The organism is Pseudomonas sp. RIT-PI-r, from assembly GCF_001297015.1.
In the GTDB taxonomy this organism is placed as follows: Bacteria; Pseudomonadota; Gammaproteobacteria; order Pseudomonadales; family Pseudomonadaceae; genus Aquipseudomonas.
On the sequence record NZ_LIGE01000015.1, the window covers coordinates 1 to 57,671 of the forward strand.

At 59.4% G+C, this 57,671-nt stretch carries 48 protein-coding genes and 1 pseudogene (1 of these 49 running past the window's edge); 29 read left to right on the forward strand and 20 right to left on the reverse strand.

Annotated features, from left to right (window positions below; genetic code table 11):
• Together AK821_RS04075 and AK821_RS04080 are read left to right on the forward strand one after the other, a co-directional pair.
• The coding region (locus AK821_RS04075; RefSeq protein ID WP_177330937.1) for an Ig-like domain-containing protein at positions 1-1,055 on the forward strand (1,055 nt) is incomplete at its 5' end.
• Between the two features lie 96 nt (positions 1,056-1,151).
• Positions 1,152-1,544: pseudogene (locus AK821_RS04080) on the forward strand (transposase); the annotation flags it as partial.
• Between the two features lie 260 nt (positions 1,545-1,804).
• Here the strand turns inward: AK821_RS04080 and AK821_RS04085 are convergent.
• Complete coding sequence (locus tag AK821_RS04085; protein WP_064388302.1) at positions 1,805-10,426, reverse strand: retention module-containing protein; 8,622 nt, start codon at positions 10,424-10,426, stop codon at positions 1,805-1,807.
• A 533-nt stretch (positions 10,427-10,959) separates the two neighbouring features.
• Here AK821_RS04085 and AK821_RS04090 point away from each other — a divergent pair.
• The 3 genes from AK821_RS04090 (at position 10,960) to AK821_RS04100 (ending at position 16,007) form a co-directional block, all read left to right on the forward strand.
• Positions 10,960-12,318, forward strand: a complete 1,359-nt coding sequence (locus tag AK821_RS04090) for a TolC family outer membrane protein (protein ID WP_064388304.1) — start codon at positions 10,960-10,962, stop codon at positions 12,316-12,318.
• A gap of 157 nt (positions 12,319-12,475) precedes the next feature.
• Entirely contained in the window at positions 12,476-14,635 is a 2,160-nt protein-coding gene (locus AK821_RS04095) for a type I secretion system permease/ATPase (protein ID WP_064388305.1), read from the forward strand.
• Between the two features lie 10 nt (positions 14,636-14,645).
• A complete protein-coding gene (locus AK821_RS04100; RefSeq protein ID WP_064388307.1) occupies positions 14,646-16,007 on the forward strand; it encodes an HlyD family type I secretion periplasmic adaptor subunit in 1,362 nt (453 codons plus the stop codon).
• Between the two features lie 144 nt (positions 16,008-16,151).
• On the opposite strand, the gene AK821_RS04105 is transcribed toward AK821_RS04100, so the two are convergent.
• Both AK821_RS04105 and AK821_RS04110 read right to left on the reverse strand, forming a co-directional pair.
• Positions 16,152-16,748, reverse strand: a complete 597-nt coding sequence (locus AK821_RS04105) for a tRNA-uridine aminocarboxypropyltransferase (RefSeq protein WP_064388309.1) — start codon at positions 16,746-16,748, stop codon at positions 16,152-16,154.
• Between the two features lie 5 nt (positions 16,749-16,753).
• Positions 16,754-17,647, reverse strand: a complete 894-nt coding sequence (locus AK821_RS04110) for a LysR family transcriptional regulator (RefSeq protein ID WP_064388311.1) — start codon at positions 17,645-17,647, stop codon at positions 16,754-16,756.
• A gap of 395 nt (positions 17,648-18,042) precedes the next feature.
• Here AK821_RS04110 and speB point away from each other — a divergent pair, with 395 nt between their 5' ends.
• From speB to AK821_RS04140, 6 genes are all read left to right on the forward strand, one after another.
• Positions 18,043-18,993 carry an agmatinase gene (gene speB, locus AK821_RS04115; protein WP_064388313.1) on the forward strand — a complete coding sequence of 317 codons (951 nt, stop codon included), beginning with the start codon at positions 18,043-18,045 and terminating at the stop codon, positions 18,991-18,993.
• Positions 18,994-19,003: 10 nt separating this feature from the next.
• Positions 19,004-19,426 (forward strand): YybH family protein, encoded by a 423-nt coding sequence (locus AK821_RS04120; protein ID WP_064388315.1) that lies wholly within the window; start codon positions 19,004-19,006, stop codon positions 19,424-19,426.
• 57 nt (positions 19,427-19,483) lie between these two features.
• Positions 19,484-20,986: a purine-cytosine permease family protein gene (locus AK821_RS04125; protein ID WP_064388316.1), complete on the forward strand. Its 1,503-nt coding sequence runs from the start codon at positions 19,484-19,486 to the stop codon at positions 20,984-20,986.
• A 176-nt stretch (positions 20,987-21,162) separates the two neighbouring features.
• Positions 21,163-22,542 carry a sodium:solute symporter gene (locus tag AK821_RS04130; RefSeq protein WP_064388318.1) on the forward strand — a complete coding sequence of 460 codons (1,380 nt, stop codon included), beginning with the start codon at positions 21,163-21,165 and terminating at the stop codon, positions 22,540-22,542.
• Between the two features lie 348 nt (positions 22,543-22,890).
• On the forward strand, positions 22,891-23,616 hold the full coding sequence (locus tag AK821_RS04135; protein WP_064388320.1) for an MBL fold metallo-hydrolase: 726 nt from the start codon (positions 22,891-22,893) through the stop codon (positions 23,614-23,616).
• Between the two features lie 43 nt (positions 23,617-23,659).
• Positions 23,660-23,908 (forward strand): phosphopantetheine-containing protein, encoded by a 249-nt coding sequence (locus tag AK821_RS04140; RefSeq protein ID WP_064388321.1) that lies wholly within the window; start codon positions 23,660-23,662, stop codon positions 23,906-23,908.
• A 105-nt stretch (positions 23,909-24,013) separates the two neighbouring features.
• Here AK821_RS04140 and AK821_RS31135 read toward each other — a convergent pair whose 3' ends face one another.
• On the reverse strand, positions 24,014-24,142 hold the full coding sequence (locus AK821_RS31135; protein ID WP_007914492.1) for a PA1414 family protein: 129 nt from the start codon (positions 24,140-24,142) through the stop codon (positions 24,014-24,016).
• 142 nt (positions 24,143-24,284) lie between these two features.
• Entirely contained in the window at positions 24,285-25,178 is an 894-nt protein-coding gene (gene ptrR / locus AK821_RS04145) for a putrescine utilization regulator PtrR (RefSeq protein ID WP_064388323.1), read from the reverse strand.
• Positions 25,179-25,282: 104 nt separating this feature from the next.
• Between ptrR and AK821_RS04150 the strand changes: the two genes are divergently transcribed.
• A complete protein-coding gene (locus tag AK821_RS04150; RefSeq protein WP_064388325.1) occupies positions 25,283-26,464 on the forward strand; it encodes an MFS transporter in 1,182 nt (393 codons plus the stop codon).
• On the opposite strand, the gene AK821_RS04155 is transcribed toward AK821_RS04150, so the two are convergent.
• The 4 genes from AK821_RS04155 to AK821_RS04170 all read right to left on the reverse strand — a co-directional run bounded on the left by AK821_RS04155 (position 26,409) and on the right by AK821_RS04170 (position 28,962).
• Complete coding sequence (locus AK821_RS04155) at positions 26,409-27,341, reverse strand: DMT family transporter (RefSeq protein ID WP_064388326.1); 933 nt, start codon at positions 27,339-27,341, stop codon at positions 26,409-26,411. The genes AK821_RS04150 and AK821_RS04155 overlap by 56 nt on opposite strands.
• Before the next feature lie 66 nt (positions 27,342-27,407).
• The gene (locus AK821_RS04160) at positions 27,408-27,602 is read right to left on the reverse strand and encodes a hypothetical protein (RefSeq protein WP_064388328.1); all 195 of its coding nucleotides are present in this window, start codon (positions 27,600-27,602) and stop codon (positions 27,408-27,410) included.
• Positions 27,603-27,608: 6 nt separating this feature from the next.
• The gene (locus tag AK821_RS04165) at positions 27,609-28,010 is read right to left on the reverse strand and encodes a DUF2177 family protein (protein WP_064388330.1); all 402 of its coding nucleotides are present in this window, start codon (positions 28,008-28,010) and stop codon (positions 27,609-27,611) included.
• Positions 28,011-28,125: 115 nt separating this feature from the next.
• On the reverse strand, positions 28,126-28,962 hold the full coding sequence (locus AK821_RS04170; protein ID WP_064388332.1) for a CvfB family protein: 837 nt from the start codon (positions 28,960-28,962) through the stop codon (positions 28,126-28,128).
• A 340-nt stretch (positions 28,963-29,302) separates the two neighbouring features.
• On the opposite strand from AK821_RS04170, the gene AK821_RS04175 reads away from it, so the two are divergent.
• The 3 genes from AK821_RS04175 (at position 29,303) to AK821_RS04185 (ending at position 31,372) form a co-directional block, all read left to right on the forward strand.
• On the forward strand, positions 29,303-29,491 hold the full coding sequence (locus AK821_RS04175) for a hypothetical protein (protein WP_016985943.1): 189 nt from the start codon (positions 29,303-29,305) through the stop codon (positions 29,489-29,491).
• A gap of 218 nt (positions 29,492-29,709) precedes the next feature.
• Positions 29,710-30,426, forward strand: coding sequence for a TorF family putative porin (locus AK821_RS04180; RefSeq protein ID WP_064388333.1), 717 nt, complete (start codon positions 29,710-29,712; stop codon positions 30,424-30,426).
• Between the two features lie 76 nt (positions 30,427-30,502).
• A complete protein-coding gene (locus AK821_RS04185) occupies positions 30,503-31,372 on the forward strand; it encodes a DUF6279 family lipoprotein (RefSeq protein WP_064388335.1) in 870 nt (289 codons plus the stop codon).
• A gap of 83 nt (positions 31,373-31,455) precedes the next feature.
• Here AK821_RS04185 and AK821_RS04190 read toward each other — a convergent pair whose 3' ends face one another.
• Entirely contained in the window at positions 31,456-31,848 is a 393-nt protein-coding gene (locus AK821_RS04190; protein WP_064388337.1) for a hypothetical protein, read from the reverse strand.
• 175 nt (positions 31,849-32,023) lie between these two features.
• Here AK821_RS04190 and AK821_RS04195 point away from each other — a divergent pair, with 175 nt between their 5' ends.
• The 4 genes from AK821_RS04195 to AK821_RS04210 all read left to right on the forward strand — a co-directional run bounded on the left by AK821_RS04195 (position 32,024) and on the right by AK821_RS04210 (position 34,543).
• Entirely contained in the window at positions 32,024-32,758 is a 735-nt protein-coding gene (locus AK821_RS04195) for a DUF899 domain-containing protein (protein ID WP_064388339.1), read from the forward strand.
• A gap of 63 nt (positions 32,759-32,821) precedes the next feature.
• Positions 32,822-33,097 carry a hypothetical protein gene (locus AK821_RS04200; protein WP_064388340.1) on the forward strand — a complete coding sequence of 92 codons (276 nt, stop codon included), beginning with the start codon at positions 32,822-32,824 and terminating at the stop codon, positions 33,095-33,097.
• Positions 33,098-33,346: 249 nt separating this feature from the next.
• The gene (locus AK821_RS04205) at positions 33,347-33,931 is read left to right on the forward strand and encodes a papain-like cysteine protease family protein (protein WP_064388343.1); all 585 of its coding nucleotides are present in this window, start codon (positions 33,347-33,349) and stop codon (positions 33,929-33,931) included.
• Between the two features lie 12 nt (positions 33,932-33,943).
• Positions 33,944-34,543, forward strand: a complete 600-nt coding sequence (locus AK821_RS04210) for a hypothetical protein (RefSeq protein WP_064388345.1) — start codon at positions 33,944-33,946, stop codon at positions 34,541-34,543.
• 55 nt (positions 34,544-34,598) lie between these two features.
• Here the strand turns inward: AK821_RS04210 and AK821_RS04215 are convergent, their stop codons facing one another.
• Positions 34,599-35,939: a DEAD/DEAH box helicase gene (locus AK821_RS04215; RefSeq protein ID WP_007914470.1), complete on the reverse strand. Its 1,341-nt coding sequence runs from the start codon at positions 35,937-35,939 to the stop codon at positions 34,599-34,601.
• Positions 35,940-36,130: 191 nt separating this feature from the next.
• Here AK821_RS04215 and AK821_RS04220 point away from each other — a divergent pair, with 191 nt between their 5' ends.
• On the forward strand, positions 36,131-37,429 hold the full coding sequence (locus tag AK821_RS04220; protein WP_064388347.1) for a mechanosensitive ion channel family protein: 1,299 nt from the start codon (positions 36,131-36,133) through the stop codon (positions 37,427-37,429).
• Between the two features lie 90 nt (positions 37,430-37,519).
• Here the strand turns inward: AK821_RS04220 and AK821_RS04225 are convergent, their stop codons facing one another.
• From AK821_RS04225 to AK821_RS04235, 3 genes are all read right to left on the reverse strand, one after another.
• Positions 37,520-38,377, reverse strand: coding sequence for a carboxylate/amino acid/amine transporter (locus AK821_RS04225; protein ID WP_064388349.1), 858 nt, complete (start codon positions 38,375-38,377; stop codon positions 37,520-37,522).
• 324 nt (positions 38,378-38,701) lie between these two features.
• On the reverse strand, positions 38,702-39,301 hold the full coding sequence (locus tag AK821_RS04230; RefSeq protein ID WP_064388351.1) for an FMN-dependent NADH-azoreductase: 600 nt from the start codon (positions 39,299-39,301) through the stop codon (positions 38,702-38,704).
• 214 nt (positions 39,302-39,515) lie between these two features.
• On the reverse strand, positions 39,516-39,830 hold the full coding sequence (locus tag AK821_RS04235; protein WP_064388352.1) for a hypothetical protein: 315 nt from the start codon (positions 39,828-39,830) through the stop codon (positions 39,516-39,518).
• A 49-nt stretch (positions 39,831-39,879) separates the two neighbouring features.
• Here AK821_RS04235 and AK821_RS04240 point away from each other — a divergent pair, with 49 nt between their 5' ends.
• The 7 genes from AK821_RS04240 (at position 39,880) to AK821_RS29935 (ending at position 45,883) form a co-directional block, all read left to right on the forward strand.
• Positions 39,880-40,803, forward strand: a complete 924-nt coding sequence (locus tag AK821_RS04240; protein ID WP_008086429.1) for a LysR family transcriptional regulator — start codon at positions 39,880-39,882, stop codon at positions 40,801-40,803.
• Positions 40,804-40,817: 14 nt separating this feature from the next.
• Positions 40,818-41,621: an alpha/beta fold hydrolase gene (locus AK821_RS04245; protein WP_064388355.1), complete on the forward strand. Its 804-nt coding sequence runs from the start codon at positions 40,818-40,820 to the stop codon at positions 41,619-41,621.
• 3 nt (positions 41,622-41,624) lie between these two features.
• Complete coding sequence (locus AK821_RS04250; protein WP_064388358.1) at positions 41,625-42,188, forward strand: peptidylprolyl isomerase; 564 nt, start codon at positions 41,625-41,627, stop codon at positions 42,186-42,188.
• An 87-nt stretch (positions 42,189-42,275) separates the two neighbouring features.
• The gene (locus AK821_RS04255) at positions 42,276-44,108 is read left to right on the forward strand and encodes an ABC transporter ATP-binding protein (RefSeq protein ID WP_064388360.1); all 1,833 of its coding nucleotides are present in this window, start codon (positions 42,276-42,278) and stop codon (positions 44,106-44,108) included.
• 278 nt (positions 44,109-44,386) lie between these two features.
• Entirely contained in the window at positions 44,387-45,082 is a 696-nt protein-coding gene (gene aqpZ, locus AK821_RS04260) for an aquaporin Z (RefSeq protein ID WP_064388362.1), read from the forward strand.
• Positions 45,083-45,270: 188 nt separating this feature from the next.
• Positions 45,271-45,540 (forward strand): hypothetical protein, encoded by a 270-nt coding sequence (locus AK821_RS04265; protein WP_064388364.1) that lies wholly within the window; start codon positions 45,271-45,273, stop codon positions 45,538-45,540.
• Positions 45,541-45,544: 4 nt separating this feature from the next.
• Positions 45,545-45,883, forward strand: coding sequence for a hypothetical protein (locus AK821_RS29935; protein WP_146117560.1), 339 nt, complete (start codon positions 45,545-45,547; stop codon positions 45,881-45,883).
• 94 nt (positions 45,884-45,977) lie between these two features.
• Here AK821_RS29935 and AK821_RS04270 read toward each other — a convergent pair whose 3' ends face one another.
• Positions 45,978-47,102 carry a GNAT family N-acetyltransferase gene (locus AK821_RS04270; protein ID WP_064388365.1) on the reverse strand — a complete coding sequence of 375 codons (1,125 nt, stop codon included), beginning with the start codon at positions 47,100-47,102 and terminating at the stop codon, positions 45,978-45,980.
• 283 nt (positions 47,103-47,385) lie between these two features.
• Here AK821_RS04270 and AK821_RS04275 point away from each other — a divergent pair, with 283 nt between their 5' ends.
• A complete protein-coding gene (locus AK821_RS04275) occupies positions 47,386-48,708 on the forward strand; it encodes a putative porin (protein ID WP_064388367.1) in 1,323 nt (440 codons plus the stop codon).
• 162 nt (positions 48,709-48,870) lie between these two features.
• On the opposite strand, the gene AK821_RS04280 is transcribed toward AK821_RS04275, so the two are convergent.
• The 5 genes from AK821_RS04280 to aceK form a co-directional block, all read right to left on the reverse strand.
• Positions 48,871-49,110 (reverse strand): anti-sigma factor family protein, encoded by a 240-nt coding sequence (locus tag AK821_RS04280; RefSeq protein WP_064388368.1) that lies wholly within the window; start codon positions 49,108-49,110, stop codon positions 48,871-48,873.
• Complete coding sequence (locus AK821_RS04285) at positions 49,104-49,718, reverse strand: RNA polymerase sigma factor (RefSeq protein WP_064388370.1); 615 nt, start codon at positions 49,716-49,718, stop codon at positions 49,104-49,106. Before AK821_RS04285 ends, AK821_RS04280 begins: the two co-directional genes overlap by 7 nt.
• Before the next feature lie 96 nt (positions 49,719-49,814).
• Positions 49,815-50,936 carry a beta-ketoacyl-ACP synthase III gene (locus tag AK821_RS04290; protein WP_064388372.1) on the reverse strand — a complete coding sequence of 374 codons (1,122 nt, stop codon included), beginning with the start codon at positions 50,934-50,936 and terminating at the stop codon, positions 49,815-49,817.
• Between the two features lie 319 nt (positions 50,937-51,255).
• A complete protein-coding gene (hrpA, locus tag AK821_RS04295; protein WP_064388373.1) occupies positions 51,256-55,167 on the reverse strand; it encodes an ATP-dependent RNA helicase HrpA in 3,912 nt (1,303 codons plus the stop codon).
• Positions 55,168-55,335: 168 nt separating this feature from the next.
• On the reverse strand, positions 55,336-57,057 hold the full coding sequence (aceK, locus tag AK821_RS04300; RefSeq protein ID WP_064388375.1) for a bifunctional isocitrate dehydrogenase kinase/phosphatase: 1,722 nt from the start codon (positions 57,055-57,057) through the stop codon (positions 55,336-55,338).
• A 220-nt stretch (positions 57,058-57,277) separates the two neighbouring features.
• Between aceK and AK821_RS04305 the strand changes: the two genes are divergently transcribed.
• Positions 57,278-57,671: the beginning of a DMT family transporter gene (locus tag AK821_RS04305; RefSeq protein ID WP_064388376.1), read on the forward strand. The gene runs 515 nt beyond the window's last position; the window shows 394 of its 909 coding nt (coding positions 1-394); its start codon is at positions 57,278-57,280; its stop codon lies beyond the right edge, outside the window.

Consider the following 57,671-nt stretch of genomic DNA (forward strand, 5'->3'; position numbering starts at 1 on the left):
TTCCTCAGGGCGGTACGACCGTCGACACCACAGTCAAACTTTCAGGGGCCGGGGCTAAAGGTCAGAAAGTCCAGATCAAGGATGGCGCCACCATCAAAGGTGAGGCGACGGTTAATCTGACGACAGGCTTGTGGGAACTGACTGTGACCGGTTTGACCGTGGCCGCCCATAGTTTCACCGCCACCGCGCTGTATGGCAGTGGACAGGTATCGGCTGCGCGGACATTGACGGTAATCGCCAGTACCGCACCGACCATCACTCAGGCCCTGGACTCCAAAGGCGTGGTAATTCCTCAGGGCGGTACGACCGTCGACACCACAGTCAAACTTTCAGGAGCCGGGGCTAAAGGTCAGAAAGTCCAGATCAAGGATGGCGCCACCGTCAAAGGTGAGGCGACGGTTAATCTGACGACAGGCCTGTGGGAGCTGATCATTACGGGCTTGAGCGTGGCTGCTCACAGCTTCACCGCCACCGCGCTGTATGGCAGTGGACAGGTATCGGCTGCGCGGACGCTGACTGTAATAGTCAAGGAACTGGCTATAGATACAACCCCTCTTCGCCTGTCAGCTTTTAAAATAAACTGGTGGAACACAAGCCCAGTACCTGGAAATTTCGCTACCAGATTACCCTCCGGTGGCACACCTCCCTATAGATATTGGTCTCGCAACATAAATGTTGCAACTGTAGACAGTCGCGGCGAAGTAACTGGAGTCAAAAACGGGTCAGCATTTATCGATGTACATGATAGCGCAGGCAAATTCGTGACTTATCAAGTTGTCGTTTCTAACGTATGGGATTTGGTAGCTAGCTTTCATGTGCCAACAGATTTAGCAACGAACATTGGGAATAGACGAGGCCACAGGCCATTCACCCAATCAGATCTAGACCATCTGAAACGCTTCAATAGTCCTATTCGATTGAGCGCTGGTGAACTGTGGTGCTGCGTTCCGCCATCAGGAGGATACTCAAGCGTATTCAATACAGTTTCGCAGAGTTTTTCTCAGGCGCATGAAACGGCGAAATACGGTTCAATTACGTTATATGCAGTGGTCTAATTTCCCCGGACACCCCGATAGGTGGAAAATACATCTATCGGGGAGTTATTCATGACCAAAAAACGCAGGGCATTCGACGACAGCTTCAAGCTGCAAGTCGTGAAGATGATCAACGATCAATTAAAAGAGGCTGGGCTGCTCGCAGATCTGAAGCGCTGCACAAACGTTGAAGGTATTGGTTTTTTGACCGGAGCCCGTTTGATCGCAACATTTCAGCGGGGCGACTTCAAAAACGCGGATGCATTTATTGCGTTTTTGGGGATGGATTTGCGCGTGTCGCAGTCAGGACAAAAGGACGGTCGCCGGCGACTGCTCCATAACGCAGCCATGTCGGCCAGCCGTACACCGGCTTGGAAAAGCTTCTACGAGGAGCAAAGAAACCGTGGGTTCAGTACGACACAGGCGCTGGTGATATTGGCTCGCAAGCTTGCGCGAGTAGTATTCGCCCTGCTGAAGGGGCAAAGCGAATACCAGCCGAAGGGAGGTTGAGGGCTTCCCCTCAACCATAGAATCTCCCACAGGGATTGAGTGAACCTGTGAGGGATTGGGTGGCTGTCAGGTGTTTATCGCGAGCAGGCTCACTCCTACAGGGGATTTTTGTCGGGCACAAAAATGGTGACCATCGCAAATCCACTGTGGGAGTGAGCCTGCTCGCGATGGCTTATTCACAGGCAATAGATATCTCCAGACAAAAAAAACCCGCCGCCCCGATCAACCGGGGCGGCGGGTTTTGTCGTTTCAGCCCTCGATCAAACCGTATCCACCTTCAACGAATGATCATTCAGCATCCCGCTGATGATCGTCGCCGTGTCGTGCCCGCTGGCGATCATTCCGCCCGCCCCCGGGGTCACGCCGTAATGGCTGGCGAGGTTGACGCCGGCGAGGTCGATGGTCTGGTTCGGCGTGGCGCCGGCCATGGCGCTGACGTCGATGCTGGTCATCACCGACGCGCCGCTGCCGGAGACGGTGAAGTGCAGGTAGTCGTCGAGCGACGCGGTGGTGCCGTTTTCGCCCTGCAGCAGTTGCGACAGGTCGAGCTTGTCGGTGCCGGGGGTGAAGTCGGTGATCAGGTCGTGGCCGCTGTTGCCCTTGAGCCACTGGAAGGTATCGGCCCCTGCGCCGCCGGTCATGGTGTTGTTGCCCATGCCGCCGATCAGCAGGTCGTCGCCACCGCCACCGTTGAGGATGTCGTTGCCGAGGCCACCGTTGATCACGTTGTTATTGTTGTCGCCGGTGAGGGTGTCGTTGAAGTTCGAGCCGATCAGGTTCTCGATCCCGGTCAGGGTGTCGGGGCCGGCGCCGAGGGTGTTTTGCGCACCGAGCAGGCCGAGGTTGACCGTCACACCGGCGGTAGCGTGGGCATAGCTTGCGGTGTCGATGCCAGTGCCGCCATCGAGCAGGTCATTGCCCGGGCCGCTGTAGAGCAAGTCGTTACCGGCGCCGCCGTGCAGCTCGTTGTTGCCGGAGCCTGCAGTGAGCACATCGTTGCCGTCGCCGGCGTTGATGATGTTGTCGCCGCTGCCGGCCACCAGCACGTCATCCCCCGCAGTGCCAGTGAGGGTGTGGCCGTCCTGATAGCTGATGCTGACGTTGGCGGTGTCGCTGCCGCCATGGTTGTCGTTGGCGGTGTAGCTGCCGTGGAAGTCCGGAGTGATGTCGTGGGCCCCGGCATAGTTGAGGGTCATGGTCAGCTGATAGTTTTCCGCCGCGTTGGGGTTACCGCCACCGCTGGGATTGGCGATGTTGGTGATGTGGATCTGATAGACGCCATCGGCCGACGCGGTGAGGGTTTGCCCATCTGCCAGGGTTGTGTAGGCGCCACCGTTGATCGAGTACTCCATGGTGACGTGACCGGCCGCCAGGTTGTGATCGAGGTTGAGGGTTTCGCCCTGGCGCAGGTTGACGGTGATGCGGTCTTCATCGTTGGCATTGCTGTTGGTCACCGCGCCGAGATAGCCACTGACCACCAGCAAGGCAGTCATGGTCGCAGCGTTGGCGCTGAACGAACTGCGCACGTTGGCCAGGTTCTGGTTGGCGGCGGTGTTGACGTTGGTGCCGGTGAAATTGATCGCGCCGGTGCCGGTGAAGTCCGCGGCTTTCGAGATCCAGCCGGTGTTGAAACTGGTCGGTGTGGCGTTGAGGGTATCGCCGTTGGGGTCGGTGTCGTTGGCCAGCAGCAGCTCGCCCGGCACGACGATGTTGCCCGAGAGCACGTTGGTGATGACGTGGTCATCCACCGCCACCGGCGGCGCATTAGGAATCACTTTTACGGTCAGCGTCGAGCTGGCGAGGTCGCCGTCGTTGTCGCTGACGGTGAAGCCGATGTTCTCGGTGATCAGCACCGCCGTGGTTTTCTGCGAGGTGTAGGTGTAGTCGCCGCTGTCGAGGTTGATCAGCAGTGTGCCGCCGTTATTGGTGGCGATGCTCAACGTGTTGTTGGCGGTGTTGAAAGTACCGTGATTGGTGCCGCCGCTTGGCGTCAACGAGCCTTGGCCGCTGAGGGCTTTCGGATCGTAGGTGTAGGTGGTGCCGTCGATCACGATGGATTTGATGAAACCACCATCAGCGCCGAAGGTGCCGCCCTCGCCCAGCAACGAACCGGTGACCGGCGCACCCTGTACGGTGCCGGACAGCACCGAGTTGAGCTGGTTGAGGTCGGTGACCACCACCGCGTTGGTGTTGGTGTGGCTGATGCCATCGTACGCCAGCGGGTCGAGGTTGGCATTGCTCACGCCGCTGCCCAGGCCAATCGCGTAGTTCTTGATGTTGTTGGCATCGAGGAAGTTTTTCAGCGCGGCTTCGTCAGCAGCGTTGATGTCGCCTTCGTTGGGTTTGCCGTCCGAGAAGAAGTAGCCGACGTTCTGCGCCCCGGTGAGTTTGCCCGAGGTGTTGAACGCGGTTTGCATCACCGCCACGGCGGCGTCGTAGTTGGTGCCGCCACCCGCCGTCAGACCGGCGAGAATCGTCTTCGCGGTCGCCACATCAACCCACACCGAGGTTCGGTCAGTGGCGTTGCTGCTGAAGGTGACGAGCTGGACTTTGACATCACCGAGGTCGTCGTACTTGTCGAGCAAGGCGCTGATCGCCTGCTTGGCCAGGGCCAACCGCGACAGGCCTGGCACGCCGGAGGCATCGGCCATACTGCCGGAGATGTCGAGAACGATGAGCAGGTTGGAATCGATCTCCACCGCCGCCACCGAGCGATCCGAGGCCACGGCTTTTGGTACGTCATCGACGATGTTCACCACGAGGGTGCTGGTGGTGCTGTTGCCCAGAGCGTCAGTGGCTTTGTAGGTGAAACTTTCGCTGAGGGTGTTGGCCCCGTCGTTGGCGCTCGGCGAGGTTTTCGGCGCCGAAGTCAACGTGTAAGTGTAGGTGCCGTCGGCATTGAGCTGGATCTGCCCGTAGCTGCCGGTGGCGCTGCCGACCAGGGTGTAGGTAATCGCGCCACTGCCGCCAGTGACCGCACCGACCAGCGTGCCGGTGGCGGTTTCGCCAGTGTTGCTCGGGTCGCTGCCGGTGACCGTACCGGGGGCCAGATCCGCGCCGTCCTTGCTCAGGTCGAGGGCTTTTTCATAGACCGTCACGTCCTGATCGACCGAGGCCAGCAGTTTGCTGTCGGCGACATTGATGGTGATGGTCGTGGTGCTTTCATCGCCGTCGCTGTCGCGGATGGTGTAAGTGAAGGTGTCGGTGGCGCCGGGTGGGCTCACCGAGTTCGGGTTGCTGTGATAGACGGCATTGCCCGCCGCGTCGAGGGTCAGGTAACCGAAGTTGCCATTGATGTTGCTGTTGAGGCCGCCGATGGCCGAAGTGCCGGTGTTGCTGCCGGCGCGCACGCCAACCACCGTGGCCGCGCCATCGGCACCACTGATGTCATTACCGAGCACGCTGACGTTGACCGTACCGCCCTCCGCCACCGAGCCGGTGTCGGGTTTGGCGGTCGGCAGGTCGTCGATGATATTGACGTTGATCTGGCCGTTGGCAGTGCTGCCATCGGTGTCCGTCGCCACCACGTTGAAGTTCTCGGTGAGGCTGTTGGCACCGTTGGCGTTCGGGTGGGTTTCGTTGTCGACCAGGGTGTAGCTGTAACTCACAACACCGGTCGCGGGGTTGTAACCAGTGACGGTGAAGGTGCTGCCCAGCGGCGAGACGACGGATTGCGGGAAACCTGCGGCAACACCGTTGGTGACCACGGCAATGCCCCCAACGGTGAGGGTTTGCAGGCCATCGAGCGCGGTCACGGTGAAGGTGCCGCTCCGGGTCAGCGCCGGGGTGTCGGGGCTGGTGCCGTCGCCGAGGTTTTTCTCGTAGACGGTGAGTTCGCCGCCGTTGACGTCGAGGCCGTTGAGCAGCACCGGATCGTCGTTGTTGTGGATGTTCAGCACCAGATTGGCGGTGCTGGTATCGCCGTCGGCGTCGGTCAGGGTATAGGTGAACGTCTCGGTGCCGTTACCGCCGCCGTGCAGGTTTTTGAAGTCGGCATCGTTGGGGTTCAGCGTGTAGGTGTATGTGCCGTTGGCGTTGAGCACCAGCGTGCCGTAAGTACCGGTGAAGGTGCCGGCGGTGATCGGCCCGGCATTCGGTCCGGTTGCGACCACATCGGCGCCTTGCACGTCGTTGGTCAGCACGTTGCCGGTCAGGGTCAGTTGCGTTTCCGCAGCGCTGTTGGCGTTGCTGTCGTTCACGGCTTTCGGCACATCATCGACGATGTTGACGACGATGGTGCTGGTGACGATGTTGCCCAGTGAATCAGTGGCCTGATAGGTGAAGGTTTCAGTCAGGCTGTTGGCGCCATCGTCGGCATGCGGCGTGGTGCTCGCCGGCGAGGTCAGGGTGTAGGTGTACGTGCCGTTGGGGTTGAGGACGATCTGCCCGTAGTTGCCGCTGGCGCTGCCGACCAGTGCATAGCTGATCGCGCCGACCGCACCAGTGACCGAGCCGACTAGCGTGCCGGACGCAGTTTCGCCGGTGCTGGTCGGGTCGCTGCCAGTGACCGTACCGGGCGCCAGATCCGCGCCGTCCTTGGTCAGATCCAGCGCTTTCTCGAAGACGGTGACGTCGGTGTCGCTGGTCGCACACAGTTTGCTGTTGGCGACATCGATGGTGATGGTGGTAGTGCTTTCATCACCGTCGGCATCGCGCACGGTGTAGGTGAACACATCCACTGCGCCCGGGCCGTTCACGACGTTGGGATTGCTGTGGTAGACGGCGTTGCCGTTGGCGTCCAGGGTCAGGTAGCCGTAGGTGCCGTTGATGTTGCTGTTGAGGCCGCCGATAGCCGAGGTCGAGGTATCGGAGCCGGCGCGCACACCGACTACCGCACCGGTCACGGCCGGGCCATCGGCGCCGCCGATGTCATTGTTCAGCACATTACCGCTGACCGTGCCGCCCTCCGCCACCGACGCCGCGTCAGGGTGGGCGCTGGGCAGATCATCGACGATATTGACGTTGATCTGGCCGTTGGCAGTGCTGCCATCGGTGTCCGTGGCAACGACGTTGAAGTTCTCGGTGATGCTGTTGGCGCCGTTGGCGTTCGGATGGGTTTCGTTGTCGACCAGCGTGTAGCTGTAACTGACCACGCCGGTAGCGGGGTTGTAACCGGTGATGGTCAACGTGCTGCCGAGCGGCGTGACGACCGATTGCGGGAAGCCTGCCGCCACGCCACCGCTGACCACGTTGATGCCGCCCACGGTCAGGGTCTGCAGACCGTCGAGGGCGGTGACGGTGAAGGTGCCGCTCTGGGTCAGCGCCGGGGTGTCTGGAGCGGTGCCGTCGCTGAGGTTTTTCTCGTAGACAGTGAGTTCGCCACCGTTGACGTCGAGGCCGTTGATGATCACCGGATCGTCGTTGTTGTGGATCTGCAGCACCAGATTCGCCGTGCTGGTATCGCCGTCCGAGTCGGTGATGGTGTAGGCGAAGGTTTCCGTGCCGTTGCCGCCGCCGTGGAGGTTTTTGAAGTCGGTGTCGTTGGTGTTCAGCGTGTAGGTGTAGGTGCCATTGGCGTTGAGCACCAGGGTGCCGTAAGTGCCGGTGAATGTGCCGGCCGTGACTGGCCCGGTCGGTACGCGGTCAGCACCTTGCACATCGTTAGTCAGCACGTTGCCGGTCAGGGTCAGTTGGCTTTCTGACGCTGTTCCGTTGCTGTCATCGTTGGCCTTCGGCAGGTCGTCGACGATGTTCACATCGAGCGTGGCGTTGGCTGTGGTGCCGTTGTCATCGACCACGGTAACGGCGAACTGCTCCGGCAGATTGTTCGCGCCGTTGGCCGTCGGGTGCGCTTCGTTGTCGACCAGCGTGTAGCTGTAACTGACCACGCCAGTGGTGGCGTTGAAACCGGTGATAGTCAGCGTACTGCCCAGCGGCGTGGTGACCGATTGCGGAAAGCCTGCGGCTACGCCGTTGGTGACGACAGCAATGCCGCCGACGGTGAGCGTGGTGACGCCGTCCAGTGCGGTGATGGTAAACGTGCCGTTTTGGGTCAACGCCGTGGAGTCGGGTGCGCTGCCGTCCGTGAGGTTTTTCTCGTAGACGGTGAGTTCGCCGCCATTGACGTCGAGGCCGTTGAGCAGCACCGGATCGTCGTTGTTGTGGATGTTCAGCACCAGATTGGCGGTGCTGGTATCACCATCCGAGTCGGTGATGGTGTAGGCGAAGGTTTCCGTGCCGTTGCCGCCGCCGTGGAGGTTTTTGAAGTCGGCGTCGTTGGTGTTCAGCGTGTAGGTGTACGTGCCATTGGCGTTGAGCACCAGGGTGCCGTAAGTGCCGGTGAATGTGCCGGCCGTGACTGGCCCGGTCGGCACACGATCAGCGCCTTGCACGTCGTTGGTCAGGACGGTGCCGGTCAACGTCAGTTGGCTTTCTGACGCTGTTCCGTTGCTGTCATCGTTGGCCTTCGGCCGGTCGTCGACGATGTTCACATCGAGCGTGGCGTTGGCTGTGGTGCCGTTGTCATCGCCCACGGTAACGGCGAACTGCTCCGGCAGATTGTTCGCGCCGTTGGCCGTCGGGTGCGCTTCGTTGTCGACCAGCGTGTAGCTGTAACTGACGACGCCGGTGGTGGCGTTGAAACCGGTGATGGTCAGCGTACTGCCCAGCGGCGTGGTTACGGATTGCGGAAAGCCTGCGGCGACGCCGTTGGTGACCACGGCGATGCCGCCGACGGGCAGCGGGGTGACGCCGTCCAGTGCGGTGATGGTGAACGGGCCGTTTTGCGGCAGTGCAGTGGAATCCGGTGCGCTGCCGTCCGTGAGGTTTTTCTCGTAAACGGTGAGTTCGCCGCCATTCACGTCGAGGCCGTTGATGATCACCGGATCGTCGTTGTTGTGGATCTGCAGCACCAGATTCGCCGTGCTGGTATCGCCGTCCGAGTCGGTGAGGGTGTAGGTGAAGGTCTCGGTGCCGTTGCCGCCGCCGTGGAGGTTTTTGAAGTCGGCATCGGTCGGGTTCAGCGTGTAGGTGTACGTGCCATTGGCGTTGAGCACCAGGGTGCCGTAGGTACCGGTGAATGTGCCGGCGGTGACTGGGCCGGTCGGCACACGGTCGGCGCCTTGCACGTCGTTGGTCGGGACGTTGCCGGTCAACGTCAGCAAGGTTTCAGAAGCGGTCGATGGGTTGCTGTCATCCACGGCTTTTGGCAGGTCGTCGACGATGTTCACATCGAGGGTGCCATTAGCAGTGCTGCCGTTGTCATCGACCACGGTGACGGCAAACTGCTCAGCCAGGTTATTCGCGCCGTTGGCGGTTGGATGCGCTTCGTTGTCGACCAGGGTGTAGCTGTAGCTGACCACGCCCGTGGTGGCGTTGAAACCGGTGATGGTCAGCGTACTGCCCAGCGGCGTGGTCACGGATTGCGGGAAGCCTGCGGCGACACCGTTGGTGACCACGGCGATGCCACCGACGGTCAGCGTGGTGACGCCGTCCAGTGCGGTGATGGTGAAGGTGCCGTTTTGGGTCAGCGCGGTGGAATCCGGTGCGCTGCCGTCAGTGAGGTTTTTTTCGTAGACCGTCAGCTCGCCGCCCTCGACGTTCAAGCCGTTGATGATCACGGGGTCATCATTGTTGTGGATCTGCAGAACGAGGTTTGCCGTGCTGGTATCGCCATCGGCATCAGTGAGGGTGTAGGTGAAGGTCTCGGTGCCGTTGCCACCGCCGTGCAGGTTTTTGAAGTCGGCATCGTTGGTGTTCAGCGTGTAGGTGTACGTGCCGTTGGCGTTGAGCACCAGCGTGCCGTAAGTACCGGTGAAAGTGCCAGGCGTGATCGGCCCGGCATCGGGGCCGGTGGGCACGCGGTCGGCGCCTTGCACATCGTTGGTCAGGACGTTGCCGGTCAACGTCAGCAACGTCTCGGAAGCCGTGCCATTGTTGTCGTCGACCGCGCGCGGCACGTCGTCGGTGATGTTGACGTCAAGGGTGCCGGTGGCGGTGTCGCCATTGTTGTCGCCGGCAATCACGGTGAACTGTTCGCTGAGGCTGTTGGCGCCATCGCCGGCAGCGTGGGTTTCATTGCCGTTGAGGGTGTAGCTGTAGCTGACCGCGCCCGTCGCCGGGTTGTAGCCGGTGATGGTCAGGGTGTTGCCCAGTTGCGTGGTGATCGATTGTGGAAAACCGACCGGCACGCCGCCGACAAGGACGTTGATGCCGCCAATGCTCAGGCTGCTCAAGCCATCCGGGGCTGATACCGTGAAACTGCCGCTCTGCGTCAGCGCTCCCGGGTTGGCCGCCGAACCGTCAGGCAGATTGGCTTCGTTGAGGTTCAGTTCACCGCCCGGCACGGCGAGGCCGTCGATGATCACTGGACTGTTGACCACCAGCGGTGGCGGCGGCGTGATCGGCGCGGCATTGTCGTCGCCGTTGTCGATCACCGCGTTATGACGCTCTTCAGGAAACTCGGGAATACCGCCGAACCCGGCAGTGGGGAAGCCGATGATCGGATCTACACGCCCGCCGACTTCAGTCAGCAGAACAAAGCTGTGGCCGCCACCTGCCTCTCCCGGTGCACCGCCGGGGGCATTGGGGCCGGCAGCCGTGGCTTCAGCGGTTTTGCTGGGGTCATCACCCGCGGCAATGGCTTTCTGGATTTGCTCGACGTCGGTCAGTTGCGCTTCGCTCGGGGTCACGGCCTCCGCAACGTTCACATGAGCGGCCTGATCCGCCAGCAACTGGCCGGTCATGGTCAGGCTGCTGTCGCGACCCAAGGTCAGCTCCTGACCGTTCTGCAGTTTCACCGCCACCGCGCCTTCAGCGCCGGTGATCAGTTGATCGCCTGCAAATAAACGGTCGCCCTCAACCAACGGACGCTTGATGCCGTCGGCTGCCTGCGCGAATACCTGACCAATGACTTTTGTGACGGTACCGATGAGCGTTGCCATGTGAAATCCTCCGCTGCCGACCACCGTCAGCACTGGTTCGCGAAGCAGCCCATGGCTCAATCGGGTTGTCGGAGGCGACGCTCGCACCCTCGACAGTTCGTTTCGCAGGAGTTGTTTGAAGAGAAATCCTAGCGCTATCAAGCACTTGCGAATCCTGATTCAAACAGCCCGCCCACTAACGCTACGTAACGGTGGTGAATCACCCGAGTGACAAAAATCTGTCGCTCTTTCGCCGCTACGCGTCCCTCCCCTTCAGCAGTACTTCGCCGTATGTCGCAAAGTGAGTGGAACTTTCCTCAAGCCTTTCTGAGCTCCCTAAAGCGCATAAAACAAAGGCTTTCGTGCTGAACAATGTGCTGGTTTTGCTAAAGCGCATAAGTTTTTTTCGGCATAAGCCTTATGAAAAATTTTTCTTAGCTACGCTCTAGGATGTTCTTAGCTCTGTTGTTACAAGAGTGAAACGCTTAGACCTACAAATATCGTCAAATATTTGGCGACAGTAACACACCATCAGGACTCAGGGAGATGCACCCATGCGCGTTCTAACCCCCCTCTGCAGCGCGGTTTTGCTGGCCATGGCTTGCACTTCTCAAGCCCAGGCCATGAACCTTACCGAGGCTATTCAAAGCACCATCGCCACTCACCCGGAACTGGCTTCGCGCGTGGACGCCCGCCTGTCGGCAGATGAACAAGTCAAAGTCGCCAAGGGCGGCTTCTATCCGTCGGTCGATTTGAATGCTGCGTATGGCCGTGGCTACAGCGACAACACCAACACCCGGGCCTTCGGAAATCACCACACCGAAATCCTCAATTACACCCAGTCCGAGCTGCGTCTGCGGCAGATGCTGTTCGACGGCTTCAACACTGCCAACGAAGTCGAGCGCACCAAAGGCGTGTCCAATTCGCGCGCGTACTACGCGCAAGGCACCGCACAGGACCTGGCCCTGCGCACCATCGAGGTCTACCTCGAAGTACTCAAGCGTCGCGAGCTGGTGACCCTGGCCAAGAACAACCTGCAGGCGCATTTGCGGGTCAACGACCAGATCGGCCTGCGCACCGAGCGTGGCGTCGGCAGCACCGCCGACTCGGATCAATCGGTCGCCCGTAAGGCGTTGGCACAGAACAACCTCGATACCGCCGAAGTCGATCTGGCCGACGCCGAATCGAACTTCTACAGCGTGGTCGGGCGCATGCCCGATGAGCTGGAAACCCCGGCCTCGACCCGTGGCGAATTACCGACCAGCCTGCCGGAAGCCCAGCAGAGCATGGTCGAAAACAACCCGTACCTGAAATCCGCCCAGGCTGACGTGCAATCGGCCGAGAGCCAGTACGAAGTCGCCAAGTCGCCGTTCTATCCACGCTTCGATGCTGAAGCCGCCGTCGGCGCGAACAACAACGTGCAGGGCGATGAAGGCCACGACAACGAATGGCGTGTGGGTGTGGTGATGAACTACAACCTGTTCCGTGGCGGCAGCGACAAGGCACGACTGGCCTCCGATGCGCACCAGATCAACCAGGCGATGGACATCCGCAACAACGCCCTGCGTCAGTTGAACGAGAACATTCACCTGGCGTGGAACGCCATGGTCAACGCGAAGAAACAGACCCCGACCGCCCGCGAATATGCGGAAACCACCAAACGCGTTCGCGCCGCGTATCAGGACCAGTTCGGCTTGGGCCAACGCACCCTGCTCGACTTGCTCGACAGTGAAAACGAGCTCTACAACGCCAACCGTCGCTACACCGAAATCCGCTACACCGAGGAATATTCGATGTACCGCGTGCTGGCGAACATGGGCCAGTTGCTGAGCAAACAACGGGTGGTGTTGCCGGCCGATGCGATTGCCGCGACCGAGGTCAAAAACGAAGCGCGGCTGCCTGAACTGAAATAAGTCCCCTGTTGATCGTTCCCACGCTCTGCGTGGGAATGCCTCAATGGACGCTCTGCGTCCGCTTTGGGACGCGGAGCGTCCCGGGCTGCATTCCCACGCGGAGCGTGGGAACGATCAATGTGTGGATTCCCGTGCCCGTTCAACAGAGGCGATCAATATGACCAGCATGGAACCCGGCCACTCCGGGATTGATCCGCGGCTGAGCTTCGATGATCCGTTACTCGACGGTCTGTTGATCCTCTGCAAACTGCATGGCGCCATCGTCAGTCGGGCCAGCCTGAGCGCCGGGCTGCCCTTGAACAAACAACGCCTGAGCCTGGATTTGCTGCCGCGCGCCGCTGCCCGGGCCGGGTTGCAGGCGCGCATCTTGCGCCGCGATCTGAAAGATATTTCACCGCTCAACCTGCCGATCCTGTTGCTGCTCAACGATGGCCGCACCGCCGTGTTGCGGCGTTTCGGCGATGACGGCAAAGCGCTGATCCTGCCCAGCGAAGCCGATGGCGGCGAGCAATGGATCAGCCGCGAAGAACTCACCGAGCACTATAGCGGCCAGGCCTTGTTCGCCCGTCCGCGCCACGAACTCGAAGACCTGCGCTCGCCGTTGGTGCCACGGGTGCATGCGTGGTTTCGCGACACGTTGAAACTGTCAAAATGGCTCTACAGCGATGCGATTCTCGCGAGTTTCCTGATCAACCTTTTAGGCCTGATGGTGCCGCTGTTCGTCATGCAGACCTACGACCGCGTGGTACCGAATCAGGCCACTTCGACCTTGTGGGTGCTGTCGATCGGGCTGCTGATCGGCACCGGTTTCGAGCTGGTGTTGCGGGTGGTGCGTGCACACTTGCTCGACACTGCCGGCAAGAAAACCGATGTGATCCTTTCCGCGACTTTATTCGAACGCATCACTGGCATGTCGATGAAGGCGCGGCCGGCGACCATCGGCGGTTTTGCGCAGAGCATTCATGACTTTCAGGGCCTGCGCGAATTTCTCACGGCAGTGACGCTGACCAGCCTGATCGACCTGCCCTTCGTGGTGTTGATGCTGGTGGTCATCGGTTTGCTCGGCGGCTGGCTGGTGGTGATTCCGCTGCTGGCGTTTCCAATCACCATCATCTTCGCGATGATCATTCAGGTGCGTCTGCGTGACACCGTGCAAAAGAGCCTGAGCCTCGGTGCCGAACGCCAAGCGGTGCTGATCGAAACCCTCGGTGGCCTGGAAACCCTCAAGGCTTGCAGCGCCGAAAGCGAGCGCCAGCACAAATGGGAAAGCACCCACGGCGCCCTCACCCGCCTCGACAGCCATGCGCGCAACCTGTCGGCGCTGGCCACCAACGGCACATTGTTCATCCAACAATTCTCAGGGATGGCGACCATTGTCGCCGGGGTCTACAGCATCATCGCCGGCAATCTCAGCGTCGGTGCGCTGGTCGCCAGTTACATGCTCGGCAGCCGTGTGCTCGCGCCGCTGGGGCAGATCGCCGGGCTGATCACGCGCTATCAGCAAGCGCAACTGACCATGAAAAGCACTGATGCGCTGATGGCCTTGCCGCAGGAACGTGACGGCAAACAGCGGCCATTGGAGCGCACGCAGTTGCAAGGCGCGCTGGACGTCAACGGCGTGACCTTCCATTACAACGGTCAAAATGCGCCGGCGCTGAGCAACGTCACCTTCAGCCTGAAACCCGGCGAGCGGGTCGGCATCATTGGCCGCAGCGGTTCGGGCAAAAGCACCTTGGCGCGATTGGTCATGGGCTTCTACGAACCCGAAGAAGGCCAACTGCTGCTCGACGGCCTCGACCTGCGCCAACTCGATGTCGCCGACCTGCGCCAGCAGATCGGTTATGTCGCCCACGACCTGCCGCTGCTGGCCGGCAGCCTGCGTGACAACCTGACCCTCGGCGCACGTTACATCAGCGATTCGCGGATGCTCGAAGTGGCCGAACTGACCGGCGTGACCGAACTCGCTCGCCAGCATCCGCAAGGTTTCGATCGGCCGGTGGGCGAGCGCGGACAATTGCTCTCCGGCGGCCAGCGCCAGGCCGTGTTGCTGGCGCGTTCGCTATTGCTTGATCCGCCGATCATGCTGCTCGACGAACCCACCAGCGCCATGGACAACAGCAGTGAAGACTTGCTGCGGCAGAAACTGCATGGCTGGGTGCAAGGCAAAACCTTACTGCTGGTGACCCACCGCACTTCGATGCTGAGTCTGGTGGACCGGTTGCTGGTGCTGGACAACGGCCGGGTCGTCGCCGACGGTCCGAAAGAAGCGGTCATCGATGCACTGCGCAAGGGCCGTGTCGGCTCGGCGGCGGTCTAGGAGTTGCCCCATGTCTGCTTCCCCCGATAGCAAAGATCGCGGCTACTTCGACAGTTTCGGTAAAAGCGCCGAAGCGGAATTCATGCCGGAAACCGCCGGTGCTTCGCTGCAGGATTCGCCGCGCTGGGCGCGGATCACCGTGTGGCTGGCGGCGGCGCTGCTGATCAGCGCGGTGGTCTGGGCCAAGTTCGCCGTGCTCGAAGAAGTGACCATGGGCGAAGGCAAGGCGATTCCGTCGAGCAAGGTGCAGGTGATCCAGAACCTTGAGGGCGGGATCGTTACCGAAATCTTTGTGCGTGAAGGGCAAATGGTCAATAAGGGCGACACCCTGCTGCGTCTGGATGACACGCGCTTTCGCTCGAACAAGGGCGAGAGCGAGGCCGATCGCTATGCGCTGACCGCGCAGGTCGAACGGTTGTCGGCGGAGGCCGAGGGCCGGCCGTTCAAGCTCTCTGATGAGGTGATCGCCAAGGCACCGCAAGTCGCCGAAGACGAGCGTTCGCTGTATGAACAACGCCAGCGCCGGCTGGCCAGCGAGCAGCGTACGTTGAGCGAACAACTGCGGCAGAAGACTCAGGAACTCGCCGAATTTCGCTCCAAGCAGGGCCAGTTCAGTTCCAGTCTGGCGTTGCTGCAGCAAGAGATGAACATGTCCGAACCGCTGGTAAAAACCGGCGCGGTCTCGCCCGTGGAAATCCTACGGCTGAAACGCAGCGCCGTGGAAATCCGTGGCTCGTTGAACGCCACCACTCTAGCGATTCCCCGCGCCGAATCAGCGATTGCCGAGATCCGCAGCAAGATCGACGAGTCGGAACAGACCTTCCGCTCGGAAGCCGCGAAAGAGCTGAATGAGAAACGCACCGATCTGTCGAAAATCACCGCGACCAGCATCGCCATCGACGACCGCGTCACCCGCACGACGGTGACCTCACCGGTGCATGGGGTGATCAAACAATTGAAGGTCAACACCATCGGTGGCGTGGTTCAACCGGGCAGCGACATGGTTGAAATCGTGCCGCTGGAAGACAACCTGCTGATCGAAGCCAAAGTGCGCCCGCAGGATGTCGCGTTCCTGCATCCGGGCCAGAAAGCCATGGTCAAGTTCAGTGCCTATGACTACACGATTTACGGCGGGTTGAGCGCCAAGCTTGAGTTGATCGGCGCCGACACGATTACCGATGACAAGGGCAACAGCTTTTATCTGATTCAGGTGCGCACCGATAAAAACCATTTGGGCGGGGATGTTAAACCGCTGCTGATCATTCCGGGGATGGTGGCGACGGTGGACATTATTACCGGGGAGAAGAGTGTCCTGGATTACTTGCTGAAACCGGTGCTTAAAGCCCGGACCGAGGCGATGCGCGAACGCTAGAGATATCCGGATTTTGTGGTGAATTGACTGGCCCCATCGCTGGCAAGCCAGCTCCCACAGTGTCCGTGTCGGCCACAAAACCTGTGAACACCTCAGACCCTGTGGGAGCTGGCTTGCCAGCGATGAGGCCAGCAAGAACACCGACTATTTTTCAGCATGATTACGCTGAAACGTCTCCTCCCCCATCGCCGCAATCTGCCCCTCGATCAACGCCTCGAACGGTTTGAGCAACGGCTCGAATGACGCCGACGGCTCCAGCGTCTGCAAAGCCTGCACAATCGCCTCAATGGTCGACAACGCCCCCGGTCCCGGCGCCTTGCGCAAGCGATAGCGCGACACCCCGCCCTCGGCCAGCGTCACCCGTGGCAACGCCGCCAGCAGCGGATTGAGGTGCAGCATCTTGCGCGCCTTGCGCCATGTGCCGTCCGGAACTACCAGCAACAGCGGCTCATCGGATTCGACGTAAGCCTGCATCGGCTGCGCATCCTCCGCCGGAAATAACAGCCGCGCCCGATATCCCGGTTGATTCAGCAACGCCGGCAAATCCTCGAACACCTCGCCAACGACCAGCTCGGCATTGCTCAACCCCAACGCTGCCAGCCGCGCGGTATTCAACGCATGATTGACCTCGCTCGGATGCTGCAACAGCAACACCCGCGTGCGGCTGTCGAGGCTCGGAATCAGCGGGCACAGGCAATGGGTTTGTGGACGCAGGCAGCGCGGGCATTGAGGTCTGGACATGTTGTTTACGCCTGATTCAACTGAGCTTTAAGCAGATCACGGAACGTCTGAATCAGCGGTTCGCGACTACGGCCCCGGCGCATGATCATTGAAAACGGTGCCTGATAACCGAACGTCGCCGGCAGCAATACGCGCAGGTCGCCCTTGTCGGCCCAGGCCTGCGCGTAGTGCTCCGGCAAGTAACCGATGTAGGCGCCGGACAGCACCAGAATCAGTTGCGCTTCCATACTTTCCACGGTCGCGGCGCTGTGTTTGAAACCGTGCCGGGCCAATTCCGCCTGACTCCAGTAACCACGACCGACCATGCGTTGCTGAGTGATGACCTGCTCGGGAATCCGCCGCTCGTTGAACAACGGATGCCGGCTGCTGCAATACAACCAGTGCTGCTCGCGGTACAGCGGCATGTAGACCAGACCGCTCATGCGCGTGGAAAACGCACCGATGGCCAGGTCGAGGCGGTTGTCCTGCACGCCGAGTTGCAATTCGTAGGGGCTCATCACCGACAAATGCAGATGCACCGCCGGGTGTTCCTGACTGTAGGCGCCGATGGCCTCGGCGAATGGCAGGGCCTTGTCGCTGACGGTGGAGTCGATCACGCCGAGGTTGAGCGTGCCGCGCAGTTCGCCCTTGAGCGCGGCGGCGTATTGCTCGAAACCTTCGAGTTCGGCGAGCAGGCGCAGGGTTTCCTGATGGAACAGCTCACCCTTGCTGGTCAGGCTGAACCCGCCGCGCCCGCGATGGCACAGCACCAGGCCGAGCGCGGCTTCGAGCTGGCTCATGTAGGTGCTGATCGCCGAGGTCGACAGGTTGAGTTCCTGCTGCGCGGTGGCGAAACCCTGATGACGGACGACGCTGACGAAGATGCGCAACAGTTTCAGGTCGGGTAAAGCGTTGGCCATGTCTGCTCCGGGCTTTGCAACTGTGTGTCGGTGGGAAAAGCCCCTCACCCCAGCCCTCTCCCCGAGGGAGAGGGAGCCTACCGAGCTGTTATGAGGATTTACGCCGACCTGCAATATCGAGTCGAACTCAAAATTAAAAAGCAATGGAGATCAGCTCCCTCTCCCTCCGGGAGAGGGCTGGGGTGAGGGCAGCAATCCCCAGCCGATCACAATCTTGAACCCGCCGAAGTCTAATCCCAGCCTCGCCATTAGTTTAGAAAAATCTGAACTAAGTTTTTGCCCGTAGCGATTCTTTCCCCTCACTACATTTCGCATCATCGGCCCCACAGCGGCGTCCGAACCCGTGCTCCACGGCGCGCCGACATAAATAAAACAAAGACGATGAGGCCTTACCCGTGGACAAGATTCTTCACCAACCACTGGGCGGCAACGAAATGCCGCGCTTCGGCGGCATCGCCACCATGCTCCGACTCCCCCATCTACCGACCGCTGCCGGCCTGGACGCTGCCTTTGTTGGCGTGCCACTGGACATCGGTACTTCGCTGCGCCCCGGCACCCGCTTCGGGCCACGCGACATCCGCACCGAATCAGTGATGATCCGCCCGTACAACATGGCCACTGGCGCTGCGCCGTTCGACTCGCTGTCGGTGGCCGACATCGGTGACGTGGCGATCAACACTTTCAACCTGCTCGACGCCGTGCGCATCATCGAAGAAGCCTACGACAACATCCTCGAGCACAACGTGATCCCGATGACTCTGGGCGGCGATCACACCATCACCCTGCCGATCCTGCGGGCGATTCATAAAAAGCACGGCAAGGTCGGTCTGGTGCACATCGATGCCCACGCTGACGTCAACGATCACATGTTCGGCGAGAAGATTGCTCACGGTACGACCTTCCGTCGCGCTGTCGAAGAAGGTCTGCTGGACTGCGACCGCGTCGTACAGATCGGTCTGCGTGCGCAGGGTTACACCGCTGATGACTTCAACTGGAGCCGCGATCAGGGCTTCCGCGTGGTGCAGGCCGAAGAGTGCTGGCACAAGTCGCTGGCGCCACTGATGGCCGAAGTGCGCGAGAAAGTCGGCGGCGGTCCGGTGTACCTGAGCTTCGACATCGACGGTATCGACCCGGCCTGGGCGCCTGGCACCGGCACCCCGGAAATCGGTGGTCTGACCACCATTCAGGCAATTGAAATCATCCGCGGCTGCCAAGGCCTCGACCTGATCGGTTGCGATCTGGTAGAAGTCTCGCCCGCTTATGACACCACCGGCAATACCTCGCTGCTGGCCGCCAACCTGCTGTACGAAATGCTCTGCGTACTGCCTGGCGTGGTCCATCGCTGAGGGTCGGGTCATGAACGAACGTGATCAGGTTCTGCAAGCGGCCGCCGAACTGGTGTCCGCCTTCGCCCGTAACGATCGCGAAGCTTACTTCGGCGCGTTCAGCGCCGATGCGAGTTTCGTCTTCTACACCCTCGAACAGCCGCTGCTGTCGCGCGATGCCTATCAGGCCTTGTGGGACAGCTGGCGCGCCGAGGATGGCTTCGAGGTGCTTGCGTGCACCTCGAGCAACGCCTTTGTCAGCCTGCAGGGTGACGTGGCGATTTTCATCCATGACGTGGCCACCGAGCTGCGCATGCAAGGGGAGCAACACTTCAGCCAGGAGCGCGAGACGATTGTTTTCAAGAAACAAGCGTCGAGCCTAGAACAACAAGGCCATTGGCTGGCCTGCCACGAACATTTGTCCGCAATGCCGGAAGGGCTGCCATCCCCTTAGCCAAAACAGGTGACGCCTCACGCACGATGAGGCGCGCCTTTATGATCGGAGCAGATCATGAATAACAACAACAACGACCAAAGCCTTACGCAAATTGAAACCCACGGGGTCGAACAGATCCCGGACCACGAACGCAGCGCAGGCCCGACGGACTTGTTCCGGATGATCTTCGGTGGTTCGAATACCTTTGCCACCGCCGTGCTCGGCAGTTTCCCGGTGCTGTTCGGTCTGTCTTTTCAGGCCGGCGTCTGGGCGATTGTGTCGGGCGTGCTGCTCGGCTCGCTGATCCTCGCACCGATGGGCCTGTTCGGCCCGCTCAACGGCACCAACAATGCCGTGTCGTCCGGTGCGCACTTCGGCGTGCACGGGCGGATCGTCGGTTCGTTCCTGTCGCTGTTGACCGCCATCGCGTTTTTCTCGCTCTCGGTGTGGAGTTCGGGGGATGCGCTGATCGGTGGTGCGAAACGCCTGATCGGCTTGCCGGAAACCGACCTGACTCTGGGCCTGGCCTACGGTCTGTTCGCGATCCTGGTGCTGACCGTGTGCATCTACGGCTTCCGCTTTCTGCTGTGGGTGAACAAGATCGCGGTGTGGAGCGCCAGCCTGTTATTCCTGCTGGGCATCTTTGCCTTCGCCGGTCCTTTCGACGCGCATTACGCGGGCACCGTCAGCCTCGGTCAGCCGGGCTTCTGGGCCGCGTTCATCGGCGCCGCGCTGGTGGCGATGAGCAACCCGATTTCCTTCGGTGCGTTCCTCGGTGACTGGTCGCGCTACATCCCGCGTGACACCTCCAAGCAACGGATCATGGCGGCGGTGGTGCTATCGCAGATCGCCACGTTCATCCCGTTCCTGTTCGGCCTGACCACCGCGACCATCGTCGCGATCAAGGCGCCGGACTATATAGCGGCGAACAACTATGTCGGCGGTTTGCTGGCGGTATCGCCGAGCTGGTTCTTCTTGCCGGTGTGCCTGATCGCGGTGATCGGCGGCATGTCCACCGGCACTACCTCGCTGTATGGCACCGGGCTGGACATGTCCAGCGTGTTCCCGCGTGTTCTCTCGCGAGTGAAAGCGACGCTACTGATCGGCGTGCTGTCGATTGCCTTCATCTTCATCGGCCGCTTTGCGGCGAACCTGGTGCAGAGCGTGTCGACTTTCGCCGTGCTGATCATCACCTGCACCACGCCATGGATGGTGATCATGATCATCGGTCTGTTGGTGCGCCGCGGCTTCTACTGCCCGGATGACCTGCAAGTGTTCACCCGTGGCGAACAGGGCGGACGCTACTGGTTCAGCCACGGCTGGAACTGGCGTGGTCTGGGCGCATGGATCCCGAGCGCGGTGGTCGGTTTGTGCTTCGTCAATCTGCCGGGGCAATTCGTTGGCCCGCTGGGTGAAATGGCCGGTGGCATCGACATCAGCTTGCCGGTGACTCTGGGCCTGGCCTCGGTGGTGTACCTGACGCTGCTAAGCCTGTTCCCGGAACCGCGCGAAGTGTTCGGCCCGAAGGATGCACGCAGCCAAATCCTGGAAAAACCTGAACTGCGCCAGACCGCCTGACGCAGATCCCTGTAGGAGCGAGCCTGCTCGCGAAAGCCATCTGTCAGTCACTTCTTTGTTGAATGTGCTGACGCCTTCGTCGAATCGCCGCCCGGAGCAGGCTCGCTCCCACAGTGGGCAGCATTGCTGAACCAAATTTGTTTCACCATAAAAAAGACAATCGGAGACACGCCATCATGGCTTTGGATTTATTCGTCGTCCTCATCTACGCCGCCGGCATGCTCTTGCTCGGCTACTTCGGCATGCGCAAGGCCAAGACCAACGAGGACTTTCTCGTCGCCGGTCGAAACCTTGGCCCGAGCCTGTACATGGGCACCATGGCCGCGACCGTACTCGGTGGCGCGTCCACCGTCGGCACCGTGCGTCTGGGTTACGTGCACGGCATCTCCGGTTTCTGGCTGTGCGCAGCCCTCGGTTGCGGCATCGTCGCGCTGAACCTGTTCCTCGCCAAACCGCTGCTGAAACTGAAGATCTACACCGTTACCCAGGTGCTGGAAAAACGCTACAACCCGATGGCCCGCTCGGCGAGCGCGGCAATCATGCTCGCCTACGCACTGATGATCGGCGTGACCTCGATCCTGGCGATCGGCACCGTCCTGCAAGTGCTGTTTGACCTGCCATTCTGGGTGTCGGTACTCGTCGGTGGTGGCGTCGTGGTGATCTACTCGGCGATCGGCGGCATGTGGTCGCTGACCCTCACCGACATCGTCCAGTTCATCATCAAGACCGTGGGCCTGATGTTCATTCTGTTGCCGATCTGCCTGTACCGCGTCGGCGGCTGGGACGAACTGGTGCTGAAACTGCCGGCGACCGCCTTCAGCTTCACCACCATCGGCTGGGACACGATCATCACCTACTTCATGATCTACTTCTTCGGCATCCTGATCGGTCAGGACATCTGGCAACGGGTGTTCACCGTCAAGACCGCCAAAGTCGCGCAATACGCCGGCAGCATCGCGGGTATCTACTGCATCCTCTACGGCCTCGCCTGCGCGCTGATCGGCATGGCTGCACACGTGCTGATCCCGGATCTGGACAACGTCAACAACGCCTTCGCCGCCATCGTCAAACTGTCGCTGCCGGACGGCATCCGTGGTCTGGTGATCGCGGCTGCACTGGCGGCGATGATGTCCACCGCCAGCGCCGGCCTGCTCGCCGCTGCCACCACACTGACTGAAGATCTGCTGCCGAAACTGCGTGGCGGCAAACAGTCGAGCCTGGGCATCAACCGTCTGTTCACTCTGCTGACCGGCATCGTTGTACTGGGTATCGCGCTGGTGGTGAATGACGTGATCAGCGCCCTGACCCTCGCTTACAACCTGTTGGTGGGCGGCATGCTGATCCCGCTGATCGGCGCGATTTTCTGGAAACGCGCGACCACCGCCGGCGCCATTGCTTCCATGGGTCTGGGTTTCGCCACTTCGCTGCTGTTCATGTTCAAGGACGGTCTGGATGCCAACACGCCGATCTACTACAGCCTCGGCGCAGGTCTGGTGAGTTTTGTGGTCGTCAGCCTGTTCTCCCCTCGCCCGGCAACCGTGGCGAGTGCGATCTAAGCTCTGATGTAACGACTTGATGCTTTCTTCGACGGGTGTGGCACGGGCGTGTCCTCCCTTATTTCCTGCACCGCGTTGCGCCTAAAAGCGAGCCAGGCAAGGCGCAGTCCGTAGGTAAGGGTTGTTCCTTGCCAAGGACTGCAACGCAGCCTGGCTCGCTTTTAGGCACAACCCGGAGGGCCGGAGCTGATGTCGTGCAGGGCTGCGTTGCTCGGAGCTTATTTGGAAAAACCAAACTACGCTCCTCGCGCCTTGCCCTGCACGACATCAGATCCGGCGCGGTGCAGGAAATAAGGGAGGACACGCCCACTTGCCACACCCGTTTTTTTCGTCTGGAGAAAAGTGAATATGAAGATCGTTTCGCGCGATCAGTGGTTTGAAGTGCAACACTTGAGCGATGGCATTCGGCTGATCCATGAGCCGTATATTCGCCCGTTCTATCGCTGCAACCTGTGGCATGTGCAAGGCCGCGACAAAGACCTGTTGCTGGATAGCGGTTCGGGGCTGGTCAGCCTGCGCGAGCAGTTGCCATGGATCACCGAGCGGCCATTGATGGCGGTGGCCAGCCATTGCCATTTCGACCATATCGCCGGGCATCATGAATTTGCTGAACGGCTGGTGCACCCGGCCGAGGCGGACATTCTGGCGGCGCCGGATGGCGAGAATGATCTGAGCCGCGCATTCGTTGGCGATGACATGTTCGAGGCGCACCCGGACTGCCCGTTGTGCTACGCCGAATACCGGGTCAAAGCCGCGCCGGCCACCGGGTTTGTCGAGGACGGCGATGTGCTGGATCTGGGCAATCGCACGCTGCAAGTGCTGCACACACCGGGACATTCGCCGGGCGGCATCAGCCTGTATGAAGCGGCCACTGAAACCCTGTTCAGCGGCGACATCATCTACGACGGGCCGCTGATCGAAGACGCCTACCACTCCAATCTTGAGGATTACGCCAGCAGCCTGCGACGTTTGCAGGCGTTGCCGATTCGCACGGTGCATGGCGGGCATTTCGGCAGTTTTGCCGGCGAGCATTTGCGCTCGATGATTGACCAATGGTTGCGCGGCCACGCCTGAGGCCTGCTTCACTCAAGCAGAACAACCATCAGAAAAATCTGCCATGAGAAGAGCTGCCGTGCGTGCCGCCGTGCACCGATACATCCAGCGTTTGCTGGAAACCCGCGAATTCAACGACAACACCAGCCTGGTGCAACTGGGGCTGGAGAAAGCCGACATCGAGGATTTGATCTTTCATCTGGAAGATGAATTCGGACTGACGGCGTTCACCGCCGAAGAAGACCGCATGCTCAAGACCGCGAAGACTGCGAATGACTTGAGCCGGTTCTTGCTTGAGATTGGCCGGCACTGAAAGCAAAAGATCGCAGCCTTCGGCAGCTCCTGCATTGATTCGTGCAGGAGCTGCCGCAGGCTGCGATCTCTTGATCTTGAATCCTGTGATCTCGGATCGGTGGCGTTACCGGCGCCGTTGTTGACGGCGACGCTGCTCGTCATCGGTGCGGATCGGGACAGGCTGCAGAGGCGGTTCGATCAAGCCGAGGGCAACACCCAAGTCGTGTAGCCAGTTTTGAATTTTCTCTTTCATCGTCATGCCCCCTTCAGGGTGGTGCTGAGCGGCCGGAATTCTGAGGCCGCTTCGCACTGATAATAGTCCGAAGTCCTACGCAATGCTCGGCCAAATCCGCAATGATCTGTTACTGAATTGAACAGAATTCGCCGGCATTGGTTCAGGCTGTTTCGCGGGTTTCGATCTGAGCCGCAGGATAGACAGCTTGCTGCACCTCGACCCAGGCATTGAGGTTGGCGCCGACCATGCCTTTGCGCCACATGAGCCACGTTGTCGCACCCACGAATGGCTCGGCCAACGGGTGCGCGGCAACGCTCTCGCGCCCCGGCAGACTGGCAAGCATCGACTCCGCCATCAACGCCACGCCGCTGCCGGCGATCACGCAGGCGAGCATGCCCTGATACGACTCGATCTCCATCGCCCGGCCCATCGCTGCGTGATAGTGGGCGTACCAGGCCTCCAGGCGCATGCGATAGGAACAGCCCTGACGGAAGGTGAACACCGAACGCCCTTCGACATCCTTGGCACTGCGCACGGGCGGATGATCGGTTTCGGTAATCAGCACCAGCCGCTCTTCACACAACGGCACACCGTCGAGCCCGGCCAGTTCCAGCGGGCCATCGACCAGCGCCGCATCGAGTCGACCGGTAAGCAGACCTTCGAGCAACTCGCCACTCGGCGCCGACTGCACCTGCAGGTTCACCGCCGGGTATTGCTTGTGATAACGCGCGAGCAACGCCGGTAAATGGATCGCCGCCGTGCTGTACATGGTGCCGAGGACAAAATCCCCCGCCGGCTGCCCGCCCATCACCGCCGCACTGGCCTGATCGCGTAACGCAAACAACTTGCCGGTGTAGTCCAGCAGGACTTTTCCCGCAGGCGAAAGCTGCAAACGCTGACGCTCACGGACGAAAAGTTCGACACCCAACTGTTCTTCCAGCTGTTTAAGCCGCGTCGACAGATTGGAAGGCACCCGGTGCAAGCGTTCGGCGGCGCGGGTGATCGAACCTTCCTCGGCAACGGCCTGAAAGATCCGCAATTGGCTGAACTCCACAAGCTTTCTCCATAACAGAACAAGTTACTCACTATTATTCAATTTTAAAGAAAGTCAATCAGTCCTAGCCTGACGGTCATTGATCGTTCATAGGAATCCCGACCATGTCGCCCCTGATTCGCTTATCCGCTTGTTTCGTAGCCCTGATGATGGCCATGGGCATCGGGCGTTTCGCCCTCACGCCACAAATGCCGCACCTGCTCAGCGAAGGTCAGTTCGACCTGACGGCCGCCGGTCTGATCGCTGCGGCCAACTACCTCGGTTACTTGCTCGGTGCGGTGGATGCGATGTTTGCGCATCGCCCGCAGCAGGTGCAGCGACGCCTGCACGGCGGCTTGTGGCTGTGTGTTTTGCTGACGCTGGCGTCGTTTTGGGCCACGGGCTTTTGGTCGCACTTGGTGCTGCGCTTCGGCACCGGGGTGGCGAGTGCCTGGGTGCTGGTGATGATCACGTCTTTAAGCCAGCCACTGGCAGCGGCAGCGGGTCGTCCACGTTTGGGCGCGTTGGTATTTGCCGGGCCTGGGTTGGGGATTTTTCTGACGGGGTTGTTGGCGCTGGTCTCCCACCTGCTCAATCAGACCTCGGCGACGCTGTGGCTGATTTACGCCGCTGCGGCACTGGTGATGATGCTCGGCGTCTGGCGCATTTTGCCGCAGCCGGTCGGTGGCTTACCGGTGGTTGTGACTGACGCCAACCCACCGACTCAAGGTATCGGCCGTCTGGCGACCATTTATGCCCTGTATGGCATCGGCTACATCATCCCCGCGACGTTTCTCTCGCAAATGGCCAACGCACAGTTCCACGGACAGTGGCAGGCGGATCTGTTCTGGCCGTGCTTTGGTCTGGCCGCCGCGCTCGGCGTGTTGCTGGTGAGCCTGCGTCGTCACGACCCCGCGACCACCCGGCATTGGTTGATGGCAACGTTATGGCTGCAAGCGGCGGGAGTATTCGCCTGCCTGCTGAGCAGCGGCCTCGGTCTGGCGCTGGGGGTCATTCTGTGTGGTACGCCGTTCCTCGCCTGCATGCAATTGGTCATGCAACGCTCACGGGAAATCGCGCCCCACGCAACGCAGCGCAACGCCGGACTGCTGACCGCGTGCTTTGCCGTCGGCCAGCTCAGCGGCCCATTACTGGCAGCATTGAGCAGCCATTTCAGCGGTGGCCTGCAACCGGCGCTGGTGATCGCCGGCAGCGGTTTGCTGATCGCCGGCGGCCTGGCGATGCAATCGACTAACGCTGGCCCAGCGCTTGGCGCAAACGCCTGCGCAGCCACTGCTCGGCGCTGACAAAGGTGATGCCGAGCAACACCAGCACGGCGCCGATGACGAAATTCACGCTCAGTTGTTCGCCCAACAGAATCACGCCGAAGGTGACGCCGAACAGCGGCGTCATGAACGAGAACACCGCCAGGTTGGCGGCCAGATAACGGCGCAGCAGCCAGAACCAGATCAGGTAGCTGAAGAACGACACCACCAGGCCCTGGAACAGCACGCTGGCCACCGCTACGGGCGTCAGGCTGACATGGGTGATCTGACCACTGAACAAGGCGATCAACAGCAGGCCGACAAAGCCGACCATCAATTGATAGAACAGGGTCAATGTCACCGGGGCTTCCGACAGTCGCGAGGCACGAACGACCACGGTGGTGGCCCCCCAACAGGCGCCGGCCAATATGCCGAAGGCATCGCCGAGCAGCATACGCCGGTCGAGGTTGTCCCACGACACACCGCCGGCGAAGGCGATTGCGATACCGATGAACGCCAGTAGAATCCCCAGCCACTGCAACGGCCGCAGGCGCTCGCTGGCCAAAAGAAAATGCACGCCCAACGCGGTAAAAATCGGCGCGGTGTAGAGGAAGACCGACATGTGCGCGGCGGTGGTCAGTTGCAAACCTTCAGCAATGAAGAAAAACTCCAGACCGAACAGCGCACCGGCCAGCAAACCGCCGCGCCAAGTAACGCCGACCTGGTCCCAGCCGCCCCTCCAGCAGATCAGCAAGCCGACCAGCAGTGCGGAAATCCCCGAGCGCGCCGCCGCTTGCATCACGGGTGCAATGTCTGGCGCGGCCCACTTGATCATTACTTGCTGCACGCCCCAGATCAGGCACAAGCCGATCATCACCTGCAAGGCAAAACGGTCGGCATTGCGCCGCTCGCTACTCACCGCAACACCTCGAACACACACAACATGGCAGGCCATCCAATGGTCAGAAATCAGTGTCGAGGATTATCAATCAGTCGGGCGGAAAAAGCCGTCTGGAAAAGACATTTTGTGCTTCAGTGGCGTCAGCGCTGAATGGCTGTCGGCTGCGCCGCCATTCGCTGGCAAGCCAGCTCCCACAGTGAACGGGTTGCTCACTGATTGTTTGTTCAACACCAAACCCTGTGGGAGCTGGCTTGCCAGCGATGGCGTCAGTTCAATCAACCCTGCTCATGGATCTGAATGCAGTCGTTTAGCCAACAAAAACCCGACGGTACAAGCCACAGCAGTGGCAAACGTGCCCCACGCCCAATCCATCAGCGTCACCTGCACCGACCAGCCACGCAACGTCGCCCAATTGGTCAGGTCGTACGTGCCATACGCCACCAGCCCCAGCAACGCGCCCCGCTTCGCCGCCCATTGCCATGTCACGGCCGGCAGCACCACAAACACCACACAACCGAAAACATACAGGCAATAAAAAACCGCTGCCGGAACCAGCAGCGGTTTATCGAGCATCAGCGGACCGAGCAGTTCGCGATAGGTCGGCGCCATCAACAGGCCGAGCCAGATGCCGTCGAGCAGCAGAAACGCAATCAGCGTCGCAACATAGGCAACCAGAGTTTTCTTCATAACACCCGCCCTCATGTAGGAGCTGCCGCAGGCTGCGATCTTTTGACTTTGTTTTTAAAAGACAAGATCAACAGATCGCAGCCTGCGGCAGCTCCTACATGGGGCCAGCGGTGGCTCAGGTTAGTTCAATGCGATCGGCGTGGATAACGATCTTGCCTTCCTTGTACAGCGCACCGATGGCCTTCTTGAAGTTGCCTTTGCTGACGCCGAACAGGCTGCTGATCAGCGCCGGATCGCTCTTGTCGCTGACCGGCAGCGTGCCGCTGTTATCACGCAACTTGGCGAGGATCTTCGAGTTGAGGCTGCTGGCCGCTTCCTGGCCAACCGGTTGCAGGCTCAGGGCAATTTTGCCGTCGGCGCGCACTTCCTTGATGTAGCCCTTCTCGCTCATGCCGGCGCGCATGAACTTGAAGATTTCGTTCTTGTGGATCAAACCCCAATGCTTGTTGTTGATGATCGCCTTGAAGCCCATGTCAGTGGCTTCGGCAACCAGCAGATCAACTTCCTGACCCAGGCTGTAGTTCGCCGGGGTCTTGTCGAGGTAGCGATCCAGACGCGCAGTGGCGGTGATGCGGCGGGTGTGCTTGTCGAGGTAGACGTGCACCACGCAATATTCACCGGCAGTCATCTGCCGTTTTTCTTCGGAGTACGGCAGCAACAGGTCTTTCGGCAAACCCCAATCGAGGAACACGCCGATGCTGTTGACTTCAACAACTTTCAGGCTGGCAAATTCACCGACCTGAACTTTTGGTTTTTCAGTGGTAGCGAGAAGTTTGTCTTCGCTGTCCAGATAAACAAATACGTTGAGCCAGTCTTCATCTTCGCTGGGAATATCTTTAGGGATATAACGGTTGGGCAAAAGAATCTCGCCATCGGCACCGCCGTCCAGATATAAACCGAAGTTAGTGTGTTTAACCACTTGCAAACTGTTGTAACGCCCGACTAAAGCCATTTCCAGAACCCTCATTGCGTGGGCGGCATTCTACCCGTTTTTGCCTGCGACGTCGGGCGGTAGATCGGCGGTTGCCGGGAATTCTGCGCAACGCCTTGATTTTCCTTGATCTGCGCCGCACCGGGTGCCACTCGTCAGTCGGCTGTGCGCCCTCGCGGCATATCGCCACACCGCCGAAATTCATTAATCTTCTTATTTAAAACAGCAGGTTAGCCAAGTATTTCGAATATTGAATCGAGCATACTGCAGTGCAGCGCTAGGTTATTCCCGGGGATATTTACCAAGCAATTGTCAAGTTATTCCTGTACGATGCCTGGCCGAGTTACTTTTCTACAGGTTAATGGCCGCCATGCGTGTAAAAGCATCCACCAGCAAAGCAAAGCCAGCTCCAGCCGTTGAAACCAGCGAATCGATCAACGATCAGATCGCAGCGTTCCTCAAGTCCGGCGGCGAGATCCAGCAAATTGCCAAAGGCGTCAGTGGCCAGACGTTCGGCCCGTCCAAGCAGATCAGCCTGGGCAAGAAGTAACACCCGGTTTTACCCCCGTCCAGAGGCGCTTTGAGCTTCGAAGCGCCTGGACTGGCACCGCGAAACACCCTCCCCGCTTCAAACAAATCAAATACCAAAAATTCTGAAAATCGACGAACGGACATCAATGCCGAACATTCGCCGGTATCCTTGCACGCGTCTGGATCAAGCGTTTCAGCAGGCCCGCCGTCCTGCACTCGCTGTTCATGGAGTGACGCATGCGCAAAACATCCTGTTTATTACTCGTTGGCCTGCTGGCCGGTCCAACCGCGCACGCGCAAGTTTTCCAGCGTGAAATGGGCGACTTCGACCTCAAGCTCGGCACCACGCCAACGCGCAGCATGGCCCAAGGCCTGGTCAAACCCTCGGCGGCCGGGTCGTTTCATGGCGGCCTCGATCTGAGCCACGACAGCGGCCTCTATGTCGGCCAATACGCGCCGAGCATGGGCATCACGCCGGGCAAGAATCTCGAAATCGATTCCTACGTCGGTTTTAAACAACCCTTCGATCAAACCCTCGGCTACGAAGTCGGCATGATCCACTACAGCTATCCCAGCGTGGAAACCCTCGACAGCCAGGAGCTGTTCGGTGGCCTGACCCTGCTTGGCAGTCGTTTCGGCGTGGCATTGAGCAACGACCCAGATAAGCAGAACAACACCTTGTTTGCCGACCTTGGCGGCAATCAGCCGTTCGGCATCGGCGTCAGCATGAAATACACCACCCACCAATTGAATAAACCGGTGGCCGTGGACGGTGGTTATGTCAGCAGTTTCACCGATTGGTCAGTACAACTGTCGCGGCCGTTCATGGGTGTCGACCTTGACCTGATCTACAGCAACTCCAGCCTCAGCGGCAGCGATTGCTCGGCCTACTCCGGGCACAACAGCCAGTGCGACGGTCTCGTCACCCTCAAGGCCGAACGCGCATTCTATTGATCGGCTGAACTGCCGCGCGCATCCTGCATCACATAAGAATCAGACTCCCGAAGCCAGGCCATGCAAGGATTCGCTCATGTCTCGCTGGTTCAAACACATTGCCGCACTGTTGGTCTTCACCCTCGCCCTCGGCGCCTGCAGCCGAGTCGGCCTGGCTTATCGCAATCTCGACGTGATCATTCCGTGGACGCTCGGCGACTACCTGGACATGAACGGCGAGCAAAAAGACTGGTTCAACGAACGGCTCAAGGATCACCTGAGCTGGCATTGCACCACGCAATTACCGGGCTATCTGGACTGGCTGGATCGCTTGCAGACCATGGTCGAAACCAATCAGGTCACCGATGCCGCGCTACAGGCGCGCACCGTCGAAGCCAAGCAAGCGATTGCGCAAACGGCGAAGGAAATCACGCCTTCGGCCATCGAATTATTGCAAGGTCTGGATGACAAGCAAGTGGCCGAGATGAATGAGGCGTTTGCCAAGGATCTGCGCAAGCGTCAGCAGGAGTACCTGAAACCACCGCTTGATCAACAGATTGCCGAGCGTGGCGCGCGCATGGTCAAGCGCCTCAACGATTGGCTTGGGCCCTTGAGCGCCACACAAGAGCAGCGGGTCATGGCGTGGTCGACCGCCCTGGGCGATCAGTACACCCAATGGATTGCCAACCGGGCCCATTGGCAGAAGCAGTTCAGTGCGGCTGTAGCGCAACGCAAAAGTCCCGAATTCCCACAGAGAATCGAGACCCTTCTGGTCAATCGCGAGAGTTTATGGACAGCGGATTACCGCAAGGCCTTCGCCGATACTGAGGCGCAGGGACGCTCGCTGGCGGTTGATCTGATGGCTGAGAGCTCGCCGCAACAGCGCCAGCGGTTGTTGAAGAAGATCGAGGGGGTGCGTAAAGACTTCAACGACCTCAAATGCCTCAAAGCCGCGAAGCAGAACTAGAAACAAAGATCGCAGCCTTCGGCAGCTCCTACAGAGATCGGTGTAGGAGCTGCCGAAGGCTGCGATCTTCTGCTTTCAGAGCCTCAGGCGATCTGGGCCTTCGAAGCCACTTCATCAAACGTCGCCTCGGCCAGCGGATCGTCCTGTTCATCCAGCACCTCACGCGGATGATCATTGCCGGGAATGCTGCTGTCTATCAGGCTCAACAGGCTGGAACCGCGAGGCGTCAGCACAAAATTGTTGCCGGTGCTGCCCTCTTCATCCGGACGCGGTGCGATGTAGCCACGCAACAACAGCAAGCGTTCATAGTCGCAAGCCAGCGTTTTCAGATGATCAAGGTTCTCGATCGGCTCGCCGGCGCTGGCTTTTTCCGCCGCATAGTCTTCGGCGTAAGCCCGTGGAGCAAAACTGTGGCCGGCGCTGTTTTGCACTTCATGCAGCAAGCGCTCAATCAAATCCCAGTTATAAGTCGTCATCCTGATACAACCTCCGGTGCGCGTGATTTATGGCGCGTTCATAGGTTGTGACCGGAGCCGCTCGCAGCCGTTCAGCCGCATGTTGCGCGACCACCGACCGGCGGTCTGTCGATTTCCCGCAGGGTTAAACGACTAGTCTGAAACAGACGGTTTCAACCCCGCAGGAGAAATCATCATGAACGTTGAGAATCATCCGGTGGTATCGCGCGAAGAATGGCTCGCCGCCCGTAAGCAACATCTGGCCCACGAGAAAGCCTTCACCAAGGAACGCGACCGCCTCAGCGCAGAACGTCGTGCGCTGCCATGGCTGAAAGTCGACAAGGATTACCATTTTCAAGGCCCGAACGGCGAACTGAAACTCGCCGACCTATTCGGTAAACACAGCCAGTTGATCGTTTACCACTTCATGTTTGCCAAGGATTGGGAGGAAGGCTGTCAGGGCTGCTCTTTCCTCAGTGACCATATCGATGGCGCCAACCAGCATCTGGCGCATCACGACATTGCGCTGGTGGCTGTGTCCCATGCGCGATTCAACGAGTTTCAGGCGTTCAAACAACGGATGGGCTGGAAATTCGACTGGGTGTCTTCAGAAGGCTGCGACTTCAACTATGACTTCGGCGTGTGTGCCCGTGCCGATGATGTCGCGGCGGGAACGGCTACCTACAACTACGAAAAAACTGACAGCGCCGAGGAAGAAATGCCCGGGCTGAGCGTGTTTTATCGCGACGCAAATGGCGACATCTTCCACACCTATTCAACGTATGCACGTGGTCTCGACATGCTGGTCGGTGCCTACAACTATCTCGACCTCACGCCCAAGGGCAGGAATGAAGACGAGATCATGGAATGGGTTCGGCATCATGATCGATATGACGGGCAAACCCGATCCAGCTGCTGCCATGGCGACTGAACTTTTCGCAGCAAAAAGGCCTCAACCGGTTAACCCGCCTTAACCGGAACTGAGGCCCTCCCCATGAAAACCCTGATCAAGCTCACTCTCGCCGCCACTCTTGCCTGCGCCTTGCCCGTCTGGGCCTGTACGCCGGAAGAGGCCACCGCCAAACGCGAACAACTGGCCAAGGAAGTTGCCAAGCTCACCGAACAGAATCCGGCCAAGGCCAAGGAGATCAATGCCGAGTTGCAGAAGATGGATCTGGGTACGGCCAGTGCGGATCTGCCGGACAAGTGTCAGTTGATTGATCAGCGGTTGAAAGAACTCGGTACGGCCGAGAAGAAAGCCGAAAGTTAAAAACAAAAGATCGCAGCCTGCGGCAGCTCCTACGCCGATCACCGTAGGAGCTGCCGCAGGCTGCGATCTTTTGCTCATGAAAATGCACAAATGCATTTATTTTTTTGCATAAACGCATAACCCGTCTACGGTTACATCGAGCAAGGAGATCGGCAACCGCCATCGGAGATGGCAACCCTCAAGCGCCGATCGCTCGGCAACACCCCTTACAAGCGGGACGCTTGTTTTCATTCATGGAGGATTGAAAAAATGTTAACCACTGAAGCAAGACCCTATACCAGCGAATCACTGCCAAGGTGCCTCATCGGTCATCTGCTCGACCCACAACTGGTCGAAGTCGAAGCGGCAGAACACGCCAGCGCTTTTGCCGCTGGCAGCCTCAACTTCAGCATGCAGCAACAGACCCAGACCAACTGGTGCTGGGCCGCCGTTTCCGCCTCGGTCGGCAACTATTACGGCACCGGCAACTGGACTCAGTGCGGTGTGGCCAGCACTCAGCTCGACCGCAACTGCTGCAATCAGCCAGGGCCGTGCAACGTCTACGGCTATCTGGACTCGGCCCTGCAAACCACCCGCAGCTACAACGGTATGAATCAGGGTTCGCTGCAGATGTCGGCGATCCAGAACCAGATCAGCATGGGCCGCCCGGTCGGCCTGCGCTGTGCCTGGTACGGCGGCGGTGCGCATTTCCTGACGATCTACGGCACCAACGGCGATTACGTGCTGGTCGCGGACTCGATCTACGGTTATTCGACCCGTGCGCTGAATGCCTTTCCCCGTGCCTACAATGGCGGCGGCAACTGGACTCACACTTACTTCACGGTAAAAAACTAGGAGGGCGACATCATGCAACTGACTTATCCAAAGGCGCCTTCCAACGGCGTACAGACCTTGCGCCCGGCCCTGCAAGCCGCGCTGCAAACCCCGGGTTTTGGCGCCAGTCGCCAGTTCGCCAACGCTGTACCGGCGAAAATCAGCCTCAGCGAAGCCTACCGTGGCTATTCGCTCAGCCTGGATGACCTGAGCCAAGGCAAAGGCCTGAAAGACGCACGAATCGGCGACTGGCATTACCTGGTCTTTGCCGACGGCGTGACGATTGCCGATGCGCAATTGGCCGAGGTGCGCGGGCATGTCGAATTCGCCTCGCTGAATCACGGCGATCACGCCGCTGCTACGGTGAGTGCGCTGAAACTGGCAGAACAAGCGCCGCAACTTCAAGGCAAGAGCGTCGAGTTGCGTGTGCTGTTTGTCTCAGCCCTGCACGTTGTAGCGATCTGGCTGCATGCTGACGGTGAGGACGTGCTGATCCCGATCGAGCCGACGCCCAAGGAGTTGGCGGTTACCGGGTTGTACAGCGAAGCAACACTTCTCGGCGCATTGAAACCGGCAGCGGGTCAAGCCAAACGGCGCTTTGACGCCGACACCAGTGGCCAGCTCGGCAACTGATGGACGAAAAAAAACCCGGACATTGTCCGGGTTTTTCATGCACGCCTGAAACGCTTTACTCAGCCGCAGGCTCTGCTGGCTTGCGGCGCTTCAGCGGCGCCATGCCGTCGCTGCTCACCAACGAATCCGGCTTCGGACGGTTGGCGCTCTTGCGCTTGGTCGGCGTCTTCGCGGCGGTTTTCTTCTTGTCGCCCTTGGCGTCGGTCTTTTTCTTCTTCACGCCGACGGCCTTGCCCGAGGCCTTGACCTTTTTCGGTCCGCCGTAGGTGCCTTTGACTTCCTTGATGGTGCGGCGCTCGAAGCTCTGCTTCAGGTAGCGCTCGATGCTCGACATCAGGTTCCAGTCGCCGTGGCAGATCAGCGAGATCGCCAGACCATCGTTACCGGCGCGGCCAGTACGGCCGATGCGGTGCACGTATTCGTCGCCGCTGCGTGGCATGTCGAAGTTGATCACCAGATCCAGACCATCGACGTCCAGGCCACGGGCCGCAACGTCGGTGGCAACCAGAATCTTCACGCCGCCCTGCTTCAGACGGTCGATCGCCAGTTTGCGATCCTTCTGGTCTTTCTCACCGTGCAACACGAACGCTTTGTATTCCTGAGCCACGAGGCGGCCGTAGATGCGGTCGGCCATGGCGCGGGTGTTGGTGAAGACGATGGCCTTCTGATAAGTCTCGTTGGCCAGCAGCCAGTTCACAATCTGCTCTTTATGCTGATTGTGGTCGGCGGTGATGATTTGCTGACGGGTGGTCGAGTTCAGCTGGCTGACCGCGTTGAGCTGCAAGTGCTCAGGGTTGTTCAGCACCTTGCCGATCATGTCGCGCAGACCGGAACCACCGGTGGTGGCGGAGAACAGCATGGTTTGCTGACGGTTCGGGCATTCGTCGACCAGACGCTGCACGTCTTCGGCAAAACCCATGTCGAGCATGCGGTCGGCTTCGTCGAGTACCAGCACTTCGACTTCTTTCAGGTCGAGGTTGCCGGCGTTGAGTTGCTCGATCATCCGGCCCGGGGTGCCGATGAGAATGTCCGGCACTTTGCGCAGCATCGCGGCCTGGACCTTGAAGTCTTCACCGCCGGTGATCAGGCCGGACTTGATGAAAGTGAACTGCGAAAAGCGCTCAACTTCCTTCAGCGTCTGTTGGGCCAGTTCGCGGGTCGGCAGCAGGATCAGCGTCTTGATGCTGACGCGAACCTTGGCCGGGCCGATCAGGCGATTGAGGATCGGCAGAACGAAAGCGGCGGTTTTGCCGCTACCGGTTTGCGCCGTCACCCGCAGATCACGCCCTTGGAGCGCCAGCGGGATGGCCGCGGCTTGCACAGGCGTTGGCTCGACAAATTTCAGCTCGGCCACAGCTTTAAGCAGGCGTTCGTGCAGGGCGAATTGGGAAAACACGGGTGCTACCTCGAAGATATGCAAAAAAACAGCTGCATAGGTTACCGGTTTCGAGCGCTCAGGCCGAGTTTCTTTATGCAAACGGCGGCAATCAGTGGTTTTTTTGTTGCCTGATTTGTCTCCAAACGTAATACCTGGCGTCTTAAATGCTCTAATCGGCCATCGCGTCTTACAGAAGAATCGTTTCACTTATGGATATCAAACAGCTCTGGCTCAACGCCCAAGACCTCTGGGGCACCCTCGAACAGCATCCGCTTTTGCAGGCGGGGCTCGCGCTGACGGTGTTATTGGTGATCGCTCTGTTGCTCGGACGAGTGGCGCGCTATCTGATCCTGCACGCCAGCCGCATGCTCGGCCGCCAGCCGGCGCTGCACTGGATCAATGACTTTCGCCACAACAAAGTGTTTCAGCGACTGGCGCAGATGACGCCGTCGCTGGTCATTCAGTTCGGCTTGCATCTGGTGCCGGAACTGAGCAAAACCGCCATGACCTTCCTCGGTAATGTGGCGCTGTCGTTCACCATTCTGTTCTTGTTGCTGGCAGTCAGCGCCCTGCTCAACGCCCTGCTCGACATCTATGCACGCACCGAACACGCCCGTACGCGCTCAATCAAGGGCTATGTGCAACTGGCGAAAATGGTCTTGTACGTGTTCGGCGCAATCATCATCGTTGCCACGCTGATCGACCGCTCGCCGCTGTTGCTGCTCTCCGGTCTGGGTGCCATGTCGGCGGTGATTCTGTTGGTCTACAAGGACACCCTGCTGTCGTTTGTCGCCAGCGTGCAGTTGACCAGCAACGACATGCTGCGGGTCGGCGACTGGATCGAGATGCCGCAAGTCGGCGCCGACGGCGATGTGGTCGCCATCACCCTGCACACGGTCAAGGTGCAGAATTTCGACAAGACCATCGTCTCGATCCCGACCTGGCGGGTGATGTCCGAGTCGTTCAAGAACTGGCGCGGCATGCAGCAATCCGGCGGGCGCCGAAGCAAGCGCAGCGTGTTCATCGACGCCAGCGGCGTGCGTTTCATCCGTGATGACGAGGAAGAAAAACTCTCGCAAGTGCACTTGCTGACCGACTACATGAGCCGCAAAAAAGCCGAGCTCAAAGCGTGGAACGAGGCCCAGGGTAATGTCGCGGCGATGTCGGCCAACCGGCGGCGCATGACCAACATCGGGACCTTCCGCGCGTATGCACTGGCGTATCTGAAGAGTCATCCAGAGATTCAGCCGAACATGACCTGCATGGTGCGGCAGATGCAGACCACGGCGCAGGGCATTCCGCTGGAGATCTACTGCTTCACCCGCACCACGGCGTGGGCCGATTACGAGCGGATTCAGGGGGATATTTTTGATTATCTGCTGGCGGTGTTGCCGGAGTTTGGGCTGAGCCTGTATCAACAGCCGAGTGGCGGGGATTTGCGGTCGGGGTTGTTGCCGGCGGTGCTCGGCGCGGCGAGCATTCCCGAGCCGCAGAAGCACCTCATGTAACCCAAAATTTCACTGTAGGAGCTGCCGAAGGCTGCGATCTTTAGACTTTAAAGATCAAAAGATCGCAGCCTTCGGCAGCTCCTACAGGGTTTATGCGGTGCGGCGGATGCCCAGTCGACTAATCCATACGGCAGCGAGGATGACGCTGCCACCAAGGAACAACCTGCCCAATTCCTCATGCTGATTCCAGATCAGCAGATTCAGCAGCAATCCCACCGGCACATGCAGGTTGTTCATCACCGCCAGCGTGCCGCCGTTGACCATGCACGCGCCTTTGTTCCACCAGTACATGCCCAGCGCGGTCGAGACCAGACCGAGGAACAGCAGCACGCCCCACTGCAGCGGCGCTTCCGGCAGGAAATTCGCTTTGCCGAACATCAGGAATGCCGGCAGCACCACCGCCAGCGCGCCGAGGTAGAAGAAGCCGAAACGCCGGTAATGCGGCAGATCGCTCGGGTGCCTGGCTACCAGGTGTTTGTACATCACTTGCCCTGCGGCGTAGGTGAAGTTGGCCAGTTGCAGCAGCAAGAAGCCCATGAAGAAGTCCGGGCTGATGCTGTCGAAGCGAATCACTGCCGCGCCGCCCACCGCCACTAGCGCGGCGATCAGCGCCCACGGATTGAAGCGCCGGTTCAGCGCATCTTCGATCAACGTCACGTGCAACGGCGTGAGGATGGTAAACAGCAACACCTCCGGCACGGTCAGCACGCGGAAGCTCAGGTACAGGCAGACGTAGGTCACGCCGAACTGCAACGCGCCGATCACCAGCATGCCGCGCATGAACGAAGGTTCGACCGAGCGCCAGCGGGTCAGCGGGATAAACACCAGCCCGGCCAGCACCACGCGCACCAGCACCGCGAAGTAACTGTCGACATGACCGGCCAGGTATTCGCCAATCAGACTGAAGGAAAACGCCTGGATCAGCGTGACAAAAAGTAGATAGCCCATGCTCGCCCCTAATTTGAATGGCGGCGACGATAGCGGTTTTTCCACCCTGCAACCAACAAAAATCCCCCTGTAGGAGCTGCCGCAGGCTGCGATCTTTTGATGTTGATTTTAAAAAAAAACAAGATCAAAAGATCGCAGCCTGCGGCAGCTCCTACAGGGGATCGGTGAGTTACGGGCAAAAAAAAGCCCGATCTCGCTAATGCGTTCAATCGGGCTACAGCACTCAGGAGCAACAAGTGCAAAGGGAGGTTCGATGCGCGTAGAGCCTTGAAGGGGTTGCGCCAGGTCACTTAAACAATCGGCGATTATCTGGCGATTAACATATCAAGCGACCTGGGACAGCTTGGCGTTGGCCTGATTCAGGCCTTTCTCCTGGAAGTCGCCACCGAGGTTCATGCCTTCGGCGTGAATGAACGTCACGTCGTTGATACCGATGAAGCCCATCACTTGGCGCAGATAAGGTTCCTGATGATCAGCCGGGCCGCCCGCGTAGATGCCGCCGCGAGCGGTGAGCACGTAGGCACGCTTGCCGCTGAGCAGGCCTTGCGGTCCGGTTTCGGTGTACTTGAAGGTCACGCCGGCACGCAGCACGTGGTCGAGCCAGGCCTTGAGGGTGCTCGGGATGGCGAAGTTGTACATCGGCGCGGCCATCACCAGCACGTCGGCAGCGAGCAGTTCATCGGTCAGTGCGTTGGAGCGATCCAGCGACGCTTGTTCGCTGTCGTTGCGCTGTTCGGCAGGTTTCATCCAGCCACCCAGCAGGTTGCTGTCCAGATGCGGTACCGGATTCACGGCGAGGTCACGCACGGTGATCTGATCGGCCGGGTGCGCCGCTTTCCACTGACTGATGAAGGTCTGGGTCAGTTGACGGGAAACCGAGTCTTGCTGGCGGGCGCTGCTTTCGATGATCAGAACGCGGGACATGGTGTGTAGCCTCCATCCGAGAATGTTGTAGGTCGATGGAGTGAAGGTTAAACAGTGCCGCCTCGATGAAAAAGCGCAAATAATTGCTGCAAAGCATCGAATAATTCGTTTAGATGCACCTGAAACCTGTGGGAGCGAGCCTGCTCGCGATAGCGGTGTATCAATCTGACACACCGCTATCGCGAGCAGGCTCACTCCTACAAGGGATCGATCGTTACTTCGGGGTGCAGGTCAGCTTGATGCGCAGCTTGATAATTTCGCGAGTGAACTTGGCCGTGGCGTTTTTATGTTTGCCTGCCGGTACGTCGATGGTGCGAGTGCGTGGCGCCTCGGGGCCATTGCTGAAAACGGCCTTGCACACTGCATCGACATCGCCGTAGTTGGCCACCCGGATCGAGCCGATGTCGTTATCGGTGTCGAAGGTTTCGTAATCGATTTTCATGCCATTGAGATCTTTCTGCACATCGATCGGGTACGCAAAAGCAGTCAGCGGCAGCAACGCCAGCACCACACAACAGAATTTTTTCATTCGGCAGTCTCCATGAAGGACGGCCAGCTTAGGACAAGAGGAGCTATTGATGAAAGCGCCCCGCGTGACCCTGGATCAATGGCGAACATTGCAGGCCGTGGTCGACCACGGCGGATTCGCCCAGGCCGCCGAGGCCTTGCACCGTTCGCAATCGTCGGTGAGTTACACCGTCGCCCGCATGCAGGACCAACTCGGCGTGCCGCTGCTGCGGATCGACGGGCGTAAAGCCGTGCTCACCGAAGCCGGCGGCGTATTGCTGCGCCGCTCGCGGCAACTGGTGAAACAGGCCAGCCAACTGGAAGACCTTGCCCATCACATGGAGCAAGGCTGGGAGGCCGAGGTGCGGCTGGTAGTCGATGCGGCGTATCCGAGCGCGCGGATCGTGCGCGCGTTGACCGCGTTCATGCCGCAGAGTCGTGGTTGCCGGGTTCGCTTGCGTGAAGAGGTATTGTCCGGCGTCGAGGAAGTGTTGCTCGAAGGCGTGGCCGATCTGGCGATCACTGGCCTGAGCATTCCCGGCCACCTCGGGGCGGAATTGAGCGACGTCGAGTTCATCGCCGTCGCCCACCCCGATCACCCGCTGCACCGGCTCAATCGCGAACTGAGCTTTCAGGATCTGGAAACCCAGATGCAAGTGGTCATCCGCGACTCCGGCCGCCAGCAACCCCGCGACGTTGGCTGGCTCGGCGCCGAACAGCGCTGGACCGTGGGCAGTCTCGCCACTGCCGCAACCTTTGTCAGCAGCGGTCTGGGCTTTGCCTGGCTGCCCCGGCACATGATTGAACGAGAACTGAAAGATGGCTCGCTCAAGCTGCTACCGTTGGACAGGGGCGGCACTCGCAATTCCAGCTTCTACCTGTATTCGAACAAGGACAAACCCTTGGGTCCGGCCACGCAAATCCTCATCGAACTGCTACGCACCTTCGATACGTTACCTCTGGATGCGCCGTACGCCGCCCCCGAACAAGCCTGACACGGAGTTCACCGATGGCCTATTTCGAGCACGATGGTTGCAACCTGCACTACGAGGAATATGGCCACGGTACGCCGTTGCTGCTGGTTCACGGGCTCGGTTCAAGCACGCTGGACTGGGAAATGCAGATCCCGGCACTGGCCGCGCACTATCGGGTGATCGTCCCGGATATTCGCGGCCACGGTCGCTCGGACAAGCCACACGAGCGCTACAGCATCGCTGGATTCAGCGCTGACATGCTTGCACTCATCGAGCATTTGAACCTTGGCCCGGTGCACTACGTCGGGCTGTCGATGGGCGGCATGATCGGCTTCCAGTTCGGCGTCGATCAGCCGCAACGGCTCAAGAGCCTGACCATCGTCAACAGCGCACCGGAGGTCAAATTACGCAGCCGCGACGATTTTTGGCAGTGGTTCAAACGCTGGAGCCTGATGCGCGTGCTCAGCCTCGCGACCATTGGCAAAGCCCTTGGCGGCAAACTTTTCCCGAAACCCGAACAAGCCGGTCTGCGGCAGAAAATGGCCGAACGCTGGGCAAAAAACGACAAACGTGCTTATCTCGCCAGCTTCGATGCGATTGTTGGCTGGGGCGTTCAGGAACGACTTTCCCGGGTGACCTGTCCAACGCTCGTCATCAGCGCCGACCGTGATTACACACCGGTGGCATTGAAAGAAACCTATGTAAAACTGCTGCCGAATGCGCGGCTGGTGGTGATCGCCGATTCGCGCCACGCCACCCCGCTCGATCAACCCGAACGCTTCAATCAAACGCTGCTGGAGTTCCTCGCCGCAGCCGAAATTCAATCTCAGGATCACTGACCCATGCTGAAAAAACTCGCCCTCGCCGCTGGCACCGTGCTGTTTGCCGCCAACCTGATGGCTGCCACGCCGGTCAAAGCACCGCACGTGCTGCTGGACACAACCAACGGTCAGATCGAAATCGAACTGGATCCGGTCAAGGCACCGATCAGCACCAAGAATTTTCTGGATTACGTCAACAGCGGTTTCTACACCAACACCATTTTCCACCGCGTGATCCCGGGCTTCATGGCTCAGGGCGGCGGTTTCACCCAGCAGATGCAGCAAAAAGAAACCAAGGCGCCGATCAAGAACGAAGCCAGCAATGGCCTGCACAACGTGCGCGGCACCTTGTCGATGGCGCGCACTTCCAACCCTGACTCGGCCACCAGCCAGTTCTTCATCAACGTGGCTGACAACGCGTTCCTCGATCCGGGCCGTGACGCCGGTTACGCGGTGTTCGCCAAAGTGGTCAAGGGCATGGACGTGGTCGACATCATCGTCAACTCGCAAACCACCACCAAAAGCGGCATGCAAAACGTGCCTGTAGACCCTGTGATCATCAAGTCGGCCAAAGTCATCGACTAAGCTGTACAGGGCGTATCGAGCGGCGCGGTTCAACACCGCGCCGCTCACACTGATAAAAGGAGAGCCCGGATTCCGGGCGGTTATCTGATGCTCTATCGCCGTTTCGAACAACTGATCGACGTGTTCCGCGATGCCCCCACGGCATCCCCGCCGGATCGCGTACTGCCCTTCTACACCTATTACCTCAAGCAGGTCTGGCCGAGTTTTGCCGCCCTGCTCACCGTCGGATTGTTCGGCGCCTTGATCGAAGTGGCGTTGTTCAGCTACCTCAGTCGCATCATTGACCTCGCCCAAGGCGCACCGAACCCGAACTTTTTTCACGAGCATGGCCTGGAGTTGGCCTGGATGGCCGTGGTCGCGCTGATCTTGCGCCCGGTCTTTGTCGGCCTGCACGACCTGCTGGTGCACCAGACCCTGAGTCCGAGCATGACCAGCATGATCCGCTGGCAAAACCACAGCTACGTGCTCAAGCAAAGCCTGAATTTTTTCCAGAACGACTTCGCCGGTCGTATCGCCCAACGCATCATGCAGACGGGCAACTCGCTGCGTGACTCTGCGGTACAAGCGGTGGATGCGTTGTGGCATGTGCTGATCTACGCGATCAGCTCGCTGGTGCTGTTCGCCGAGGCCGACTGGCGCCTGATGATCCCGTTGCTGACGTGGATCGCCGCGTACATTGGCGCGCTCTGTTACTTCGTGCCACGGGTCAAGGAACGCTCCGTGGTGTCCTCCGATGCTCGCTCCAAACTGATGGGGCGGATCGTCGATGGTTACACCAACATCGCCACCCTGAAGCTGTTCGCCCATACCAATTACGAGCAGCAATACGCCCGCGAAGCAATCGAAGAACAGACCGAAAAAGCCCAACTGGCGGGCCGCGTTGTGACCAGCATGGACATCGCCATTACCACCATGAACGGCCTGCTGATCGTCGGCACCACGGGCCTGGCCTTGTGGCTGTGGACGCAATCACTGATCACCGTCGGGGCGATTGCCCTGGCAACCGGCCTGGTGATACGCATCGTCAATATGTCCGGCTGGATCATGTGGGTGGTCACCGGCATTTTCGAAAACATCGGCATGGTCCAGGACGGTTTGCAGACCATCTCGCAACCGGTCAGCGTCACCGATCGCGAGCAGGCCAAACCGCTGGATGTAGCCCAGGGCGAAGTGCGTTTCGAGCACGTGGATTTTCACTACGGCAAGAAGAAAGGCATCATCGGCGATCTCAACCTGAACATCAGACCGGGCGAAAAAATCGGCTTGATCGGGCCGTCGGGGGCCGGTAAGTCGACCTTGGTCAACCTGCTGCTGCGTTTGTATGACGTCGAGGGCGGGCGGATTCTGATTGATGGCCAGAACATCGCCGAAGTCGGTCAGGAAAGCCTGCGCGCACGCATCGGCATGATCACGCAGGACACTTCGCTGTTGCACCGTTCGATCCGCGACAACTTGCTGTACGGCAAACCGGAGGCGACCGACGCAGAGCTGTGGGACGCGGTGCACAAAGCCCGCGCCGATGAATTCATACCGCTACTGTCGGACGCCGAGGGCCGTACCGGCTTCGACGCTCACGTGGGCGAGCGCGGGGTGAAACTGTCCGGTGGTCAGCGTCAGCGCATTGCGATTGCGCGGGTGCTGCTCAAAGACGCACCGATCCTGATTATGGACGAAGCGACCTCGGCGCTGGATTCGGAGGTCGAAGCGGCGATTCAGGAAAGCCTGGAAACCCTGATGCAAGGCAAAACCGTGATTGCGATTGCGCATCGGCTCTCGACCATTGCCCGGATGGACCGACTGGTGGTGCTGGAGAACGGCAAGATCGCCGAGAGCGGCACCCACGCTGAATTGCTGGCTCATCGCGGTCTGTATGCACGGCTTTGGGCGCACCAGACTGGAGGGTTTGTCGGTATCGACTGACCCCTCCAAGATCGTTCCCACGCTCTGCGTGGGAATGCAGCCCTTGACGCTCCGCGTCACTGGACGCGGAGCGTCCCTTGAAGCATTCCCACGCAGAGCGTGGGAACGATCACCGCCAGAGTCCGCCAACCACGGGCGCTGGCGGTTTTTTTTGGCCGCTGGAAATCCGTAAAAACCCTGCTGTACTCAGCCAAGGTTCCAGAACGGGGCCTGTCGTAAGTCTGCAAGGATGCACAACTCGATGCAGTCTCGATAGCACGCCTATCAAGGACTCTCTCATGTCTCTGTTCAAACGTTCAGTCACTGAGTTGTTGGGTACGTTCTGGTTGGTATTGGGTGGTTGCGGCAGCGCGGTGATTGCCGCGTCCTCGCCGTTGGGAATCGGGGTGCTGGGGGTTGCCCTGGCGTTTGGTCTGACGGTGTTGACCATGGCATTCGCCATCGGCCACATCAGTGGCTGTCACCTCAACCCGGCCGTGTCGGTCGGACTGTTCGTCGGCGGTCGCTTTCCGGCCAAAGAGTTACCTGCTTACATCATTGCTCAAGTGCTCGGCGCGATCCTCGCGGCAGCGCTGATCGCTCACATCGCCAGTGGCAAGGAAGGTTTTGATATTGCCGCCGGCCTCGCGTCCAACGGTTATGGCGAGCACTCGCCGGGCAAATATTCGATGGCGGCGGGGTTTGTCACTGAGTTGGTGATGACCGCGATGTTCGTGATCATCATCCTCGGCGCCACCGACAAACGTGCACCGCCTGGGCTGGCGCCTATCGCCATCGGATTGGGCTTGACGCTGATCCACCTGATCTCGATTCCCGTCACCAATACCTCGGTAAACCCGGCGCGCAGCACCGGACCGGCACTGATGGTTGGCAGCTGGGCCATTGCGCAACTGTGGATGTTCTGGGTAGCACCGTTGATAGGCGCAGTGGCAGGCGGTGGAATTTATCGATGGCTGGCTGACGAAAAAAACTAAACTTCACGCAACTAAAAGGCCGTATTAGTTAAACTAAAAATACGGCCTTCAATTACATTCACACACTATATAAAATATTCTGAAACAGCGAAAACGCTGACAGACGCCTCTAAGCGTATTACCTTTGACCCCGCAAACAAAAGCAACTTTCTTCACCACCAACACACAAATCTCTCAAGGATTGAGGCATGAACACTTTAATCAACAGCATCATCGCTATTGCCTTGACTACTGGTCTGATGCAAAACAATGCTGTAGCCGATGATACCGGCACTAACGTTTATCGCTGCCAGCAATACAGCGAGGATTTCAAGGGCTACATCTGGAAGCTTAAAGGCTTTTATAGCGACGCGCCTACAGCCGAAGCGTTCATGGAGACCGAGTCCGCCAAGGCTCTGGACCTGAAAAAATGCAAGGTCTGGGTATTTGAAGATAATAGCAGCCACTGGGAGTGGTAAGTAAATGAAATATTACAAAAGTCTAATCGCCGCCGTACTGATCATTGCAACTTATTCAGGTTTTGCTTCTGCCATGCTGTCGCCAACGGTCAATAGCGACTCACCTCTGGAATTCAACATGGGTGAAGCGCTGTCTGAAGTTCGCCCGGAACTAAATTGTTCCGCCAACGCTAACACGGGAAAAGTCCAATGTGATCGACCGGAGTTCATATATACCTGTCAGGTCGCCAAAAAACCAAATCTGATGATTTATTATTATTCTTCGATCGCCACTCTTGAGGATTTTAACAACGTATCCTCGCAGAAAGGGTTAAGCAATTGTGTAGCAGGTGCAAGCTGGTAACCGAGTGTATTTTTAGTTGAACCAACAAGGCCCGAGCAAACTGTCGGGCCTTGTTGTCAGCGGCTTTTTGCAGTACCGCGTGCGATGCCAAAGCTCAAATCTGTTTGTAAGGCAGCGCTGCAACAGCCTCCTGCGCATACGCAAGCACACCCGCACGCTCCTGGTGCAGGAAGTCTTTGACCGCAGCTTTCAATCCCGGATGACGCAGGTAGTGCCACGAATGCGTGATCACCGGCTCAAACCCCCGAATCAGTTTGTGCTCGCCCTGAGCTCCCGCATCGAAACGCTGAAAACCATGGGCAATCGCGTAGTCCATGCCCTGATAGAAACAGGTTTCAAAGTGCAGGCTATCGAACTCGGCCAGGCAGCCCCAATAGCGGCCGTAGAAACTGTCGCCGCCGACCAGACTGAACGCCATCGCCACCGGCCGTGAGCCATGTCTGGCCAGCACCACGCGGATCGACTCCGGCATGCGTTCGGCGAGCAAGCTGAAAAATTCCCGGGTCAGATAGGGCGCTTGCCGGCGCACTGCATAGGTGTTGGCGTAGCAAGCATAGACAAAATCCCATCGAGCCTCATCCAGTTCGTGCCCCTCCAGCCATTCAAACTCGAAGCCCTGTCCTGCCACTTGCTCGCGTTCCTTGCGCATCTGTTTGCGCTTGCGCGAACTGAGTACGTCGAGGAAATCCTGAAAGTCGCGATAGCCGCGATTTTGCCAATGGTACTGACAGCCGATGCGTTGCAACCAGCCCGGTTGCTCGGCCATCGCGGCGTCGGTGAAAAGGTCGGTGAAATTGATGTGCGCGCTGGATAGCCCTTCGATTTCCAGATACCCCGGCAGGCTCTTGAGCAGTTCGAAACCATCCTCGACGCTAGCCGCCAACAACCGTGGACCGCTGACCGGGCTGAAGGGTACGGCAGTCAGAAGTTTAGGGTAGTAATCAATACCGGCGCGGGCGCAGGCATCGGCCCAGCCGTGATCGAACACGTACTCGCCATAGGAGTGCCACTTGCGATAGCTGGGTAAGGCGGCGATCAGTCGATCCGCTTCGATGTGCAGCAAATGCTCCGCTTGCCAACCGGTGTGTGGGCCGATGCTGCCGCTGTCTTCCAGCGCACTGAGAAACGCATGACGCAAGAACGGCTGGTTCTCCGGTACCAGTGCATCCCAACTGGCCGGGGCGATTTCTGACAGATTTTGCAGGCGTTGCAACGGCATCGACGGGCTCTCCATAACAGGACTTCAGCGCTGGACGAGTATCGCCGATTGCGCCGCAATACACACCCGCATTGGGGCGACAGCGCTCTAGATCAGTAGTTCACGAGCATTTTGTATCGTCATCATCCTGCCATCACTGTGCCACTGCTCTGTCATAAACCATCGCGATACTGGCGCCTGTTTTTAGAGCGCCGGGTTCCACCCGGACACTGTTTTCCGACGTTCACCGCGTCGGTTGTGCCCAGGATGGTTCAGCCATCCTCTCTCATCTTCGGAGATTGCTATGCGTCTTGCTTCCACGAAAACTGCGGCGGCCCTTTGCGGTGGCTTGTTGCTGGCCATGAGCGTTCCGGCCAGTGCTGCAGTCGACGCCAAACTGCTCGACATGCTCAAGGCTAACGGTTCGATTTCCCAGGCGCAGTACGTAGAACTGCAAACTGAACTGGCCAAGGATCAGAAGGCTCAGCAAATCGCGCAGCAGGCGCAGCAAGAGACCAACGAACAAGTCGCCGCCGTTGCGAAGAAAACCAACGAACAAAGCGTTTTCGACCAGAAACTGGCCTGGGCCGCGAAGACCCAGTTCAAGGGCGACGTACGTATTCGTCAGGAAACCATCAAGATCGACGGCGAGCCGAACAACGGCGGCCGCGACAAGGATCGTCAGCGTATCCGTGCCCGTCTGGGTGCCTACACCGAGATCAACCCGCAGGTCGACACCGGCATTCGTATCGCCACCGGCGGCGGCGACGATGCCCGTTCGACCAACCAGGATCAGGACAACTACTTCGACAAGAAGCAGATCTGGCTCGACCTGGGCTATATCGACTACCACCCCGATCAGATCAAGAACCTGCACATTATCGGCGGCAAGATGCTGCAACCGTGGGTCAGCATGGGCGACGTGATCTGGGATAGCGACATCAACCCGGAAGGTCTGGCTGTCACCTACAAATATCCACTGGGCAGCAGCGCCGAACTGTTCGGCAGCCTGGGTAACTACAACCTCAAGGACAACGTCGACGGCGATGGCGTGCAATTCCGTCACGACCTGCGTCTGACCGCTGGCCAGTTGGGTAGCCGCTTCAACATCACCGACAACCTCAAAGTGACTTTGGGCGGCAGCGTCTACGCCTACCAGAACGACGAAGACAGCCGCTGCACCGGGACTTCCACACCGTGCGCCCTGGCGGTCAACGGCAACTCGGCTGACAACGAATTCCGTCTGTATGAAGGCTTCAGCCAGGTCGACATCGGCGGTCTGCCAATGCCACTGTCGTTCTACGGTCAGTACGTGAAGAACAACGATGCCGTGACTGATCAGGACACTGCATGGCTGGTCGGCGCCAAGTCGAAAGTCTTCGGTCTGAACCTCGATTACAACTACCGTGACGTGCAGCGCAACGCCGTGGTCGGCGCCTTCACCGACTCCGACTTCGCCAACGGTACCACCGGTTCCCGGGGCCACAAGTTCAAGGTCGGTTACGACATCGACAAGAACTTCGCCATTGGCGCCACGTACTTCCTGACCAAGGCCGACTTTGCCAGCCGTACCCAGCGTGATGCTGACGCCAACACCCTGCAGCTGGATGCGGAAGCCAAGTTCTAAAAACGCTTCACCCTATAGCCCGGTGCGGGCGGAACGATCCCCATCATCCGTTCGTTTCATCCGCACCGAGCTATTCCCTTTACAGGAGCTGCCGGAGGCTGCGATCTTTTGATCTTAAAAAACAAGATCAAAAGATCGCAGCCTCGTTTCACTCGTCAGCTCCTACGAAAAGCGGTCTTTGCGACGTTGCTCGGCCAGGCGCTCTGCCAAGGTATCCACACCCTCTTGCGGCTTCTCCGGCATCGCCTTCAACGTGGCCTGCATCAATTTCATCTGCCGAATGAAGCGCCGGCAATTAGGGCAGAACATCAGGTGATGGCGCACCATCAGTTTTTCGCGAAAGCTCAACTGGCCATCGAGATAATCGCTGGAGCGCGCCACTTGTTCCTTACAGGTCAGCATTCGCCGGTCTCCTCAAAATGCTCCACCGTGGCGAAGACTTTCAGCCGCGCACGATGCAGCAGCACACGGACATTGGAGAGAGAGATCTCCAGTAGATTACAGATCTCCTCCAGCTCCAGGCCCTGACGCTCACGCAACAGCAACACACTGCTTTGCAGCTCCGACAGACTGAGCAAGGTGTGCTCCAGACAGTCACGCAATTCACCTTCGGTGAGCAAGGCTTCCGGGGTGTCCTGATGCCAGGCGAACGGGGCGATCAGCCAATGGCCGTCACCGGGAGAAAAGCGGTCGTCATCGATGCTGCCGTGGGGCGACGGCAGGTCATCCATCAACACTTCACGACGATTTTGCTTGTAGCGGCTTTTCGCCGAGTTGGCGGTGATGGTCAGCAGCCAGGTCTTGAGACTGGAGCGGCCTTCGAAGCTGCCAATATGGCGCACCACGGAGAGCCAGGCGTCCTGCACCACTTCCTCGACATGACGCTGACCGACGATGGCATAGGCCACGGCGCGCATGGCGCTCTGGTAGGTGCTGACCAATTCCTTGAAAGCCTTTTGCTCACCGGCCAGCAGGCGTTCGAGCAGTTGAGTGTCGTCCATTGCGGCCATGCATTACCTCTCTGAAAGCAAAAGATCGCAGCCTGCGGCAGCTCCTGCAAGGGTCAGTGCAGGAGTTGCCGCAGGCTGCGATCTTTCAAGGCGCAATCAACGTTTGCGCAGGATCACGCTGCCAATGGAATAACCGGCGCCGAACGAACTCAGCACTGCCAGCGAACCGGCAGCCAGGTCGTCCTGATATTTGTGAAACGCAATCACCGAACCGGCGGAGCTGGTGTTGGCGTAGGTGTCGAGAATCACCGGGGCTTCTTCTTCGGTGGCTTCGCGGCCCAGCAGTTTGCGCACGATCAGGTGATTCATGCTCAGGTTGGCCTGGTGCAGCCAGAAGCGCTTCACATCGCCAACATTCAGCTGGTTCTCTTGCAGATGCTCGCCGATCAGTTCGGCAACCATCGGGCAGACATCCTTGAACACTTTGCGGCCTTCTTGCACGAACAGCTTGTCGCGGGCACCGACGCCCTCTTCAGCTGCGCGGTTGAGGAAACCGAAGTTGTTACGGATGTTGTTGGAGAACTTGGTCAGCAGCTTGGTGCTGACCACGTCGAACTGGTGCTTGGACGTCGCTGTGTCAGCACGTTCGATGATCACCGCAGTCGCGGCGTCGCCGAAGATGAAGTGGCTGTCCCGATCACGGAAGTTCAGGTGCCCGGTGCAGACTTCCGGGTTGACCATCAGGATTGCCCGCGCCTGACCCAGTTGCACACTGTTGGCCGCAGCCTGAATGCCGAAGGTCGCCGAGGAGCAGGCGACGTTCATGTCGAAGCCGAAGCCTTGAATGCCCAGGGCTTCCTGGACTTCGATAGCGATGGCCGGGTAGGCGCGTTGCAGATTGGAACAGGCAACGATCACGCCGTCGATGTCGGCTGCTGTTTTGCCGGCACGTTGCAGGGCCTGTTCGGCAGCGCCGATGGCCATCTGGCAAAGCACCGACCATTCGTCGTTGGAACGCTCCGGCAGGCGTGGGGCCATGCGTTGCGGGTCGAGGATGCCGTCCTTGTCCATGACAAAACGGCTCTTGATGCCGGAGGCTTTTTCGATGAAGGCGGCGCTGGATTCGGTCAGGGCCTGTACTTCGCCGCTGGCGATGGCCTGGGCGTTGTCAGCGTTGAACTGGGCGACGTAGGTATTGAAAGACTGCACCAGCTCTTCGTTGGAGATGCTGTTGGCCGGGGTGTACAGGCCGGTGCCGCTGATGACGACGTTATGCATGGTCGTTTCTCTAATCTGTTCAGGCAGAAAGTGCTGGAACCGTCGTACCAACACACAAAGGGTCTATTCCCATCCGGGGGACGCAAACCTGGCATCGCTTTATTCCGTCTCGCACCACGGCCGAAGGCTCTGGGTCGCGAAACCGGCGTTTATGGTCGCGAAGTTTGCCATAAACGCAGGCTTTTGGCGCCTTTCTCAAGATCAACACGGATGATCGTTCCCACGCTCCTGCGTGGGAATGCAGCCCGTGACGCTCCGCGTCACTGGACGCGGAGCGTCCCCAGAGGCATTCCCACGCAGAGCGTGGGAACGATCAGCGTTACGGTTCGACCTGAGTCCACTGCTTGTTCAGGCGTTTGTCGGAAATCGGCGTTTTCGTGCCCAACTGTTGGGCGAACAGCGACACCCGGTATTCCTCCAGCCACCAGCGGTACAACTCCAGCTGCGGATCGCGCTTGCCTTCCTGCGCATGCTTGGCGGCGCGAGCCTGGTATTGCGCCCAGAGGCCGGCGAGTTCGCCGCTCCAGACGCGATCCTTCTGCAGCTGCGCGCCAAGCTTCTCGAAACGCTGCTCGACCGCCTTCAAGTAACGCGGCAGTTCTTTGAGCCACTGCATCGGCGTTTCACGGACAAAACCCGGATACACCAGATGGCTGATCTGCTGCTTGATGTCATTCAGTGCCACCGCCTGAGCGAGGTCGATCTTGCCTTTGAAGCGTTTCTGCAAACCGTGCCACAGCTTGAGAATCTCCAGGGTCAGCCGCGCCACGCGCTCGGCGTGCTCGGTCCAACTGCCGCGCTTGCGCTCGGCCAGTGCCGCCAACCCGGCGCCGTCACGGGGCAGCGGATCTTCGCCTTCAAGAATGCAGCTATCGAGGCTGGCCAGCAGAATGTCCTCGACCAGCGCATCAACCCGGCCTAGCTCGCGATAGAGCAGGCCCAATTCAGTCTGCCCCGGCAACTTGCTGCGCAGGAATTTCGCCGGTTCGGCCAGTTGCTGCATCAGCAGACGCTGCAAGGCGCGGCGATGCTGGAATTCGGCCTCGGCTGGGGTCGAAAAGCGCCCTTCCTTGACCGTGCCACCCTCTTCGACCAGCGCCGGATACACCGTCATCGACAGCCCGGCGATCTTCTGTTGGGTCTTCTCTGCCACCGGCGCGAAGACTTTCGCCTCCACCGGCTGCTGGCTCTTCGCACTCTGCGGCACGGCCAACGCGGCCTGACTGGCCTCGGCAAACCGTGCGGTCAGTTCGGCCAGATCGCGGCCTTCGCCAAGGAATTTGCCTTGGCCGTCGACGATTTCCAGGTTCATCCGCAGATGCCCTTCAACCCCTTGCTCGGCTTCTGCCCACGCTTCATCGCTGACCCGCGCGCCGGTCATGCGCAGCAATTCTCGGCCCAGTGCCTGCGGCAACGAACCTTCGGCAAAGGTCATGCGTTGCAACGCCGCTTTGATGAAGTCCGGCACCGGCACGAAGTTCTTGCGCAGCGCTTTCGGCAAGTTGCGCACGAGGGCGATGCACTTGGCTTCGATCAGCCCCGGCACCAGCCACTCCAGACGTTCCGGCGGCAGCATCGGCAACAGCGGCGCCGGCACCCGCAAGGTCACGCCGTCGCGCGGGTGATTGGGTTCGAAGTGATAGGTCAGCGCCAGTTCCAGATCGCCGATGTGCAGCGTGTCCGGGTAATCGCGCGCGGTGACTTCACTGGCCTCGCGGGCCAGCACGTCTTCTTCGCGCATGATCAACAGCTGCGGGTTCTTCTGGCTGTTGATGCGGTACCAACTGTCGAAAGTCGCGGTCTGGTGAATCTCCGCCGGCAAACGCGCATCGTAGAACGCGTACAGGGTTTCTTCGTCAGCAAGAATGTCGCGGCGACGGGCCTTGGCTTCCAGTTCGTCGAGCTGCTCCAGCAGTTGCTGGTTGGCGGTCAGGCATTTGGCCTTCGACTGAATCTCGCCACGCACCAGAGCTTCGCGGATAAACAGCTCACGGGAAACCACTGGATCGACCGGGCCGTAATGCACCGGACGGCGACCGACCACGATCAGCCCGAACAGAGTGATCTGCTCGTAGGCCACAACCTGGCCACGCTTCTTTTCCCAGTGCGGTTCGAAGTGGTTTTTCTTGATCAAGTGCCCGGCCAGCGGCTCGATCCAGTCGGCATCAATCTTGGCGACCATGCGCGCGTAAAGTTTGGTGGTTTCCACCAGTTCGGCGGTCATCAGCCATTGCGGACGTTTCTTGCCGATGCCCGACGACGGATGAATCCAGAAGCGCCGCTGACGCGCGCCAAGGTAATCGCCGTCCTCGGTTTTCTGGCCGATCTGGCTGAGCAGACCGACCAGCACCGCTTTGTGCAGTTTCGGGTAATCGGCAGGCTCTTTGTTCAGGCTCAACTGCATGTCGCGGCAGATCAGGCTCAACTGGCGATGGGAATCGCGCCACTCGCGCAAACGCAGATAGTTGAGGAAGTTCTTGCGGCACCAGTTACGCAACGGGCTTGCCGTCAGCGCTTGGCGTTGTTCTTCAAAGCCACGCCACAGATTCACTAATCCAGCGAAGTCGGAATCAACGTCTTTCCATTGGGCATGGGCCTGATCAGCCGCTTGCTGACGTTCCGGCGGACGCTCGCGCGGATCCTGAATCGACATGGCACTGGCGACGATCAGCACTTCCTGCAAGCTGCCGAGCTTGGCTGCTTCAAGCAGCATGCGGCCCATACGCGGGTCGACCGGCAAGCGAGCAAGTTGGCGACCGAGCGGGGTCAACTGACTGTTGCGATCCACTGCCGAGAGTTCTTGCAGCAGATTGAAACCGTCACTGATCGCCTTGCCATCCGGCGGTTCAATAAACGGAAACGCAGTGATCTCGCCGAGGCGCAGATGCAGCATCTGCAAAATTACAGCGGCGAGGTTGGTGCGCAGAATTTCCGGATCGGTGAATTCCGGGCGACCGAGGAAATCTTCTTCGCTGTACAAACGAATGCAGATACCCGGCTCGACCCGGCCACAACGACCTTTACGCTGATTGGCGCTGGCCTGGGAAATCGCTTCGATCGGCAGACGCTGGACCTTGGCGCGATAGCTGTAACGGCTGATGCGCGCGGTGCCGCTGTCGATCACATAGCGGATGCCCGGCACGGTCAACGAAGTTTCGGCAACGTTGGTCGCGAGCACCACACGACGGCCCGGGTGCGACTGGAAAATCCGCTGCTGCTCGGCCGGCGACAGGCGCGCGTACAGCGGCAGGATTTCAGTGTGTTTGATTTGCGCCTTGCGCAGCATGTCGGCAGCGTCGCGAATCTCACGCTCGCCGGGCAGGAACACCAACACGTCACCGGGACTGCGGCGTTCGCTGCGTTCGTAGGAGGCGATTTCATCGAGAGTAGCGAGGATCGCCTGATCGACGGTCAGGTCATCCTCGACACGGTTGCCCTCTTCGTCCTGCTCCAGTGTCAGCGGGCGATACCAGGTGTCCACCGGGAAGGTGCGACCGGACACTTCAACAATCGGCGCATCATCAAAATGCTTGGAGAAGCGCTCCAGATCGATGGTCGCCGAAGTAATGATGACTTTCAGATCCGGACGACGCGGCAGCAGGGTTTTCAGGTAACCGAGCAGAAAGTCGATGTTGAGGCTGCGTTCGTGGGCTTCGTCGACGATGATCGTGTCGTAGCGTTCGAGGTAGCGATCGTTCTGGGTTTCCGCGAGCAGGATGCCGTCGGTCATCAGTTTGATCAGGGTGTTGGAATCGCTCTGATCTTCGAAACGCACCTGATAGCCGACCAGCGAACCGAGCGGCGTGCCGAGTTCTTCGGCAACGCGGCTGGCGACGCTGCGGGCAGCGATTCGACGCGGCTGGGTGTGGCCGATCAAGCCGTGCTGGCCGCGACCGATCTCCAGACAGATTTTCGGCAACTGGGTGGTTTTACCCGAACCGGTTTCGCCGGCGATGATCAAGACCTGGTGCTGCTCCAGGGCCTTCTTGATTTCGTCGCGCTTGGCGGCAATCGGCAAACTGTCGTCGTAACGAATCACCGGCAGGCTGGCCTTGCGGGCCAGCACCTGATCACAGGACGCCTGCATGCGCGTCACCCATTGGGCCAGTTTGGCCTCATCGGGTTTCTTGCGCAGCTCAAGCAACTGCCGCCGCAGCCGGTGACGGTCGGCGAGCATGGCGTGGTCGAGGTTTTTCAGCAGTTTGTCGATGGAGGGCGATTCGTCGGTCATCGGGTAGGCAATTCGGTCGTCTATTTATGCAGGGGGCGGATTGTCGCAGATTTGCCTCCGATTGGCCTGCTTCCCCTGTAGGAGCTGCCGAAGGCTGCGATCTTTTGATCTTGTTTTTTAAAAGCAAAACCAAAAGATCGCAGCCTTCGGCAGCTCCTACAGGGGGAGTTATTCGTTATCGAGGCCTTTGCGGCGATATGGGAAGACGTCGATGACTTTGCCGGCGCGAATCGCTTCCTGCAGGCTCTTCCAGTAATCGGCGTTGTACAGCTCGCCGTGCAACTGATCGAACAACTTGCGCTGTCCCGAATCGGCGAACAGAAACGGCGGAAACTCCTCAGGGAACACGTCCAGCGGCCCGATCGAGTACCACGGCTCGGACGCCATTTCGTCCTCCGGCGTGCGCGGCGCAGGGATGTGGCGGAAGTTGGCTTCGGTCAGGAAACAAATCTCGTCATAGTCATAAAACACCACCCGCCCGTGACGAGTGACGCCGAAGTTTTTCAGCAGCATGTCGCCGGGAAAGATATTCGCCGCCGCCAGTTGTTTGATCGCCAGGCCGTAATCCTCCAGCGCCTCACGCACCTGTGCATCGTTGGCGTTCTCCAGATACAGATTGAGCGGGGTCATCCGCCGTTCGGTCCAGCAGTGACGGATCAACACAGTGTCGCCCTCGACTGAAACCGTCGACGGCGCCACTTCCAACAATTCCTCCAGACACGCCGGATCGAACTTGCTCAGCGGAAAGCGGAAGTCGGCGAACTCCTGGGTATCGGCCATGCGCCCTACCCGGTCGACGCTTTTCACCAAGCGGTATTTTTCGATCACCGTGGCGCGGTCGACGTTTTTCGACGGCGAGAAACGGTCCTTGATGATCTTGAACACGGTGTTGAAACCCGGCAGGGTGAACACGCTCATGACCATGCCGCGTACACCCGGGGCCATGATGAACTGGTCGTCGGTGTTGGCCAGATGATTGATCAGCGCGCGGTAGAACTCGGATTTGCCGTGCTTGTAGAAGCCGATTGAGGTGTACAGCTCAGCGATGTGCTTGCCCGGCAGGATGCGCCGCAGAAAACCGATAAATTCCGCCGGCACCGGCACGTCGACCATGAAATACGAACGGGTGAACGAGAAGATGATCGACACCTCGGCTTCGTCGGTGATCAGCGCATCGATCTGGATCCCGCGCCCTTCGCGGTGCAGCAGTGGAATCACCAGTGGCCATTGCTCGTCGCGGGTGTAAATGCGTCCGACCAGGTACGCGCCCTTGTTGCGGTACAGCACCGAGGAAAACAGCTCGACGCTGAGTTCCGGGTCTTTGCACACCCAGTCCGGCAGGTTCTCGCGCAGTTGTGCTTCGAGCCGGAGCAAATCGCCGGGCAGATCGGCGTAGTCCTCGCTGAAACGGTAGTCGGCAAAAATGCTCGCGAGCATCCCCGACAATTGCCCTTGCGGTTTGTACGTACGGGTTTGCGCGGCGCGGGCACGGCGCAGGCTCGGACGCGTGGTGTGGATGAACATGCAGCCGTCGCTGATCAGGTCGTGGCTGAACAGCCCGCAGAAAATCGAGTTGTACCAGGTCTCGGACAGTTCATCGTCGAAACGCAGGTCGATAACGCTGATGTAGGCGCTTTTCACCAGTGGCCAGCAGCTGACATTCATCAGCGTTTCATCGTCGAAGTATTCGCGCAGGCGGGCGATGGTTTCGCCGACCTTTTCTTCATAGAGGTTGATCCGCGCCGCCGACGCGGTTTGCGTCTCTTGCCAGCGCGCCTGCTCGAAACGCTCCCGGGCGCCGTCGGTAATCCGCCGGAAATGCTCGCGGTAATCGTCAAAGCCATCGAGGATCATGCGGGCGATGTCGGTGGCTGGCCATTGCTGCGGCATAGATGAGACCTCGGCGTGCGTTGGAAAATCTGTGCCTGAGCTTAGCCACGGATGCGTGCGCAGGTGAAGTGCAATTTCTGCCAAATGCCATGCCAGTTGTAACCGACCGGGGTTTTCCGTGCAGACGCGGCGGCTACGGAAAATTAAATGTCCGATTAGCGGTTGCCATCATCTGGGGCCTCGGCAACACTCTCGTCCCGATCAAGGAAGGAGCCCCGCCGTGAGCCCTGTCGATATTTTCCGCATGTTGTCGCTGGCAGCCATCTGGGGCGCGAGTTTTCTGTTCATGCGCGTGATTGCGCCGGTGATCGGCTCGGTCCCGACGGCGTTCTTTCGCGTATCGATCGCCGCAGCCGGTCTGCTGGTCATTCTTGGGCTGATGCGCATCAGTCGGGATTTCAAAGGCAAACTGAAAACCGTGATGCTGCTGGGCGTGATCAATTCCGGGCTGCCGGCAACGCTCTATTCAGTCGCCGCGCAAGTGCTGCCCGCTGGGTATTCGGCAATATTCAATGCCACCACACCGTTGATGGGGGTGCTGATCGGCGCGTTGTTTTTCAGTGAGAAACTCACCATCGCCAAGTTCAGCGGCGTTTTTCTTGGTCTGTTCGGCG

Coding starts and splice junctions, on each gene's coding strand:
- AK821_RS04085 (WP_064388302.1), bottom strand. CDS start 10,426: ATGGCAACGCTCATCGGTACCGTCACAAAAGTCATTGGTCAGGTATTC.
- AK821_RS04090 (WP_064388304.1), top strand. CDS start 10,960: ATGCGCGTTCTAACCCCCCTCTGCAGCGCGGTTTTGCTGGCCATGGCT.
- AK821_RS04095 (WP_064388305.1), top strand. CDS start 12,476: ATGACCAGCATGGAACCCGGCCACTCCGGGATTGATCCGCGGCTGAGC.
- AK821_RS04100 (WP_064388307.1), top strand. CDS start 14,646: ATGTCTGCTTCCCCCGATAGCAAAGATCGCGGCTACTTCGACAGTTTC.
- AK821_RS04105 (WP_064388309.1), bottom strand. CDS start 16,748: ATGTCCAGACCTCAATGCCCGCGCTGCCTGCGTCCACAAACCCATTGC.
- AK821_RS04110 (WP_064388311.1), bottom strand. CDS start 17,647: ATGGCCAACGCTTTACCCGACCTGAAACTGTTGCGCATCTTCGTCAGC.
- AK821_RS04120 (WP_064388315.1), top strand. CDS start 19,004: ATGAACGAACGTGATCAGGTTCTGCAAGCGGCCGCCGAACTGGTGTCC.
- AK821_RS04125 (WP_064388316.1), top strand. CDS start 19,484: ATGAATAACAACAACAACGACCAAAGCCTTACGCAAATTGAAACCCAC.
- AK821_RS04130 (WP_064388318.1), top strand. CDS start 21,163: ATGGCTTTGGATTTATTCGTCGTCCTCATCTACGCCGCCGGCATGCTC.
- AK821_RS04135 (WP_064388320.1), top strand. CDS start 22,891: ATGAAGATCGTTTCGCGCGATCAGTGGTTTGAAGTGCAACACTTGAGC.
- AK821_RS04140 (WP_064388321.1), top strand. CDS start 23,660: ATGAGAAGAGCTGCCGTGCGTGCCGCCGTGCACCGATACATCCAGCGT.
- AK821_RS31135 (WP_007914492.1), bottom strand. CDS start 24,142: ATGAAAGAGAAAATTCAAAACTGGCTACACGACTTGGGTGTTGCCCTC.
- AK821_RS04150 (WP_064388325.1), top strand. CDS start 25,283: ATGTCGCCCCTGATTCGCTTATCCGCTTGTTTCGTAGCCCTGATGATG.
- AK821_RS04165 (WP_064388330.1), bottom strand. CDS start 28,010: ATGAAGAAAACTCTGGTTGCCTATGTTGCGACGCTGATTGCGTTTCTG.
- AK821_RS04170 (WP_064388332.1), bottom strand. CDS start 28,962: ATGGCTTTAGTCGGGCGTTACAACAGTTTGCAAGTGGTTAAACACACT.
- AK821_RS04175 (WP_016985943.1), top strand. CDS start 29,303: ATGGCCGCCATGCGTGTAAAAGCATCCACCAGCAAAGCAAAGCCAGCT.
- AK821_RS04180 (WP_064388333.1), top strand. CDS start 29,710: ATGCGCAAAACATCCTGTTTATTACTCGTTGGCCTGCTGGCCGGTCCA.
- AK821_RS04185 (WP_064388335.1), top strand. CDS start 30,503: ATGTCTCGCTGGTTCAAACACATTGCCGCACTGTTGGTCTTCACCCTC.
- AK821_RS04190 (WP_064388337.1), bottom strand. CDS start 31,848: ATGACGACTTATAACTGGGATTTGATTGAGCGCTTGCTGCATGAAGTG.
- AK821_RS04195 (WP_064388339.1), top strand. CDS start 32,024: ATGAACGTTGAGAATCATCCGGTGGTATCGCGCGAAGAATGGCTCGCC.
- AK821_RS04200 (WP_064388340.1), top strand. CDS start 32,822: ATGAAAACCCTGATCAAGCTCACTCTCGCCGCCACTCTTGCCTGCGCC.
- AK821_RS04205 (WP_064388343.1), top strand. CDS start 33,347: ATGTTAACCACTGAAGCAAGACCCTATACCAGCGAATCACTGCCAAGG.
- AK821_RS04210 (WP_064388345.1), top strand. CDS start 33,944: ATGCAACTGACTTATCCAAAGGCGCCTTCCAACGGCGTACAGACCTTG.
- AK821_RS04220 (WP_064388347.1), top strand. CDS start 36,131: ATGGATATCAAACAGCTCTGGCTCAACGCCCAAGACCTCTGGGGCACC.
- AK821_RS04225 (WP_064388349.1), bottom strand. CDS start 38,377: ATGGGCTATCTACTTTTTGTCACGCTGATCCAGGCGTTTTCCTTCAGT.
- AK821_RS04230 (WP_064388351.1), bottom strand. CDS start 39,301: ATGTCCCGCGTTCTGATCATCGAAAGCAGCGCCCGCCAGCAAGACTCG.
- AK821_RS04235 (WP_064388352.1), bottom strand. CDS start 39,830: ATGAAAAAATTCTGTTGTGTGGTGCTGGCGTTGCTGCCGCTGACTGCT.
- AK821_RS04240 (WP_008086429.1), top strand. CDS start 39,880: ATGAAAGCGCCCCGCGTGACCCTGGATCAATGGCGAACATTGCAGGCC.
- AK821_RS04245 (WP_064388355.1), top strand. CDS start 40,818: ATGGCCTATTTCGAGCACGATGGTTGCAACCTGCACTACGAGGAATAT.
- AK821_RS04250 (WP_064388358.1), top strand. CDS start 41,625: ATGCTGAAAAAACTCGCCCTCGCCGCTGGCACCGTGCTGTTTGCCGCC.
- AK821_RS04255 (WP_064388360.1), top strand. CDS start 42,276: ATGCTCTATCGCCGTTTCGAACAACTGATCGACGTGTTCCGCGATGCC.
- aqpZ (WP_064388362.1), top strand. CDS start 44,387: ATGTCTCTGTTCAAACGTTCAGTCACTGAGTTGTTGGGTACGTTCTGG.
- AK821_RS04265 (WP_064388364.1), top strand. CDS start 45,271: ATGAACACTTTAATCAACAGCATCATCGCTATTGCCTTGACTACTGGT.
- AK821_RS29935 (WP_146117560.1), top strand. CDS start 45,545: ATGAAATATTACAAAAGTCTAATCGCCGCCGTACTGATCATTGCAACT.
- AK821_RS04270 (WP_064388365.1), bottom strand. CDS start 47,102: ATGCCGTTGCAACGCCTGCAAAATCTGTCAGAAATCGCCCCGGCCAGT.
- AK821_RS04275 (WP_064388367.1), top strand. CDS start 47,386: ATGCGTCTTGCTTCCACGAAAACTGCGGCGGCCCTTTGCGGTGGCTTG.
- AK821_RS04280 (WP_064388368.1), bottom strand. CDS start 49,110: ATGCTGACCTGTAAGGAACAAGTGGCGCGCTCCAGCGATTATCTCGAT.
- AK821_RS04285 (WP_064388370.1), bottom strand. CDS start 49,718: ATGGCCGCAATGGACGACACTCAACTGCTCGAACGCCTGCTGGCCGGT.
- AK821_RS04290 (WP_064388372.1), bottom strand. CDS start 50,936: ATGCATAACGTCGTCATCAGCGGCACCGGCCTGTACACCCCGGCCAAC.
- hrpA (WP_064388373.1), bottom strand. CDS start 55,167: ATGACCGACGAATCGCCCTCCATCGACAAACTGCTGAAAAACCTCGAC.
- aceK (WP_064388375.1), bottom strand. CDS start 57,057: ATGCCGCAGCAATGGCCAGCCACCGACATCGCCCGCATGATCCTCGAT.